This is a genomic window from Pseudogracilibacillus auburnensis, from assembly GCF_003201975.1.
Classification (GTDB): domain Bacteria; phylum Bacillota; class Bacilli; order Bacillales; family Amphibacillaceae; genus Pseudogracilibacillus; species Pseudogracilibacillus auburnensis.
This window is the reverse complement of record NZ_QJJQ01000023.1, coordinates 1-57,671: the sequence shown is the minus strand read 5'-3', so window position 1 is coordinate 57,671 and position 57,671 is coordinate 1. Positions and strand designations below refer to the sequence as shown.

The window sequence follows — 57,671 nt, the reverse complement described above, 5'->3', positions numbered from 1 at the left end:
AATTTTATGTTTTTGTAAACCAAGGAGGAAAAATCATGTATAAGGAAAGAGCAGCAGCATTACAAAACGAATGGGATACAAATCCTAGATGGAAAGGAATCAAACGCCCATATTCGGCAGAGGATGTCATTCGTCTACGTGGATCCATAGATATTGAATATACTTTAGCGAAAAAAGGATCACAAAAACTGTGGGATTTAGTTAATAATGAAGATTATGTTAATTCATTAGGTGCTTTAACAGGTAATCAGGCAGTACAACAAGTAAAAGCAGGTTTAAAAGCAATTTACTTAAGTGGGTGGCAAGTGGCAGCAGATGCAAACCAAGCTGGAGAAATGTACCCAGATCAAAGTTTATATCCTGTAAACAGTGTTCCACAAGTTGTAAGACGTATTAATAATGCTCTACAACGTGCGGACCAAGTGGAATACTCAGAAGGAGAAGTGAAAAACGATTATTTTGCTCCAATCGTAGCAGATGCTGAAGCTGGTTTTGGCGGTCATTTAAACGTATTCGAATTAATGAAATCTATGATTGAAGCAGGAGCGTCAGGCGTTCACTTTGAAGACCAACTCGCTTCAGAGAAAAAATGTGGTCATTTAGGAGGAAAGGTATTAATCCCTACACAAACTGCAGTTAAAAATCTAATTTCTGCACGTTTTGCAGCTGACGTTATGGGGGCTCCAACAATTATTATGGCAAGAACTGATGCAAATGCAGCGGACTTAATTACAAGTGATGTTGATAACTATGATGCACCATTCTTAACAGGTGAGCGTACAGTAGAAGGATTTTACCGTACAAAAGCAGGACTTGACCAAGCAATTGCACGTGGACTTGCATATGCACCATACGCTGACTTAATCTGGTGTGAAACAGCTGAACCAGACTTAGAAGAAGCTCGTCGTTTTGCAGAGGCAATTCATGAGCAATATCCTGATCAATTACTAGCATACAACTGTTCACCATCATTTAACTGGGAGAGACACTTAACGCAAGAAGAAATGGATGTATTCCAAAAAGAGATTGCAAAAATGGGTTATAAGTATCAGTTTGTAACATTAGCTGGTTTCCATACATTAAACTACAGCATGTTTGAGCTTGCAGAACAGTACAAAGATAAAGGAATGGGCGCTTACTCTAGACTAGTACAACAAAGAGAATTTGCTGCTGAAGAAGCTGGTTACACAGCTACTCGTCACCAAAGAGAAGTTGGTACAGGTTACTTTGATGAAGTAGCACAAGTTATTGCTGGAGGAGAATCTTCCACAGTAGCTTTAGCAGGATCCACAGAAGCAGAACAATTTTAATAGAGTTAAAAAAGCTATCTTAATATAGTTTGATATGCTCCCCTTAAGGTAGACAGGTTAAAAAATCTGTTTTACCTTAGGGGGGTTTTTTGCGTCTAAACAACTCGTATTTTGAATAAGGGGGCTAGAAATTTTGTAGGATGGTGTATCCATTTGAAATATTACGTCAAAAAAACTCCATTGAAACATAACTGTAACATTATTAAAACATGCTTGTCATTTTAGGATGTTATACTATTATTCGACTAAGAGATTAAGTAAATTACATAATATAAATAAAATCAATTATGACATTACGAGTTTCGAGGAAATTATACATATTACGTAATGGTCATAAAAGGGGAAGCGAGGATATAATTTTGAAAAGAACAGTACTTACAATTGGCACGATTGCCGTTGTTACATTAAGTAGTGCACTTTTCACTGACGCAGTGCATGCACAACAAACATTAGATGAGGTTAATGCGAAACAACAAGAAGTGAAGTCAAAACTATCAAAGGCAGAATCACAAATCGCAGACATTTTATATGAAATTAAAGAAGTGAATGATGAGCTTGCTCGTCTACAATCTGCCCTAGAACAAAACCAGGCACAAATAGAGAAAACAGAAAAAGAAATTGATGCATTACAGGAAGAAATTGATGCTTTAAATGAAAAGATTGAACAACGTAATGAAAAACTAAAAGAGAGACTTGCAGCTTATCAAGAAAATGGTGGAAACATCCAATTTATTGAAGTGCTTCTTGGTGCAAAAGATCCTTTTGAGTTTCTTAGCCGTGTGGATGCAGTAACAACTATTACAAATGCTGACCTTGAATTGATTGAGGATAACGAACGTGATAAAGCAACAGTTGAGGAAAAATTAGCAGAACAAGAAGAACTAGTTGCTGAATTAGAAGCACAAAAAGAAACAATCAATGACCAAAAAGAACAAGAAGAAGCGAGTAAGAAAAAGTTAAAAGAAAAAGAAGATAAATTACAAAGTCAAAAAGCCAATTTAGAATCGGAAAGCAGTGACTTAGCTGCATTAGAATCAGAAATTCGTGCGGAAATGGAAGCAGCCGCGGCTGCAGCAGCGGCTGCGGTAGCACAGTCTACTTCCGACAATGTAGCAAATGATACTGGTTCATCGAACACTAATAATGGAAATGCTACTAGCAACAATGTTTCAAATAGTGGCAACAGCTCGAATTCAAACAGTGGGAATGTTTCTGTACCAACACCTGCACCATCTGGTGGCGGTGGGGGTCCAATCAGTAAAGGCCGCTCTGTAATAGGAACTCCTTATGTTTGGGGAGGAGCACAGCCTGGTGGTTTTGACTGTTCAGGATTTATATCTTGGGCACATGGAATGGGTCGTCAAACTACAGATTCATTGAAAAACATGGGTACTAAAGTAGATGCTAGTAACATGCAACCAGGAGACTTAGTATTCTTTGACACATATAAAACGAATGGACATGTTGGTATTTATACAGGAGGCGGTAAATTCCTTGCTGCAAACAGTTCAAGAGGTGTTGAGGAAGTAAGTATGACAAGTGGATACTGGGCTGGAGTATTTAAAGGACATGTAAGAAGAGTCAATTAATTGAAAAAGATAAGCGTATCGTTAATCAAACTTAACGATACGCTTTTTACATAGTAAAGGAAACTTCCGCACTTTCTTCAAAATTTGTGCAGTGCCGTCCGAAATTTCCGCACTTTCTCCAATCTTTCTGCACTACCATCGAAAATTTCCGCACTACCAGTCAAAATTCCAGCACTCCCTAAACTTTTATTCTATTATTTTGTAATATTACTTCAAAATTTGTGAACGGAATGTAATTTAATATAAATCTTTTTGTTATGTTGAACTGATATAATTTGTATCGGACTCATTAATAATTGAATAATAGTTTTACTTTTAATATACAGATATAGAGGGAGAGAAAGTTTTGAAAAAGACACTATTTGTTATAGGAACTATTTGTTTATGTATGCTATCTAGTTTAATCATTCCCCATACGTCATTTGCTGAAAAAAACTTAGAAGATATTCAAAAAGAACGTAAAGATATAAAGGAAAACTTATCAGCAACTGAAAAAGAAGTTACTACTATTTTAACAGAGATTAAAGAAATGAATGAAGAAATAGAAGAATACAATGCGACGTTAAAAGCAAATAAAAAAGCAATAAAAGAAGTAGAAAAAGAGATAGAATCAGTAGAAGATGAAATTGACGCCTTGGAGAAAAAAATTGAAGAGCGTTTTGAAATATTAAAAGAGCGCGCCCAATCGTACCAAACAAATGGCGGCGATGTTGGTTATTTAGAAGTCATTTTAGGTGCTAAAGATTTTAATGAGTTTATTAGTCGATTAACAGCAATAACGAAAATTACAGATGCAGATGCTGAGTTAATTAAGGAACAGGAAAAAGATAAAGAAAAAGTAGAGAAAAAATTAGAAGAATTAGAAGGTTTGAAGAAAGAATTAAAGGCGATAGAGGCGAATATTGTTGAACAGAAAGAAATATCTTTACATAAAAAAGAAGCATTAGAGGAAAAACAAACGGAACTAAAAGATAAAGTAGCAAAACTTGAAATCAAAGATGAGGAACTAGCATCACTAGAAGATAAAATTCTTGGAGAAATGGCAGCACCAATTTCGGGAGGTACTTCATTTGCTGTGCAAACGGTGGATGGTGGAGGTGCACTTGGTTGGCCAACACAAGGTGGATATATTTCCAGTCACATGGGTGAGCGATGGGGAAAAATGCATAAAGGGATAGATATTGCAAGAACTGACAGAAGCACAAGCCCACCAATATTTGCAGCTGATGATGGTACGGTTGAAACTGCTGGATTCAATAATGGTGGTTATGGCAATATGGTCATCATAAATCACGGAAATGGTTTGAAAACACTTTATGCACATATGTCATCCATTAATGTTCGTTCCGGTCAAACGGTCTCAAGAGGACAACAAATTGGTGTGATGGGTGAAACAGGTGATTCACAAGGAATTCATTTACATTTTGAAGTTCATCTTAACGGGGCACTCCAAAACCCAGTAAGTTATTTAAGATAATAATGGAAAAGAGATTTGTTTATTTCACATGAACAAATCTCTTTTTTTTATATAATGCACACAATCAATGTATAAAACTTACATATATTCATAGTTTTGATTGTCATCCAATATTTTCTAGTATATACTAGATGATAGAATTGTAAAATTTAATAGATAATGTCTTGGTTTTTTTGTATTCGTATTCCATACAAAAAATGAAAAAGGAATCAGGTGAAAATCCTGAACGGTCCGGCCACTGTAAATGGAGAATGGCTCTTATATACCACTGGTAACTACTGGGAAGGGAAGAGCAATGGTAATCCATAAGTCAGGAGACTTGCCAAAACATTAATGCACGAAACGCCTTCCGGGATAAAGGTTAGCATGAAGATGGACATATTCTATAAGTGCGTGTTCAAAAAGGTCCATAAAAGGACTAAGAAGTTCAAGGCGGCTAGCTTTGAGGAACAGAGTGTATGCATTTACATACGTGAGTGCCTAAAAAAGCAAGCCAACGAAGAAATTCGATGCGACATTTTTGTTGGATTTTTTGAACATCCTTTATAAAAGAATATAAGAAGACATGATGTATGTACGTTTACATATAACTCTTACCTTTTTCTGGGGGTAGGAGTTTTTTTGCGTTACAAAAAGTAAAGAGAAAGTAGGGATGTATTAAGAACAGAATTGTACTTCATATCAACTAATGAATTATTATTCACTTTATCTTTGATCGATTAATTGGATTCAAACAAATGAAAGGAGAATCTTAACAATTGAGAAATAATAGATTCATGATCTACATACTATCCATTTTTTCTGTGCTTTTATTATTAATAGGTATCGATCCGCGCCAAACTCATGCAGTTGCTCATGACCCCAATGATCAAAATTATGATTATCAGCTACGCTTTTGGGAAGATAGGCAGCCAGATATTGGTTTCTATATAAATGCTGCTGCCAGACATACATTTGAGACCGTACCAGACCCGAATATGGGAACAATTTCAGGAGAATGGTCGGTCATGAACTTACTTCGTGGTATGTATACTGGTTATGATTATATCAACACATTGGATACCTACGAAAATAACTCGGGGAAAGAGAAGTACTTTACCGATTATATGAAACGAATTGAAGACTATGTAGTGATTAAACAAGGAAATTTAGATCGCAATAAATCAACAGAGTGGTCCCGTTTAATCCTTTCTCTTTCTGCGCTAGACTATGATATTTCGGATGTTTCAGGCTTTGACTTTATCGATAGACTATCTTCTTCCCATCGTTTTTCTCACCGCCAAGGTATCAATGGACCAATATGGGAAATTATTGCAATGAATACTGGTAGATATGAGTTTTACCCTTCTCCATCCGAGGATGCGAATACGTATGGTAAAATGATTGACTATATTTTAGATCGTGAAATTAAACAAAATGATGGCACTCTTGGTGGATGGGCTTTAGCGTCATTTGGTAACCCACAACCAGATCCTGATATTACTGGAATGGCTTTGCAAGCGCTTGCCTCATATTACGGAAACAAAGAAAAATACGAGCAGACTGGGGCAGAAACCCCATTTGAAGACTTCGAAGCAGCAGTTGAAAGAGGAATTTATATTTTATCTGTTATACAAGCTGAAAATGGTGCTTTTAAGGCATTTGGGAATGTCAATGCAGAAAGTACTGTCCAAGTAATCGTCGCTTTAACCGAATTAGGAATCGATCCACTTTTAAATAATGTCTATCTATCAAGAATTGATAAAACTGCTAGTTTTGTCACAGAAGGCGCTGTTCAAGATGGAGTATGGACGAATAACATGATAGATGCTCTATTAACATTTTGGGCAGATGGTAGCAGATCAGAGCTTGGAGTTGGAGGTTTCAAACATGTAACAACCGGATTTGATGGTGGTGGGGATTCTGGTTATGGTGTAAATGCGATGGCGACTGATCAATCCCTTTATGGTTTGATTGCATATGACCGTTTTACCAAAGGTGAGAATACTCTATATGATATGACAGATATGATGAAAGCACATGGTGGAACAACTTACACAGATATGAAGGCAAGAGAATTAAACATACACTATATTGGGCTGCAAGATAAAGAAATAAACGTAGAAACAGCTAGTCCATATGGTATTGTAGAAATTCCAGAAAATGACCCCATCACTGGAAAAGAGTTTAAAAACTGGAACTCACAAAATGATGGTAGTGGTTCATCTTATGAGGCTTTAGAGAAACTTTCTATGCCAAATCATGATATTTCATTATATGCACAATATGAAAATATTGAATATGATATTATGTTTGAGTTAAATGGCGGAACTTTTATCGGCCAGCATGTACCGAAAGAATATACAGTAGAAGATGAGGTTTTATTACCGACTTTAAAGCAGATAGAAAAAGAAGGATTCGAGTTTGATGGATGGTACGATAACCCTCAATTAAAAGGAATAGAAGTTACTGTCATATCTGAAGGAAGCACTGGAGATAAAACCTTCTACGCTAAATGGGTAGAACAGACAGAAGGCGATGAAGAAGCTATAAAAGCGGTTGAAGAAATGATTGATCAACTTCCAGGGAAAAATGAATTAGCTTTAGAAGATAAGGAAGCATTAGAAAATGCAAGAGACGCTTATCAAGCGCTCACTCCAATTGAACAAGATCAAGTAAAGAACTACAGCAAATTAATGGAGCTAGAAGAAAAATTACGACAACTAATCGAAGAAGAACAAGATCGAATTGCTTCGGAAAAAGTAACAAATTTGATTGAAGAATTGCCCACTGCGGATAATCTGACACTTAATGATAGAGAATTAGTAGAAAAAGCGCGTTTAGCATATGAAAATTTAACGAAAAATCAACAGGCGCTCGTCTTAAATTTGGATGTCCTTTTACAATTAGAAGAAGTATTACAACATTTACAGGATACTTATGATGCTGAAAGAGCGCAAGAAGTTGATGATATGATTATTGAACTACCAACTGTAGAGGACTTGGTATTAGAAGATAAAGAGAGTGTTGAAGAGGTTAGAGAAGCATTTTATCGCTTAACATTAGAGCAACAAGAGCTCGTGGAAAACAAACAGAAATTCCATGATATTGAAGATCGGATGTTTGAACTAGAGGAAATAGCAAAAGATCTTATTGAAGCGGATAAAGTGGAAAAGATGATTGCAGGTTTACCGAAAGTGGAAGATATTAACATGAACGACCAAGCAAATGTTCAACAGGTAAGAAAAGCTTTCGATAATCTAACAAAACAACAACAGGATCTTGTCTCAAACATGGAAGTGTTAGAAGTGATTGAAGCGAGAATACAAGAAATTGAAAAACGGATGAACGATCAAAAGGCAGCAAGTAACGTTGACGAAATGATTAATAATCTCCCAGATGTTCATCTAGTAACAATACAAGATAAAGAGCTTGTTGAAAGCATCATGAAAGAATATGAGAGTTTAACTGAAAGTCAGCAAAAATTAGTAGAAAATAAGGAAAAACTTGATCAACTTCGAACAAAATTAACAGAATTAGAAGAACAGATCGAAAAAGAAGACAAAAAAGCAATTGATCAAGTAGAGGAAAAAATTAATGGTCTACCTCATATCGATCACATAAAAGTACAAGATAAAAAGAAAATTGAATTAGCAAGAAAAGCGTATAACGACTTAACCGAAGACCAGAAAAACAGAATTACAAATATAGAAAAACTACATTTAGCAGAAAAGAAAATACAACAATTGGAACAAGAAGAAATAGATAAGGAAAGCGCATTAGAAGTAGAAACGAAGATAGAAGTATTACCACTCGTTACAGACATAAAGTTATCTGATAAAGATGCAGTAGAAGCTGCTAGAAAGGCCTATGATCGTTTAACAGAAAGTCAAAAACAATTCGTTACAAATATAGAGAAATTAATTGCCTTAGAAGAAAAAATAAAAGAACTCGAAAAAGAAAATGTGAAAAAACCGCAAAAGCAACAGGAAAATGATAGAACAGGCGGAGGAAAAACCTCCGAAGGGATAAAATCACCATCCGAAAAAACAAATAAAATTGCCGATAACAATGATTCTACCAACAAAAAGGCTGAAAAAGAAAAACACGAAAAATTACCAGGTACAGCTACAAACATATTTAATGTTTTCGCAATTGGTTTGATAGTAATCATCGTTGGAAGTATTATCTATTTTGTAAGCAGGAAAAGAAAGGCTTAACATGAACAGAAACTCCAAAGCAAAGGTAAATTCAGCTTTGGAGTTTCAATAAAATACTCATGTAAATGAAGGGAGTTTTCGAATTTGTTTAAATCACTCCTAAGGTTTTATTCTATTTTATTCGTTGCAATGGTTTTAGTTTCTCCATCTTCAATGATAGATGCAGCATCAAACGAAAGTGGTACCTTTAATCAGCCTTTAGAAAATGTAAAAATTACAACGAGCTTAGAAGATAACTTAATCACAAAGGCGGATAAATTAACGTTTGATGTTTGGGCTAAGGATGAGAATGATCATAAAATTAATGCTTCTGAGATGAAGGTTACAAATAACGGAACAAGTGTACCAGTTAATTGGGATGACACAGAAAAAACAAGTTATACCTTGAATTTAGAAGTTGGAGAAAATCATGTAACAATAATTATTCAAGATAGTTACATTTTGGAGTATAAAATTACTCGTGAATTTGCTGAAGATGGCGATGTTATTGGCACATATATATTTTCTTTAGAAGCCTTTACGATTGGGTTAGGGTATCTTGTTGAACCGATACAAGTTGATATTATTAAAGGAGATAATAGTGCACATGCATTAGATAAAATAGTAACAAATAGTGGGTTTAACTATGACCATACGGGAACGTTGACAAATGCTTTTTATTTGTCATATGTATTAGACGGTGAAAATCAACTATATACATCTGAACCAAGGATTCCCCAAATTTTAAAAGAGATGCTTGCTGGAAACTTTGACGAAACCAATTATTTTCCGGGTGAATTAGGAGAATTTGATTTTAACTCTTTTTCAGGATGGATGTATGCTGTAAATAATGTGTTTCCTAACGTTGGATTTGCTGATTTCTATTTAAAGGATGGGGATGTTATGCGTGTACAATATACGATTGCTTTAGGTAGCGATTTAGGTGGTGGCATGGGGCAAAACTTTTTTGAACTTGTGAATAAAGATGAACTAACTAAAAAAATAGCTGAAATTAATAGTAGTGGAAATAAGGAAGAATACTTATTAGTTGAGCCACAGAAGAAGGCATATGATGATGCGCTGGAAATATTGCAAAAAGTAAATGCACTTCAATATGAAGTTGACTTTGCACTTCAACATATCAATCTAGCTGAACAACGATAATGGAAGGAAACAATAATAGGATTCAAAAGTCGTGATCAAGTAAGACTTTTGAAAGTTTTTCGTCTTATAGTTAGCAAAAGGAAATATGCCCTATTGGTAAAAAAGAATGTTTTTTTGGCTAAGTAAAAGACACATATTAACGAAGGGGTGGTGTATTCATGATGCAGCAGACATTCCAATTTATAAAACGAATTATCTCAAAACGAACTTTGCTATATAAAGGGTTCATTGCTTTTTTAATTATCAGTTTCTTTATGACGTACATTGGGTTTGCCTTACATCATCAAGACACAGTACTTCCGGATAATCCCTTAACGGAAATAGCAGAAAATAGTTCTAAAATACCACTAATGGGTGGCGATAAAAACTTAGTCCATGCGGAAGAAATGGAAGCGGAAGAAGCAGAGAAGGAAGAGAATAACAACGAACAAGAAGAACAAACGAAAAAGGATAAACAGGACCTTACTAACAAAGAAAAACAGACTAATCAAACAGAACAAAATAAGCAGAGAAATGAAACAGAAACCGAGGTAAAAGACGAGAATAAAAAAGGTACTGCCAATAATGACGAAAATGAAACAGGAATAAACGATGGGGAAGGTTCAGGTGGAAACCATGAAACAACTTCGGATGCATCGAACAAAGAAATTACGGATGGTGAACCGGCTACTGATGAGGTAAATGAGTATTTTATTACTTCGATTGAAGATGGAGAAATTGTAACAGAACAGGAATATTCCTTTTATATCGAGCAATTAGAACACAGACTTACGGTAAAAGATATCCAAGTTTTTATCAAACAAGGCGAAGTTAATAATATTTCGTCCGATCTTAGCAGGCCTGTTTATGCTGACCTTACACTAGCTAAAGGTAAAAATGATGTTCGAGTCGGAGTTACGTATCAAGATGATACAGGGCAAATTTTTACAGTAAGTAGAAGTTATTTGATTATATTCGATGAAGAAAATATCGTCATTAAGACGAATTTAAAAGATGGTGTCACAAAAAAACAAACATTAACATTTAACGCAAGTGCCCAGTTACGTGGTGAAACAGCTCCTCTAGAAGTCATCATGAATGAAGAGAAAGTTAGTGAAGAGGAAGATAGAAAATATGTAGTAGATTTAAAAACAGGAAAAAATACGATTATTCTTGAGTCTAATTATAAAGGTTTAAAAGCAAAACAAACATATGAAATAGAGTATAAAGAGCCAAAGTTACACATCGAAACAGACTTGAAGGATCAAACGGTTGAGATTGCAAACTTCCAGTTCACTGCAAAGGCTTTTGATGATAGCGAGCAAGTAGATTTATTCGTTGTACAAGATGATGATGAACTAGTTAGTGATAAAGGAAGCTATGATACAACACTAATAGAAGGAGAAAACATCTTCACATTAACCGCTAAAAGAAATAGTGTCACATATGAAGAAGTATATGTTGTTATATATAGTCCTAAGCAACAAAGTGACCCTGGAGAAGACGAGAATGAAGAGGATAATGGTGGTACGGATGATGATGACAAGGGGGAGCAAAACAAACATGCACCAACCATTGAAGTGCATGATATCGCTGATGGAGCTACGATAAAAAGTGCTTCACACCTCTTTCATGTTAAAGCATATAATTATGCAGGCAAATCATTAACAGCTGGGAATGGAAAAGTTTCTGCAACGAATAATGGGGCTAGTCTTAAAATAAATTGGCCCGATTCTAGTCAAATTAGTTTTGACTTAGATGTGCAATCTGGCGAGAACAATATCGTTATTACCGCAACAGATAATGAAGGAAATACAGCGACAAAGCAATTAACGGTTTATGGCGATATTGTCGATGGTGTAATAGGAACCGCACAAATAAGTGTGGAAGCGACGACGATAGGTTTAGGATATATTATTGCCCCCGAACAAGTAGAAATCTATCAAGGCGAAAATGGTGCTCACGTCATCGATCGATTGTTTGATAAACATGGAATCAATTATGACTATACAGGATCACATAAACACTCCTTCTATTTAGCAGCTATTTATAAGTCCGGATTAATAACAAATCCAGTAATCCCGAATGATTTAGCGAAACTAGTCGAAAGAGATATGGAACGTTTTGACCCAGCTGATTACAACTCGGTGGATTCTTTGGGTGAATTTGATTTCACAAATGGTTCTGGTTGGATGTATAGTGTCAATGGTAATTATCCTAATGTCGGTTTTGCGGATTATAAATTTAAAGATGGTGATGTAGTCAGAATTAGGTTCACATTGGCATATGGTGCAGATATTGGTGGAGGAGCCCCAGGGACAAATTATCATAAACAATGGTAAATGAATGTAACTAAAAAAAGAGGATCATAGCATGAAAATAATGTCGAAAATAAGTAAAATTATCATTTCCCTCGTCCTAATTTTTACTATTACTTTGCTTCCGATATCCGCTGAAGAAAAGGATGTCATTCGTGAAGATATAGTAGGAAAAATAGAAGATATTATTACCTGGAAAAAATCAACCTATCGTTTAGGCATGGATGAACCGTTATTAAATCAACGTTTTTTGGAAAACGCTGGTGATACTACAGGGGATTGGTATTTGATCGGGATGGGAAGGATCGGCTATGAAGATGAGTATGATCGTTATTTAGCTGTCATCCAAGATAAAGTAGTGAAAAGATATAGAGAGAAAAATAAATTAAGTGATTCAAAAGCGACGGAATGGCACCGGATATCATTAGCTATTTTAGCTGCTGGTGGAGATCCAACAACCGTGGGAGAAAAAAATGGTACCCCCATTCATTTAATTGCAGATGGGACGTATGATAGAGGAAAAACAAGGTCATTAGGGACTCAAGGAATAAATGGCTGGATTTGGGGCTTGATTACACTTGATAGTTTACGATATATCGTACCTGAAGATGCCTATGATACTCGTAACACGATGATAGAAGAAATTCTTAAAAACCAGTTACAAGATGGTGGGTTTTCTCTAAATAGTTCACTAACAGATCCAGATATTACTGCGATGGCAATCCAAGCATTAGCACCGTACTACAATAGTGAGGAAACGTATTCGTATAAACAAAAAGCGAGAGATGAACAAGTAACAAAAGCGGTTCGAGAAGTTGTAGATGAAGCATTAGAAATATTGTCAGAAATACAGTTAGAAGATGGGGATTTTGAATCATGGGAACGCCCAAACGCTGAAAGTACGGCGCAAGTGATTGTCGCTTTAACGACATTAGGCATTGATCCATTAACAGATGAAAGATTTATTAAGAACGGAAATACATTGTTGGACGGGATCGTAAAATATCAAAGACCTGATGGTGGCTTTATCCATTCGGAAATGTATGATCCAGAAAACCCGACATCATTGCCAGAAGAATCAAATTCAATGGCTAGTGAACAAGTATTATATGCACTTGTTTCCATGTACCGATTCTATGAAGGGTACCGAACATTATACGATTTTCGTGAAGAGATGAGCCCTGAATTAACAAATAAAATTAAAACAGTCAAAGAATCAATCGAGACGATTCCCGACGTTGTAGATGAAACGGATAAAGCTCTTATTGAAAAAGTATTTCGAGCCTATTTGGATGTTCCAATCGAAGAGCGTTCTTATATTGTTAATTATCAACATTTGGCTAATGCAATGAAAGACCTTGGGATTCCAAATACATCTGAGCCATTATCAGAGAGTATGGGGATTCATTCTGGTGGAACAGGATCAACAATGTCATTAATAAATAATCAAAAAGCTAAAACGGATACATTATTTTCCGAAGAAGATATAAAAAAGGTGACAATTTTACCAGATGAAATAACGACGGAGTATTATGTCGAGGTAATCAGTCTAATAGATAAATTACAACATGCACCGAATCAAAAAGACTATGAACATTTATTAAAAGATTTACAAGTAAAAAAAGAAAAAATGGAAAAAATAGAAATGGAAATAGAGTCAATTAACAACGATATTTTGCAACATGTCTACCCATTTCAAGAAGTTAGTCTCAAAGACAAAAAGCTAGTTGAACAAATTATCGAACGTTATCATGTATTAAGTCCATATGACCAAAACAAAGTACAAAGTTATGAAGATGTTGAAAAAGCGGAAACAAAGATTCATAGTATGATTCGAGCACGAATTATGACGGTTTTGATTTGTCTTGTTGTAATGATAATGTCTGCTCTATTAATTGTCAGATATAAAAAACGTAAACAGGAAAAAAAGATACGAAAAATGATGGATGAACGTTACTAAAAGGAGCCGATAAAAATTGCGAAAAGACCTTCTTATAGTAGCTTTTATTGCACTACTAATCATTATCTTGGCATCCGGAACTAATATTCAATCGGTGGAAGAATATTACCTTACGCATATTGATGACATTAACGAGGACTCTAAAACAGTATTTATTCGTATTGATGCCAGTACGGTTTTAGAAAATTGGCAACAATTAGATCCTGCATTACGATCAGAAAAGTATGTCCCAAACGATGGAGTTATACTAGAAAATACAGAATATGTACTTAGACCGAATGATACCGTTTTTGATATTTTACAACGCACGATTCGTCATAACAAGATTCATATGGAATTTCAAGGTGCAGATGAAAATGCATATAATAGTGTCTATATTCAAGGAATCAATCATTTATATGAGTTTTCCGCTGGTCCGTTAAGTGGCTGGATGTATGCGGTCAATGGAGAATTCCCTAATTATGGAGTAAGTAAATATGAACTAGAAGATGGTGATGAGATTGAATTTTTGTACACATGTGATTTAGGTCGTGATCTTGGTCATCATTATTTAGAGTGAGGATAAGGTGCTATGAAAAGTATGGCTAATTTCCATCCATTTGTTTTATTCATGTATTATAGTGCAATCATTTGTGTAACGATGCTTATGATGCATCCGATCATATTGGCATTTTCTTTCGTTGGCTCACTAACATTGTTTGCCTTCTTAATACCGTTTAGACAGCTTATGAAAGATGTAGGATTCTATTTGTTCGTTTTTTTACTTATTGCCATAACAAATCCGATTTTTGTACATAAAGGAGAAACGATTCTCTTCTTTTTAAATGATAATCCTATCACATTTGAAGCGATCATTTATGGGATCTTTATTTCAACTATGTTGGTAGCTGTGATTTTTTGGAGTAAATCTTACAGTCTTTTCATGACATCTGATAAATTCATTTATTTATTCGGCAAAACACTTCCAAAATTATCACTTGTTCTGTCCATGGCATTACGATTTATTCCGCTATTTATACATCAAATAAGGAAAGTACATCAAACTCAGAAAACATTAGGGCTATATACGAGTACCAGTATAACGGATCGGCTAGTTAGCGGGATACGAATATTTAATAGTATGATCATGTGGTCATTAGAAAATGCGATGTTACAAGCAGATGGAATGAAAGCAAAAGGATACGGATTAAAAGGCAGAACAAATTATTCTTTATTTCGTTGGCATGTAAAAGATAGCGTTATGCTGATTTTGATCATTCTTTTATTAGGAATATTGCTCTTTTTACATGGAATGAATCATTTTACAATTAACTATTATCCTGCGCTGACAAAAATCACGCTATCATGGGAAAATAGCTGCCAGTTTTTTATCGTGCTTGTCTTCATGATGTTACCGACACTTATGGAAATAAAGGAGAATCTCCATTGGAAATATTTAAAATTGAAAATGTCTCATTCATCTATCCAGAACAGCATGAACCAGTTTTAAAATCGATTGATCTTTCTATTCATGAAGGGGAGTTTATCGTTATTTTTGGTGAATCCGGTTCTGGAAAAACGACATTATTAAACATGTTAAAAAGGGAACTGACTCCACATGGGGAGAAAATTGGATCCATTTACTATAAAGAAAAAAATATCGAGGAACTTGATGACCGTACTGCTGCAAGTGAGATTGGTTATGTGATGCAAAATCCAGAAAATCAAATTATCACTGATAAAGTATGGCATGAACTAGCATTTGGGTTAGAGAATCTAGGGATTCCAACAGAAGTTATTCGGAGACAAGTTGGTGAGATTGCTAATTACTTCGGAATACATACTTGGTTTCAAAAAAAAACAACCGACTTATCAGGTGGGCAAAAACAGTTATTAAACCTTGCTTCTATTATGGTCATGCAACCGAACGTACTGCTTTTAGATGAACCAACTTCACAACTCGATCCAATTGCTGCAACGAATTTTATTCATACACTAGAAAAATTAAACAGGGATTTGGGCTTAACAATCATTCTAGTAGAACACCGATTAGAAGAAGTTTTATCACTGGCTGATCGGGTTGTCCTATTGGAAAAAGGAAAAATGTTATGTGTAACCCATCCACGAAAAGTAGGGGAATGTTTAAAGGAATTAGATGAACAACATCCGATGTTAGCAGCTTTACCAACAGCAACGAAAGTATTTCACTCTTTGAATGGAAAAGGGGACAGCCCATTAACAGTTCGAGAAGGAAAAAGGTTTTTGAGTGAATTGATTTCCCATAAAGTCGCTCTCGCTGTCAAGAAAGAGGTAGTTCTAAATCAAACAAACCCTGTTATAGAACTTAAAAATACGTGGTTTCGCTATGAACGAGATTTACCTGACGTTTTAGCAGGTGTGGATGTGAAAATATATCAAGGAGAAATCGTCACTATTTTAGGAGGAAATGGTTCAGGAAAAACAACGCTATTACAAGTATTGTCTGGTCAAAATCGACCATATCGTGGGAAAGTGTGGATTAGTGGAAAAAAAATTCAGCAGTATAAAGGAAAAGAATTGTACCGGCATCATTTAGCCGTACTACCACAAGATCCGAGAACTGTTTTTATCAAGGATACAGTACGTGAGGATTATAAGGAAATATCCAAAGTACTGCAATATTCTGAGGAGCGTATGGAACAATTAATAGAGGAGATTGCTCGTGATTTGGCCATAACAAAAATATTACATAAACACCCATACGATATAAGCGGAGGGGAACAGCAAAAGGTCGCCCTTGGAAAAATTCTACTTTTACAGCCTAAAATTTTATTGTTAGATGAACCAACCAAAGGGATTGATGCATTCTCTAAAAAGATGTTATTACAGATTTTAAAAGATCTAAAAGATAAAGGGTTAACGATCATAATCGTGACACATGATATTGAATTTGCAGCACATGTCTCCGATCGAGTAGGTCTATTTTTTGATCGTAATCTGTTATCGATCGATACACCAACCGCATTTTTTTCAGCGAATAATTATTATACGACCGTGGCAAGTCGAATGTCACGTCATATTTTTGACAATACGATTACTGTTGATGAAATTATTCAAGTATGTCAAAGTGCTCGGGAGATTGTACATGAAAAAGCAATGGATTAGTTATATCGTCTTACTACTTTTCATTCCACTAACCATTTGGGTTGGTGTATCTTTTTTTGATGATCGAGGTTATGTATTTATTTCCTTTGTCATTGTGCTTTTCACTTTAGTACCTTTTTTTCTTACCTTTGAACATCGAGAAACGAATGTTCGATTATTGGTTGTTCTAGCTGCTATGATTGCACTGTCTGTCGTTGGCCGTTTTATATTTGCCGCATTACCAGGCTTTAAACCAGTTACAGCGATCGTTATTTTGACAGCTCTTTACTTTGGACCAGAAGCTGGTTTTTTAGTAGGTGCTTTAACTGCGATTATATCTAATATGTATTTTGGACAAGGACCTTGGACACCATTTCAGATGTTTGCTTGGGGAATTGTTGGATTATTAGCAGGATTACCAGATATTCGCACGATGTTACTTAAAAATAAATTTGTACTAATCCTTTTTGGCTTATTAGCGGGCGTATTTTTCTCCTTATTGATGGACATTTGGACAGTATTATCTATCGATGGCGTATTTAACATGAAACGGTATGTCGCTGCGGTTAGTTTGTCTATACCTTTTATGCTGACCTATGCCGTTTCGAATGTTGTATTTTTACTACTAACGATAAAGCCAATAGGGGATAAATTAGAGCGAGTAAAATCAAAATATGGATTGTAATGATGAGGAGGATCAATCATGCTTGCAAAACTAGAACAAGCAATAAATGAAGTGAAAAAAGTAATCATTGGAAAAGATGAGATTGCTAAGAAAGTGTTAATGGCTATTCTTGCAGAAGGACATGTTTTACTTGAAGATATCCCGGGGGTGGGAAAAACAACGATGGCTTTAGCATTTAGTAAAGCACTTGGATTAGACTTTAACCGGGTCCAATTTACTCCTGATGTTGTTGCCTCCGATGTCATTGGTTTTACAATGTATGATAAAGGACAAGAAAAATTTGTGTTTAAAGAAGGTGTTGTCATGTGTAACTTGTTGTTAGCAGATGAAATTAATCGTACAACAAGTAGGACACAGGCTGCTCTTTTGGAAGTAATGGAAGAGAAAAAGGTGACGGTAGATGGAATGACTTATGATTTACCACAACCTTTTAATGTCATTGCTACACAAAATCCAATCGGTTCATATGGAACGCAAATGTTACCACAATCCCAAATGGATCGTTTTATGATTAAAACAAGTATTGGTTATCCTGACTTTGACAGTCAAGTGGAAATATTAAAAGATCGACAAAAGGAACAACCTCTTGATCATGTAACGGCTGTAATAACTGTTGATGAATTAATGAAGATGCAAACGGAAGTACAAGAAATCCATGTTGCAAATGAAATGTTAAAATATATTACGAGCTTAACAGAGGCGACAAGAACTAATGAATTAATTATACAAGGCATCAGTCCACGTGGAGCGTTAGCGCTTAGTCGGATAGCAAAAGCACATGCATATTTAGCTGGTCGGGATTATGTTATACCTGAAGATGTGATCGAAATGTTTATTGATACGGGAAATCATCGGATTATTTTGGACCAAAAAGCACAAGTATCAGATGAGAGTGCAGAGTCAGTGTTATTAGGAATATTAAATAAGGTACCTACACCAGATATTCAATATAATATGAGCATTTAAAAACATGAAAAATGATAAAGGTGATGCTATGATACGAAATCGTTTTCTTATAAGTATATTACTCGTCTTTGTTCTCTTGTTTTATGTTTTCAATGATTCATATGTTGCATTGTTACTACTTATTTTAACGATAAGTTTATTCACGTTTTCTTGTATACTAGTACTTTTTGTTAGAAAAAAAGTCCAGCTTACCATTGAAAATAAACGATCCATTTATAATAATCAAAACGGATTGTTCACACTGCATGTAAAAAATAATAGTTTATTTCCCGTCACAAAAGTTAAATTTGGGCTCCGTATACATAATGTGTTGACGAATGAACAGTATAGTGATCATTTTTACACCGCCTTAAATGGAAAGGAAAGTAAATCCATCCCCATTCAATTAAAAAGTAAATATGTAGGAAAAATAATCTTTACGGTAGAAAATAGGACAGTATATGATGTTTTTGGCATAGTAGGCTCATCGAAACAGTTGATGAAACAAGAAGAATTGTATGTGTTACCTTATCTAAACGATATAAATATACTACTGGATACATGGATGACTGATTTTCACGAAGACTTCTTACAAATAGAAGAAAAAGGATTCGATCATCTTGATGTAATTGGGTTGAAAGAATATGAAGTAGGTCACAATGTGAAACATATTCATTGGAAGCTTTCTAGCAAACTAGATCATTTACTAGTGAAAGAAATGAGTAACCCAAAAGACTCTTCTTACTATATTCTACTTGAAACAAGTGTAGAGAATATGGAAGCGAAAGAAATAAACGAAATGATTGAATCTACTTATTCACTTTCAAGAGCATTGTTAGAACAAAATCAAGCTCATTATATAAGCTGGCTAGATTACGATATAAATGATTTAAAGGTTGAAAAAATCATCTCTCTCGATCAATTAAATCATTTATTACGCAAAATGCTTGTCATGACATTTAAAGTGAAAGGGGAGACTAGTATCCATGCTTTTAGTCACCATAAAGACAGATTACAACTATCACATTTAATTTATATTACATCTTTACAAAGAGCAGAAAGTAACTTGGAACATTTACATCATATAAAATGGAATATTATCCATTGCTCGTTAGGAAAAACGGATGATGCTACTACTAGTGCATAAATCTAGAACGACAGATAATAAAAGACAAAATCTTTCTGTTTAAGGAGTTTGGTTGAGGTGGATTATAAACACAAGCAACTTGAATTATCGTTTGACCTAAATGCGGTCAATGAAAATAAGGACAAAAGAACAATATTTATCGATATTCTACTTACATGTATGTTGTATATTGTATTAATCTTTATTGTACGATCGATGTTTCAATTACAAAAGATTCATTTCGTATCGATGATACCGGGTCTTATGTTTATTATATTTCTATCTATTTTTAATCAAAGAAAAAGATATAAATATTTAGCTTTCATTGGCGTTATATTGCTATTTATCCTTTTCTATCCGTTTATTTTTCAAGGATTACTTACTATTTTAAATGATGTCTTTTATGCGATTGGAATACATACAGGGGTTATATTACCGGAATATATGATTACTATTTCAACAGTAAAAATACCATTTGTTGCAAACAGTTCATGGGCTTATTTTACATTTGCTTTTTCAGTCTTGTTTTACTATCTTGTCAAATATAATAAAGTTGGTATCAGTGTCCTTGTTGTGATTGGAACATTTTTATTGCAAATTATTTTCCAACTCCAAGCTCATTATTTATTAAATATCATGTTATTTTTTCTCTGCTTACTTCTCATCATAAAGAAAGAGAATAGTAGGACTTATACGATAAGCAATGTATTTCAGTTAAGTTCACTTTTAATGTTAGTTGTCTATGTGACCACTGTTGTCGCATTGTTATTCATTTATCCGTCTGAAACATATGAAAAAAATAAGTATATTAATAACGTAAGTAATTTTATCATTGCAAAAATAGAGAATGCTCGTTATGAAAAAAACAAGACAAACTCATTTACACATGGGGATTTCACTAGATTATCTGAATTAGAACTTCATGAAGAGGAAGCTTTAGAAATCGTAATGGACAAGCCTACCTCCCTATATTTACGAGGGTTCATAGGTTCCACCTATACAAGTGAACGTTGGGAAGAGTTACATGAAGAAACATATTATACAAATCATGGATTATTTTATTGGTTACATGATGAAGGGTTTTATGCGTTCAATCAGCTCCATAACATTCGGAATATATTGGAACTGGATCAAGTAGGCGAAACCGTGCAAATGACGATTAATAATAAAAATGCCAATAGTAAATATATATATACTCCCTATGAATTGAGTTCACACTATACTAATACAGAAGTAAAACCATATAGTGACAGTATGCTACACTCAACAAAGTGGTTTGGAGATCGCTTATATAGTTATGAAGTGAATTCAGACTTAGTGAGCACATATCCAACATTGGCGAGTGAACTATATGAACGAAGAGATGATGATAAGCTAAAAAAGTATTTTAATCATGAAAGCCATTATAATTCATATGTGTATCAAACATATACTGATTTGCCTGAGCAGATTGAACAGCTGTTTAAAAATCATTTTGAATTAGCTAACACAGAGGAAGATAGTCATATTGCATATGAAAAAGCAATTAATTTTGTCAAGAGTCATTTAAACGAAACGTCCACGTATAAAATAAACCCGGAACCTTTACCAGAGGATCGAGATTTTATGGTGCATTTTCTTCAAAGGACAAAGGAAGGATATGCAACACATTTTGCAACTGCAGCGACATTAATGTTTCGTTATTTAGGAATACCAGCACGATATATTGAAGGTTACTTAGTGACACCTGCTGATATAGAAAATGTACAAGATTTTGAGAAGATTAGTGTTACTGGAGAAAATGCACATGCATGGACGGAAATATATATGGATGAAATAGGTTGGATTCCAGTAGAAGTGACCCCACCATATTATCATGTAATGGCTCCAACTGACTTATCAAATTATCCAAAAGGAAATGTCCAACAAGAAAAAGATCATTTATCAACGACAGGTTCTAGCGGTGGTGCCACAGAACCAACACAAAAGATTAAAGAGAAAGATTCCGACCAACCTAAGGAAAAAAAGGGGAAAAATGATTCTTTATCCATCTCCAAGATTGTCTTTATCATTGTTAGTATGTTGTTTATGATCATAATTGGAGGAGCGGTAGGGTATTTTATCCATAAACGGATGAAAGTAAGGAAGCGGAATCGTTTATTTGAGCAGGCAAATATAGATAACGCAATTATGAGCTTATTTTCATATACGATGTTTTTGCTCCGTTATGAAGGTATCGAAGGACAAGGTGGATCGACAAATACCTATGTTCCTCTCATTAAAAATAAATACGGATCTGATTACGCAAGAAAATTTCAACAAGTTATCCAAATAAATCAAGAAGCAGTTTTTAGTGAACATCAAACTACGCCTCAAGATTATCAATTTGTGTATGAATTTAAAGAAAAAACATTGAAGCAAATAGTAAAATCGAAAAATATTTTTCAACGAATAAAAATGAAGTATTGGGAATGTATCTATTAAGTTCTAATATGACTTTAAATTGACATCGATTGTTTCCTAATTTATGATAGTAGTAATTAAATAGCTGGGAAGAGAGCGATTTGTGAAAATCGAGAAATAGGGAAGTTGGTGTAAATCCAACGCGGTCCCGCCACTGTAATTGTGAATTTTCTATCAAAATACCACTGTCAATTTGATGGGAAGGTGATAGAAAATGAGGAGCAAAAGCCAGGATACCTATCTTTTTTTCCAAAATATAACCTACTACGAGGATAGAAGGTGTGCGAATGAAGATGATACATGAATCATGTTATGTCATTTACTTTGCATGCGAACGTCCTTTCAAGAGGATGTTTTTTTTATTTAAATAGGAAACGGGGGATGTAAGGTGAACAAACGTATTTTGAAGCAATTTGCATTGTTTTTTTCATTTCTATTAGTTTTTGTGAATCTATCATTTATCCAACCACAAATTAGTTCAGCTGAAACGTTGGATCAAGCTGTAACAATTAAGGCCATTGATGGTGACGGAAAAAATGTGATTGATACGAAAGCAGTAGAGATTAATGATGGAGATACTGCATGGGATGTCTTACAACATGTTGCAGATGAGATTGATTATGATGAATTTGACTATGGAATCATGATCAACGGAATCAATGGCATTAATTCTGATTGGGATACATATCAAAACTTTTGGTCTTTTATTGTAAATGGCAATTCCGCTTCTGTCGGAACATCAGCCTATGAAGTAAAGCATGGCGATAATATTTTATTTTGGCTAACGGATGATATGGATGCGAACATTACTGTGACGGTTTCCGCGATGGATGGGGAAGGAAATCCAATCATTCATGAAGAAAGTGTAAATGTTACCCAAAATTCAACAGCATATGATGCGATCGTACAGGCGACAAAAAAACAAGATGTACCTTTTGATGTCGCAGTAGATTCAACCTTTTTTACATTCATTAATAATGTTGGTGATGTAGAATTAGCAGAAAATCAATGGTGGGAGTTTTTAATCGATGATCAATCATCCCAGGTTGGAGTATTGAGTCACCAAGTTCAACCGGGTGAACATATTCAATTAAGAGTCCAATCATTTAATGACGGATCAGAAGAGGAAGATGAAGATCCAGACAATGAAGAGAATGATGAAGATGAAAATGACGAAAAAATAGATGAAGAAACAAATGAAAACGATAATAATGATGAGAAGAATAATGAGGAAAAACCTACACCTGAAAAGGAAACACCTTCAAAGAAACTGATCAATCAAGTAAGTAAAGAGGTTGATTTTTTAGCAAACCATGTTGTTGCTAATGATCTAGCGACGGCTTTCGGAGATGAATGGTGGGTATGGGGTCTTGCGACTTCAGGTAATTCAGTTCCAAATAGCTATATAAAAAGTATTGAACAAGTAGTGCAAGAAAATGAGGGTGAGTTTGGAAATGTCTTTGATTTAGAGAAAGTAATCATTGCTCTATCTTCATCCGGAGTGGATGTAACAAATGTTTCAGGCGTTCATTTATTAGATAAGTTAGCAGAACATAGTGGTTTAGAAAATCCCCTCATTAACGCAGCTATCTTCGCCCTTATTGCGGCAAATAGTGGACAATATGAGTTTAATGAAGAGAAAGAAAACGAGCTTGTACAACTTATTCTTGAAAGTGAACTAGATGGAGGCGGCTGGGCATTTTTCGGCTCCAAGCCTAGTGCAGATATTACAGGAATGGCGCTTATTGCACTAGCTAATTACAAAGATCAACCAGAGGTAAAAGCTGCAATTGACCGTGCAGTAACTTATTTATCAAATGAACAAGCGAGTAATGGTGGCTATTATGATGAGTGGAATGGCGGATATACGAGTGAAACAGTTTCACAAGTTATTACTGGTTTAGTCGCTGTTGGTGTTGAACCAACAAGTGAACCATTTACGAAAGAAGAAGGAAAGAATTTAGTAGAACATTTACTCGAATTTAAAACGGCAGATGGACTATATAGTCATGTCCTTGGAGACGATGAATCAGATAGTTTTTCAGCAACACCACAAGCATTTTTAGCATTATCAACGTATAAAAATTTTGTTGATGGAGAGGTACCGCCAAAACCAATTCCAACAGAGCCTAAAGAAGAAAAGCCAAATAAAAACGGTAAGGTAGATGACACGGATAAGACGAAAACACCAAAAGAAGAAAATGGTGAAGAAAAGCCGCCTACGAAAAAAGAAGAGACTGATAAAGAAAAAACAGATAACAAAGGTGATAAATTACCGAAAACTGCAACAGATGTTTTCAATATGTTCGTAATCGGACTTTTAGTACTTGTAGTCGGATTTGTGTTTTTCATGCTTCAACGAAAATGGAAACAGGAATAAGTTAAAAAGTGAGGATGGGACAAAAGTGTTTTCACCAAAGAAAAACCTGAACAATGGTAGCTGCATATAACCCGCTCTGGAAATATACTACGCTTTCCGCGGGCGGCTGGTGAGCCTCCTCGTGCTAGTGCACTGTGGGGTCTCACCAATGCCTTTTCTCCCGCAGGAGTCTACGTATATTTCCTCCGCTAAGGTAATACATTGTTCGTCTTTAGATTTGGTCGTTTTCGTTATGTCCCAGCCCCCTTAAAATCTTTATAAAGGAGGGACCCCAATTGAAAAAAGTCAAAAACTTTCTAGTCATTTTGTTAGTGAGCTTACTAGTTATTTTTTCTGCCTGTGGAAATAAGGAAGAAAATGTAGGAAATGATCAAAGAGATGATCAGGAAAAAATAGATGAAATTAGTGAAGAAGCCGACGGGGAAGACGAGATAGATACAGATGAAAATGATGAAACGGATGAGGAAGAAGAGAATAATAAGAAAGAAGACAAATCCGAAGATTCGGAAGACCCGTTACAAACAAAAATTACAAAGACTAAAAAAGATCAAGATGTAACAAAAGACAGCACAAGTACGAACAATAACAATAATAAAACAGCTAAAAATGATACATCCTCAACGACAACTAAAAAAAGTAATAATAATAATAAATCATCAAACAATTCAAAAACATCAAAGTCAAATGATACGAAAAAAACAAGCAGTCATACAAATAATAAGAGTACAAAAAGCAATTCATCTTCTTCATCTAAAAATAATCAATCTGCTCCTAAAGAAAAGAAGAAAGAGGAAAAGGTAGAACAAACGGTCACAGTGTCTGTTTCAATCCCAAGCGGTGTAAATAATGGTTCTGGTCTAGCGGCTACAACGGTCACAATTAACGAAGGTGATACAGTATTAGATGCGTCTTTAAAAACAGGAATTAGCATTGATTACTCTGGATCAGGTAGCACTGCATATATAAAAGGAATTAATGGATTAAATGAATTTGATGAAGGCCCTTTAAGTGGTTGGCTCGTTAAAGTGGATGGTTCTTTAATTAATCGTAGTGCAGGAAACTATAAGGTAACAGATAAACAAACAATTGAATGGGTTTATACAACAGATTATACTAAATAACAATCTACCTTAAGAAGTCGTCAAAACATATAGGTTGAATCCTTTTTTGTCCTTTACTATGATAATGTATGTGCGAATAATTTAGTTGGCAAAAAGGAGATTTCAAAAAATGAATATAGAAGAATACCGAACAGCAGATTATCCAATAGATCCAATCTATATAAAGCGTTGGTCCCCACGGTCATTTTCAACCAAAGAAGTAGAGCAGGAAAAATTAAACAGCTTATTTGAAGCGGCTCGTTGGGCACCATCAGCTGCAAACTGGCAACCGTGGCGATTCATCTTCGCTAAATCGAATGAAGATCGCAAAAAATTTCTTTCATTTCTCTATGAAGGAAATGTAGAATGGTGTAAAAATGCTCCTGCATTCGTTGCCATTGCATCAAAAACGACACGCAATGAAGCGGGAGATCCAAATATAGCACATACTTTTGATACTGGTACAGCTTGGGGATATTTATCTCTGGAAGCAAACCGTCAAGGGTTAATTACACACGGAATGGGTGGCTTTGATCGCGGGAAAGCGAAAGAAGTTTTACATATTCCAGATGAATATGATATACACGCAATTATTGCGATTGGTTATCACAATCCACAAGGAGAATTATCTGAAAAAAATAAAGAAAGAGAAATCCCTTCCAATCGTCATCCGATTGAAAAGTTTGTTTTTGAAGGAAAGTTTGTAGAAGGCTAAAGAAGAAGGCTAGTTTCACGTAATCGTTGGAACTAGCTTTTTTTATGTTTATTACCAAACTAATACAATCCCGACAAGTATAATGGAAAGGGTAAAGGAACTAAGGACATAATACATGGCCGTTTGATACTTTTTCGCTAATAAAAGTTGAATCGTTTCGTTGCCGAATGTTGAAAACGTCGTGTAAGCCCCGCAAAATCCAACTCCTAATAGTAACCATAAATAATCAGGAATTGTTCCAGTTAAATAATAGCGAAGTAATATCGCAAGTAGGATCGATCCAGAAATATTCGCAATCCAAGTTCCAAAAAAGTGTTTATTTAGTCTATTTGAAATAAAAAAACGGATGATACTACCGAAAAAACCTCCAATAGCAACAAAAAGGAGCTGAATCATCATGGTACAATCGCTTCTTTCTTAAGACTTTTTGCCACTTTATAGCCAATGAAACTGCACAATAGTCCACCGCAAATTGTTAAGAACAAATAAAGGAACGCATAGAAAACATTTTCTTTTCCAACCAAAATTACTTCTACCGTAATAGTCGAAAATGTGGTATAAGAACCAATTACTCCTGTGGTTATGGCTGTAAAAATGGTCGGCGATATTTTATCCTTGATGAAAGGAGTAAATAAAACAAACGTAAGCAAAAATGCACCGCTTACATTTACAGTTAATGTAGCCCAAGGAAAAGCTGAAAAATTATTCGTTCCAAAAAGGAATGAAAGAAGGAACCGTAAAGAAGAGCCAATGACACCACCAATACCAATTGCTACGTATAATTTTAATCTGGAAATACCTTTTAAGCAATTTGGCATGTTGGGCATAAGCCATACACTTCAAATTTATGCCCATCAATCATATATTTAGTAAGAAGTTTCTCCACTTCATCCATTGGACATAGATTAATTTTTTTTGTTTTACCACAAATATTACAAATGAAATGGTGATGGTGGTGATCCCCACAATTCATACGGAAATGTTTTTCTGCATTCAAATCAGTCGATTCTAAAATACCTAAATCATGATATAAATGTAAATTACGATAAACAGTATCAAAACTAATTCCAGGATAGGTTGTTTCCATATATTCATATAAATCTTTTGCCGTTTGGTATTTATCTTCTTTTGCAAAAAAGGCTAAAATATCTTCCCGTCTTTTTGTCATTTTAAATCCTTTATTTTGAAGTAACCAACTTGCTTTTTTCATATCCATTTATTTCACACCCTTTTGAAATTGAAAAGATAGTCGCTTCAATCCTAATGAAATCATTAAAATAATAATAGCGATCATTACAATTGTCCCACCAGGTGGTATACTCAAATAATATCCACTAACTAACCCGACAATCACAGCGGTTTCAGCAAATAGAATTGAATAAAAAATAAGCTGTTTGAAACTAACTGCAACTCTCATTGCACTTGCAACAGGTAAAGTCATTAAGGCAGAAACGAGTAGTACTCCAACTATCCGAATGGAAGCAGCAATAACAAGTGCAGTTAATACAATAAATAAAAAATGAATACGATTCGAATGGATACCTGAGACGGTTGCATGTTCTTCATCAAATGAAAGAGTTAATAATTCTTTATAAAAAATGAAAATAATACAAACGATAAAAATGGAAATGCCAAGAATCGTGAAAAAGTCTGTTCGACTAACGGCTGAAACAGAGCCAAATAAATAATTAAATAAATCGGTATTAAATCCATTTGCAAGGGAGATGAAAATAACACTTAAGCCGACGCCTCCACTTAATATGATCGGTATACCTATTTCTTGGTATGCACGATAAACAGATCGTAACTTTTCAATTAAAATTGCACCGACGACTGAAAATCCCATCCCAGTATATAAAGGACTTAATAATGGAAGAAGGAACATCTTTTCAATAAATAAACCGAATGCAATTCCCGCTAACGTTACATGTGATAAAGCATCTGCCAATAGTGATAACCTGCGAACAACTAGAAATGAACCAAGTAATGGAGCGATAATACCGATTAAAATTCCTGTAAAAAACGTGTGACGTAAAAAGTCAAATTGCAAAATATCTGCTAACATAAAAACCTCCATCAATCATGGTCATGAACAATAACTTGTACAGGATGTCCGTAAATTTCTGATAAATACTCTGCTGAAAGTGCTGAATATTCGTCTGTCTTTCCGTGAAAATGCAATGTTTGATTTAGGCAGACGACATTTGTTGCATATTTTGTCATTGCTCCTGTATCATGTGTTACAAGTAATAGGGTAATATTTTGCTTCGTATTCAGTTCATGAAGTAGTTCATAAAATCGTTCCACATTTTGATAATCAATTCCGACTGTTGGCTCATCTAAAATAAGTAATTCAGGATCACTAACTAAAGCTCGGGCAATAAATACTCGTTGTTGTTGTCCGCCTGACAAGTTCCCAATATTTTGATAAGCATACTCGCTCATACCAACTTGGTCAATGGCTGTTAATACTTTTTGTTTGTCTTTTCGTTTCATGAATTTAAAATAACCAACTTTTGCAGTTAGTCCCATCGATACGACTTCATAAACAGTTGCAGGAAACCCTTTATTAAATGTATTTGCTTTTTGGGAAACAAAGCCAATCCGGTTCCAATCTTTAAATTTATCAATCGGTTTATCGAGTAGAAAGATCGAGCCTTGATCAGGTTTTAATAATCCTAATATTAGTTGAATTAATGTCGTTTTTCCACCACCGTTTGGTCCAACGAGCCCCATAAACATTCCTCGTTTAATTTCAAGGTTCACGTTCGATAAAATTATTTTTTCATCATAGGTAAAATGGATATTTTCCAAACGTATAACCGATTCAGACATTTGTTTCACCTCAAGTAAGCGCCCTTGAAGGAAGGGCGCAAATTTTATTACTTTGTAGCTTGATCAAGTACTTCTAGGTTTTTCTTCATTAATGATAGATAATCATCGTTATTTTCGATATCTTCATCTACTAGTACTTCTAAGTTATGAAGTTCCAGTTTTTCTGCACCGATATGGTCTTGAATAATCGATGCAATTCGGTTTGAACTATTTTGTTCAAATATAACATATTGTAAATCTTGTTCTTTTGCAAGTTTTGCGATTTCGGCTAATTCTTTTTGGGAAGGTTCATCACTAGAAGATAATCCACTAATCGGAATTTGTTCAATACCATACTGATGTTCCCAATACCCATAAGCTGCGTGTGTAACGATGATTTGTTTGTTATCTTTCGCTTGCAATTTTTCTTTAAACTCTTCATCAAGTTCAGTCATATTCTCTTTTAGTATAGCAAAGTTTTCATTATATTTCTCTTCATTTTCTGGATTTAGTTCAATTAATGCATCCTTAACAATTTCACCCATTCCAATCATACGTAATGGATCCAACCAAATATGTGGATCGACATCCCCATGATCGTGATGATGATGGTCATCATGGCCGTGGTGGTCATGATCGTCTTCCTCATCATGTCCATGTTCGTCATGCTCTTCCTCTTCGTGAGCATGATGGTCATGCTCTTCCTCTTCGTGAGCATGATGGTCGTGTTCCTCCTCATCATGTCCATGCTCGTCATGTTCATCCTCTTCATGAGCATGATGGTCATGATCATCCTCTCCATGATCGTGAGCATGTTCATGTTCACCTTCTAAAAATAGATCCTCATTATTTTCTTCAATCTCAACGAAAACTACTTTTTGGGATTGTAATGCTTCTTTTGCGCTATCTGCAAATCCTTCCATTCCCGCACCAACATAAAAGAACGCACCCCCATTTGCTAAATCTGTTATTTCTTTAGAAGTAGGTTCATATGTATGGGCATCAACACCTGGCGGATAAATAGATTTCACTGTCGCATCTTCCCCAGCGATTTGCTCTACAACATACTGCATTGGATAAATGGATGTATAAAGTACTAAATCATTTGATGTATCATTATTATCCGATCCATCTTTATTGTCAGCATCTTCATTTGATGAGCCTGATGCACAACCCGCTAAAATAAAAATAAAGATTAAAACGATAAAACTCACTCTTTTCAAAAAATCATTCCTCCCTCATAATGATAAACCAAGTATATCGTAATCATTACGATTTGTAAACAGGAATGGTTACGATTTAATTTAAAGCAAGTATAGTAGGAAATGACAAACTTTTATTCAAATTGATTAGAAGATATTAAAATTACTAGAAATTTTAATTGTAAAATGAAAGTTATAGCCTTATTATTAAAAACTTTTGACTAAAATGAATAAAAGATATATAATATGATATATGAAAAAGAAGGAATATATGCTGAAGAGGATTTTGTCATTATCGACACAAAAAGGGGATAATTTAAAGTCGGTTTATTACATTGTAGCGAATGAAAGCGGTTTAACTCGGACGGAGATTGCCGAAAGAGCTGGCTTAAGGCTTAGTACTTGCTTTCGCTTAACAGATGAACTTCTAGAAAGCGGTTTAATTTATGAAAGTGGGGAGGCGGAATCAAGAGGAGGTAGAAAGGCGATAAAGTTAGCTATTTCACCTAAAGTAAATTATTTAGTTGGTATCGATATCTCTCGTACTTATACAAAAGTTCTTCTTTTAGAGTTGAATTTAACGATTGCTGAAGAAAAAAGTTTTGTCATGAACGAAACGAGCACGCCAGATGTAATCATCCAAAAGATTATCTTTACTATCTATTCCATGTTAAAAAAACAAAAGCTTGATGTAAATTCCCTTCTTGGCATTGGAGTCAGTGCGATAGGGCCACTAGATACTGTAAAAGGGATGATTATAAATCCGCAACAGTTTCCCGCTTCCGGATGGACGGATGTCCCGATTGTAAAATTACTAAAAGAAGAGTTTGCTAGTCAAGTAATTTTAGATTATGGAGAAAATACAGCATTAAAGGCTGAAAATCGACTTGGCATAGCAAGGAGTGATCGAACTGTCATCCATATAAATAAAGGAATAGGCATTAGACTGGGCCTGATGATAAATGGGGAGATTATACGGTCTGAGAGCAAGGCGGGTGCATTTGGACAGGGGCATATGGTTGTAGACATACATGGGAGAAAATGTACTTGCGGAAATTATGGTTGTATGTGTGCATATTCAACTATCCCTGCTTTAATTAAGGAGGTACAATTCCAGCTAAAAAGAGGAGCTAACTCTTTATTACAGAATAGGGTAGAAGAATGTTCAGCTCTTACATTTTCTGATATTGTTCGTGGATTAGAAGAGGGAGATCAATTGTGTAAAGAAGTAGTTAGGAACGCTGCTTATTTTTCAGCTGCTGGATTAGCTAACTTAATCACTATTTTTCAACCAAGCAGAGTTATTTTAAGTGGACCTATCTATAGAAAACTAGACTTGTTTTATAAAGTGTCTGTTGAAAAAGCAAAAGAGAGGTACAGTAAATTATTTCCACACTTAGATGTTACTTTTAGCCAAGGTGCATTAGGAGAGGATGCAACAGCAATTGGTTCAGGTAGTGTAGTATTCGAATCATTCTTTGATAAATATAAATGAGGAGGAATTTAACATGTCTACGAAAGAAAAACAAACAACAAAGGAGTTTTTTATAAACGGTGTTTGGCAAACAGCAGAAGAGAATTCAACAATAGATGTGATCAATCCTGCTACAGGTGAATGTGTTGCTCATGTTTCAAAAGGAGGAGCTAAAGAAGCAAAACTTGCGATTGACGCAGCATCTGAGGCTTTTGGAGCTTGGAAAAAAACTCCTGCAAGGGAAAGAGCAAACTTGTTATGGAATCTATATGAAAAGGTGCTCGACTATCAAGAAGAATTAGCTGAAATAATGACGTTGGAAGCAGGGAAGCCACTCAAGCAATCTCGGATGGAAGTGCTAAATGGGGCTGAATATATTCGTTGGAACGCGGAAGAAGCAAGACGTATATATGGTACAACGGTAGAATCAATGGATCCTAGTAAACGGCTACAATTAAAAAAAGAAGCGATTGGACCAGTTGTCGCCATTACACCTTGGAACTTTCCATTTAGTATGATTACAAGAAAGCTATCACCAGCACTCGCTGCAGGCTGTACAGTTGCCCTTAAACCGGCAGAAGAGACTCCGTTAACAGCCATTAAGTTTTTTGAAATTGTCGAAGAAGTAGGTTTTCCAAAAGGAGTATTGAACTTAGTAATAGGAGATGCACCCGCCATTGGAGACACATGGTTGTCAGATAAACGTGTTCGGAAAGTAACGTTTACTGGATCTACCAAGGTTGGGAAAATGCTCTATGAAAAAGCGGCTCAGCAAGTAAAAAGAGCTTCGATGGAATTAGGCGGACATGCTCCTATTTTAGTATTTGATGATTGTGATTTGGAAGCTACTATTCAACAAATTGTTCGTAGTAAACTAAATAATTCTGGTCAAACATGTATTAGTCCAAATCGGATTTACGTACATGAAAATATTGTTGATGAGTTTACAGATAAATGTAAGCAACTGATTCAGTCAATGAATGTTGGCGACGGTACCAAAGATGATACGGATATTGGTCCTGTCATAAATGAGCAAGGTGTCCAAAAGGCAGAAAGTCATGTGAAGGATGCTTTGGAAAAAGGAGCAACATTAGTTTTAGGTGGAGAAAAGCTACAAGTTGACGGTTGTGAAAATGGTTTCTTCTATGCACCTACCATCTTAAAAGGTGTAGATGAGACGATGGAAATTGCTTATGCAGAAACATTTGGGCCAATCGCACCGATTTTTTCATTTAAAACAGAAGAAGAAGTAATTAACAAGGCGAATGATACAGACTATGGTCTTGCCGCTTATATATTTACGAATGACTTATCACGTTCACATCGAGTATCCGAAGCACTTGAATTTGGGATGGTTGGAATAAATGACACTGTTTTATCCCAAGTAGAAGGAGCATTTGGTGGAGTGAAGGAGAGTGGATTTGGTAGAGAAGGTGGACCAGATACTTTGGAAGGATTTTTAGAGACTAAATTTATATCTACAATCATTAAAAACTAATTTGGAGGGATGACTTATGTCGATTGCCAATGTAAAAGATACGTTAACAGAACAATTAAGAGAGTGGGACCGAAACTATTTTATGCATCCGACTTCATCAGTGAGAGCCCATCAAGAGCATGGACCTTCACATATTTTTACAAAAGGCGAGGGAATCTATTTAACGGATATCAACGGGAAAACGTATATTGATGGATTATCTTCTTTATGGAATGTGAATTTAGGTCATGGACGAAAAGATTTAGCAGAAGCGGCAAGAAATCAGCTGGAAACGTTGCCATTTACGTCCTCTTTTAATAATTTTTCAAATGAGCCAGCCATTCGCGTATCTAAAAAAATTGCTGAAATAACACCAGGTGATTTAAATGTCACTTTTTTCACATCAGGTGGATCAGAATCAAATGAAAGTGCATTCAAAATTATTAGAGAATATTGGAAGTTAAAAGGCCAGCCAGAGCGGACGAATATTATTAGTCTGCAAAAGGGTTACCATGGTGTTACGTTAGGGGCAACTAGAGCAACAGGTATGGATAATTTTAATACGTTTGGAACTTCATTTGCACCCGGATTCCTGCAAGCAACACCTTACTTAACCGAGTGTGAAAAAGGGGATACGACACATCCTAATTATGCAAGTTCTATACGCGGAATGATTGAAAAAGAAGGTCCAGAAAAGATTGCAGCAGTGATGATGGAACCAATTCAAGGAGCTGGAGGATTGAATGTCCCTCCAAAAGGTTATTTACAAGCGGTTCGTGCATTATGTGATGAATTTGGCATCTTTCTAATTGCTGATGAAATTATTTGTGGTTTTGGAAGAACTGGGAAAATGTTTGGAGTGGAAAATGAAGGAATTGTACCTGACTTTATGACGGTCGCAAAAGGAATTACTAGTGGATATGTTCCGTTAGGTGCAGTCATCATGAGAGAATCATTTAGGGACGAGTTAGCTTCACTAACAGATGGAATCCTATTTCATGGTTTTACGTATAGTGGGCACCCAACTTCATGTGCGGTAGCGCTTAAAACACTAGAAGTGCTCGAAAAGGAAAATATCGTTTCCCATGTAAAGGAAATGGAAATTGTTGTAAAAAATGGCTTTGCTAGTTTAATAGAGCGTCATCCACATGTTACAAATGATCGTTGTGTTGGTCTCCTGTCTGCCTTTGATGTATTTAAAGAGCCTGAAACAAATACACCGTTTCAGCCAGCTGAATTTGCAGCTCAGATTTTGAGTAAGGAATGTGAAGATCGTGGACTTATTATCCGTCCCGTTATGTATAAAGGTGCAAACACAATCGTATTCGCACCTCCACTTGTAAGTACAAAAGCAGAAATTGAAGAAGCTTTTGCTATTTTTTCAGATGCATTAACTGCTTTTGAAAAAAGAATTCAATAAACATTGGTTTAGAACGTGAAACAGTTATGTTCACGTTCAAACTTCTAAAATATAGAAAAGAAAATAACGATCATTGAAATCGCTTACCTTCTATAATGTTAACCACTCAATATAACAGATAAGAAGATGTAATCGAGAAAAGCAGATGATTATTACGCAAAATCTGAGGAGATGGTTATGATGTCAAAAGTAAAAAATCCAACAATAATAGATGGAATATTGCCATTGATTGTTTTAGTTGTTGGTGCTCTCCTATCCATATTAGTATGGGATACTAGCATGCTTGTTCCATTAATGCTAAGTATCGTAACAGCAGCTATTATTGCAATTCGTTTAGGACACCCTTGGACAAAAGTGGAAGGGTATATGATAAATGGTGTTAGGATGGTACTGTCTGTCGTATTTATTTTAATGATAATAGGTGCTTTAGTTGGAACGTGGATATTGAGTGGAACAATTCCGACATTAATATTTTATGGTCTAAATATTATTAATCCTTCTTTCTTTTTACCAATGGTTGCGATTATTGCCGGCATTTTGACACTAGTGTTAGGGAACGGTTTTATTACGGCAGGAACAGTTGGGATTGCTTTTATGGTCATTGGGCAGGGAATGGGGTTTCCTGCAGAGATTGTAGCAGCTGCTGTAGTGACTGGTGGACTAATGGGGGATAAGTTGTCACCATTATGTGATACGACGATTACTGCTCCCGCAATTGTGGATACAGATGTATATAGTCATATTAAACATATGTTGTGGGATACATTACCAGCTTACTTTATATCCGTTATCATCTTCTGGTTTATCGGTAATAAATATGCTAGTAATACAGTTAACTTAGCACAACTCGAGGAAATAACTGCTAATCTTGCTAACGTATTTACTATTACTCCTGTTTTATTTTTATTGCCAATTATTACATTAATCTTAATTGTAAAAAAGTTTCCTGTTATCCCTGTGTTAACTACATTAGCGTTGCTTGGTGGGATTGCTTCCATTATATTTCAAGGTAGTTCAGTTGCATTAGTCGTTCAGACAATGACAAATGGGTATGTCGCAGACACGAACATTGAACTTCTTGATACTCTTTTGACACAAGGTGGAATCGTTTCCATGTCAGGGATTATTTTATTAGTCGTTTTTGCAACTGCTTTAGGTGGTATTTATGAAGGCGCTGGGTTGTTCAGCGTGCTATTAGATAAGATGATAGAAAAAGCAAAATCAGTTGGTGCACTAATATCGGCTACTATTTTTTCAGGGTTATTAATTGGATTTTCCAGTGGAGCACTTTATTTAGCAATTATACTACCAGGGAGAGCTTTAGTAGGAACATATAAAGAGCGGGGTCTTGATACGAAAAATTTATCTCGTTGCTTAGAGACAGTGGGGTCTGTCGGTATTTATTTAGTACCTTGGGGCGTTCCAATTTTATTCGTTTCCTCTGTTCTTGGCGTAGATCCAATTAAATTGATTCCGTATCTATTTTTTGCTTTTTTAGTTCCAATTATTAATATTATCTATGGTTTCACTGGATTTACCATTGCAAAAAAAGATTATCCTGAAACAATAAAACCAAGGGAAGAGTCAACTACACCAACTTATATTGCGACTGAAAAAGCAATAGATTAGGAACGAATATATATAATCATTGAAAGAAAGTATTTTTTAAGTAGTTAGATGAGTCAATTTCATCAATGCTCATTCCAGAAATAAATACGAACATTTATATGTAAAGTTACATTATTGATCGTATTTATAATATAAACTTCGGGGATTGGAACGGCAGGCGGACGACTCCTGCGAGAGGAAAGGCCTAGATGAGACCCTGCCCCGGCAAGGGGTATGCCGACGTTGGCCGCAAAGGCCGGTTTTAGTTGGCCCTCCTTTAATTTCGAGTGAGGAGGCTCGTCAGCCGCTCGTGGAAAGCGTCCGCCAAGAGTGGAAATCAACTCCACCAAGTTTTATTGTTTGGATTTAAATGTGATTATTGAATGATGAAATTGATTTAGATAATAGTCTTTATAAGTTGTCATATAACGATATGTGACGTTTAATGGAATTGGTAAAATAAAAAATGAATGTAGTTTAATCAATTGACAAAAGGATGAAAAATACAATGAAAAATACGATATCAATTACGATGCTTGGAACGGGAAGTCCACGACCAGATCTGGAAAGATCAGGTCCTAGTCAAGTGCTACATATTGGAGACACACCTATTTTGATTGATTGTGGGGAAGGGACTACAACTCAATTGCTTAAAGCAGGAATCAAACCGGAGAATGTAACTTGCTTATTCATGACACATCTTCATTCGGATCATTTTTTTGGCTATGGACAATTTCTTTTAGGTGGATGGGGAAATGGTCGCAGGGAATTGACCGTTATCGGGCCAAAAGGAATAAAGAATTTTCATGAGACGTTATTAAATATGTACGATGACGATATTTCTTATCGTACCTCCCTTGGAAGACCCGGGAATGGTGTATTGGATGTAAACATTATTGAGCTTGACAAACCAGGAGTAGTACCTGATGTTATTCCAGCAAAGGTGACAGCTGAAGAAATGGTTCACAATGTTCGAACATTCGGCTATCGTTTTGAAATAGAAGATAAAGTCGTCGTCATTTCTGGTGATACTGCACCAACCCAAAATATTGTTAAACTAGCCCAAAATGCGGATATTCTTGTACAAGATGCGTGTCTTGCAAAAACAGGAATTTATCGAGAAACCAAAGATCCAGAATTACAAAAGATATGGGATAATTTACAAAAAGAACATTGCTCTCCACAGCAAGCAGGAGAAATCGCACAAAAAGCTGGGGTGAAAAAATTAGTGATGACCCACTTCTTGCCTAATGTTATTCCTGAAGAGGTTTGGCAAGAAGCCAATGCTGTTTTTGATGGAGAATCCGTCGTTGCTGAGGATTTAATGAAAATCTTTGTCAGATAGAACAACTGCTATTGATCAATGTGAAGCAAATGAATTGAAGATACAATATTTTCAGGGGATATACAGATAAATGTATCTGTATAAGAAGACAAACATTTGATAACGTAACTAATTTTATTCGAATTTTTAATAAGAACAGACATAAAAAGAATCCTTTCTGTTGGTTGTTTTGAATCACTTAATTCTAACAGGGATGATTCTTTTTTTCTTAGGGTTCACTTCTTCGAGGATAAAATCCAGTTATTCATAGGTTGTTTTTATAAATAGATTATTTCATCATTCAATATTTTAGTTGAAATTTAAACAATAAAGATTTGTTATTACTCAACTTTCACAGAGTGGAATGGACAAAAAAGCGTTCGTAGAATGAAGTGAGATGTAGATACAGTGTTGATGTTGGATTAACTGTTTGCTCTAAGAAGTCTATTTACATCTGCTCTTTTCGCTAAGTTTGTTGCTATGATCACACATTTGAAATAAATTGCGCGGTTTATTTCTGATATGTAAAAAACAACAAATCTATTTGGTAGTAGAAGTATTCGCAGATCCAACCTTTGAGAAATTGGTTTATTATACTAAGGTTGTCAAGGATATAATTAGGAGCAACCCAAGCTTAACCAAGCGAATGTTTGGACTCATTGGTGTGAAAGTTGAGTTATTCGCTTCTACTCTAGGTGTTAGTTAAAATACCCAAAAAGTAAGATTTTTTTAATGTGTCATGTTCGGATTTATCCTTGGAATTAGCTTTTATGAAATTGATTCACTTAGATATTTAAAAAGGTGCACATTATCCTTTAAGATTGATCCATCTTAAAAGGTCTCCGCTCTTTAATCTAATTCGATCAGCGAATTTGTATTTTACTCATTAATACAATATTATCGTAATTATATTATATAAAATATATCATACTTATACCGGTATAAAGAATTGTTGATATATCTTATATCTATGTTTTTTAAGTTATAAAATAAAATTATACTAAATGGCTGTTCATCTAATACATATAATCTTCAATTATATTCTGGACTATTTTACAATATGATAGGAGGCAGACTATTTTAGGAATTTATTATGGCAAAGGGGGAAAACGGATAAATGACGTGGAAAAATAATACAAAAGAAATAGAACAGTATATCCATTCGATTGAAGCACAACAAAAATTATATAAACGTTCATTATTCATCGTTGTCTTGTCACAAATATTTGGTGGGGCGGGACTAGCAGCGGGAATTACAGTAGGGGCATTAATTGCTCAAGATATGTTAGAAACCACCAGCTATGCGGGTTTACCAGCCGCGTTATTTACTTTAGGATCTGCATTAGCAGCTTTTCTAGTTGGGAGGATATCACAACGATATGGTCGGCGTCATGGATTATCTATCGGATTCCTTGCAGGTGGAATTGGTGCGATAGGTGTCATATTAGCTACGGTGATTAATAGTATTTGGCTATTGTTTTTTGCATTATTTATCTATGGAGCTGGAACTTCAACAAATTTACAAGCCCGTTATGCTGGAACAGATTTAGCAAATGAAAAACAACGTGCGACAGCGATTAGTATCGCAATGGTTTCGACGACTTTGGGAGCAGTGGCGGGTCCTAATTTAGTCACTCCAATGGGAAAGGTAGCTGTATCTATTGGGATTCCAGCTTTAGCGGGACCGTTTATTTTAGCGGCATTTGCTTATATATTAGCAGGGCTAACGTTGTTTATTTATTTGAACCCTGATCCTTTTTTAGTTGCTCGAGCAATAGATGCCAATCAAGAAAAGCAAGCTAATCAATTATTGGATCAATCGATTCCATTACAAACGAACGTAAACCGGATAGGGATCATCGTTGGGGCACTTGTTCTCGTATTGTCTCATATCATCATGGTTGCCATCATGACAATGACTCCAATTCATATGCAAGATCATGGATCAACTTTGACAGCGGTTGGACTTGTTATCGGCTTACACATCGCCGCTATGTATTTACCATCGATTGGAACGGGGATATTAGTTGATAGAGTGGGTCGTATTACTATGGTCATTGCATCAGGGATTACTTTAGCTATTTCGGGATTATTGGCAGCCTATGCACCAGGGGACTCCCTACTATGGCTTACGATTGCGTTGATATTGCTAGGTCTTGGTTGGAACTTTGGTTTGATTAGTGGTACGGCGATTATTGTCGACTCTACCAATTTGGAAATACGTGCGAAAACACAAGGTTCTGTAGACGTGTGGGTTGCGTTAGGAGGAACAGCAGGAAGCTTATTGTCTGGAGTTATTGTCGCCTACTCAAGTTTTGGAATGTTAGGATTGTTGGGAACTTATTTAGCACTGCTGTTCATCCCGATTATTTTTTGGGCGCATGTAAAGGAAAAGAGTAAAGCTCGTGTGATGTAACGTATTCTAGAAAGGAGCATTCTGGGTCAAAATGAATTGCTTTTTTCAAAATCAGAGTAATGTAATAAGGTGGTTTTATATAAGATAATTTTTCTGAAAACAATAAAGACACTCAAAATTAGAGTGTCTTTATTGTTTTTACTTTATATCTAAAGTAAAAATAGTATTTTATGTCTAATTTTTTATGACCATATCGAGCAAATGACCGAACTTAACAGGGATATCGTGTATAAGTTCAAAAGTCTCATTATGAATTACTAGTAAATGATCAGAATTTTCATCTATTCCCACCATATATATTTCATTATTATTTATATCTTGATATAAAAATTTATAATGGTAATTTTCTCTAATATAATCATTTTCTAAAATTGTAAATGTTGGTTCTTTATCAAAGGAGAATAATCCCAAAGTAGGTATTGTTTTTCCATTATTTTCTTGATACAACATATGTAATGCTGTTGTATCATCTAATAAAAGACTGGTATCCATATCATAATAATAGTCTTGATCAGACAACTCTTGAAAAGGGGAGTATGTTTTTACGTTCAATTCCTGATCTAGTACATAAAGAGCACCTTGTTCGCCTAAAATATAAGCATACTCATTTGTTACAAAAAATGGATAATACTCCCATCCATTTTCCTTGCCATCGAATTGCATAAATTGTGTTTCCCCTATATTGGTGTCAATAATTGCAATAGATGGATTGATAGGGATGCCATCATCATCTACAGTTCCACTTACTGCATACATTATCTTATCACCAAATTGTAAAACTGCCTCACTAGTAGGTTCGTATCCAGGAATTGTCTCCCAACTTTCTTTTGTTGAATAATTTGATATAGAAAGATTGAAATCACCCGATTCTTCATCATAATTTTGTGTACCTGTTTTGTGAGACACGAGTGTTTCAAATAGAACATCCTTACCATAATGTTTAATATGACCAACACCTACATCATAGTTAAAATAATCGATATCCATTTTATTAAACTTTTTTTTATCTATGTCATATTTATAAAACCAATTTTGAATTACTGGTTCACCAAATAAGGAAATATATAATTGATTTAATTCATTTGGCTTTTGGTAAACAGATGCTCTTCGAAAATCTTCATCCAATATCTCATACTCTTGAACAACCTCGCCACTCTTTAATACTTCTTTAATGAGCGTGTATCCTTGTGATACACGATTGTCAGCTGGATACACTAAAAAATACGATCCTTTTTCATTTAATTCTTCGGGTGAAAAATTTTCAATTCCTTCTAGTTTTATTCTATCTTTTTCATTTTGATAGATTGTGAATTTGTAAAAGAAATAAAAAATGATGCTGATTACTAATACGAATAAAAAAATTGCTATAATGAATTTCATCTTTTTCATTTTCTCACCTTATCATTTCACCAATTAAGTTTATTTAATTAAAGTTTACCGGGTAAGCTAGTTTTCCAATTTTTAATTAATCTAGTATTAGCATCTAACCTAATATCTAACGGAATGACTAATGTGTATCCGCCAATTAAAGTACCTCCCGGGCCTTTAAGATCGTAACCAGCGTTTGACCATTGTCTATAAGTTAATTTTGAGTAATATCATTTGTTATTTGTAATGAGAGTGGTTTTAATTCCATACGATTTACCTACTTGATCTTTACCAAAATTTACTGCTTTTTTTCGTTGTGCTGCTTCGATTACCAAATCATCTTTCGTAGATAATACGGCAGTATGACCCGTAGATGATTTCTCTCTCCCAGTATTATACTTACCAATCCATTAATTATTTACCTATTACTATTCAGATACCTAACCGGTATTTTATTTTTTTCTTTATTTTACCTAGATGCATTATTTTCCATTTCAAGATAATTTAAACTATATATTATTATAGAAATTAATTCAACTTTCATTCAATCTATTGTATAAGTAAGGAAAACATAGTGAATTCAACAGTTGAGGCCACGATTAGGTGTTAATCTTAGTGACGAGAGCGATAAAAAACGATATTAGATATTAACCAAATGTATGTTCACTTAGTTGTAGCGTAAGGCGGATAATTGCAGGAGAAAGCGTGACAGTTAAGACTCGGAAGGAAAATGGCGATGAAGTGGTTCGGTGACAAACCGAGGAAAGCGCTCGTCTATAGTGGGGAAAGCAACGATTTCATAAAAATTAATGTTAGGATTAATCCTCCCCTATCTGAATGATGAAATCGACCCATAGAAACAAACATCTTAACCTCATTATTATTAATATAAAACAGCTCCAATAATGCCAGAGAATACAATGACGATCGCAGGATGGATTTTATATTTAATTAAGGCAAGAAGAGCACCCAAAAAAATACATAATGAAGCTAACGTTTGGAAAGAAAATGAATGGAATAACTCATTTGAAATTCCAAATTTAATGGCTGCATAAATTATGAGACCAACAATAACTGGACGTAAGCCGTAAAAAGCAGATTGGACTATTTTATGTTTATTTGCTTTTGTAAAGAAAAACGAGATGAAGAGAATAATAGTTAATGATGGTAAGATCATGCCAAGAGCGGCAACAATAGCCCCACCAATACCAGCCGTTTTAAAGCCGACAAAAATAGCACTATTTGTAGCAATTGGTCCAGGTGACATGCCTGCAATAGCGATTATATCGGTAAATTCACTCGTCGTCATCCAACCGTGTGCCGTTACTTCTTGTTCAATAACAGGGATCATTGCATACCCCCCACCGAATGATACCGTTCCGATAATAACGAACGTTCGAAATATTTCCCATAACAACATCTGTCATCAGCTTCTTTCTATGTAAATAAATACTTTTTGAACAACCTCTTATAAAACGTTATACCCTAAATTTTCTTTCATTTTAACTAAAATAACACCAAAAAAGCCCCCAATAATGATCATGAAAGCAGGATGAAGTGGGGAAGATAGTAAAATAACTATCGTCACAGCCGCGGTTATGAAAGTTGTTTTATCAAGAATTGCCATTTGGCCAATTTTATACCCAGCAAATGTAATTAGCGCAACAATCGCAGGACGAATACCTTTAAAAGCAGCTTCAACTTTAGGATTATCATTAAAATATAAATAAGAGATACTAAGTCCAATCACGATAAGAAATGTAGGAATTAAAATTCCAATCATAGCAGTTACCGCTCCCCAAACACCGGCAATACGATAACCGATAAAAGTTGCTGAGTTAATCCCAATAGCTCCTGGAACAGATTCAGATATAGCGAAGACATCTGCAACATCTTCTGTTTTTAACCATTTTTTTGTCGTCACTACTTCTCTTTCAATTAAAGGAATCATTGCATACCCACCACCAAATGTGACAGGCCCAATTTTTAGAAATGTGATAAAAATTTCCCATAATAACTTCGTTTTCCCGTGCATATAACCCCTACTTTGTTGTAATAAATATACTATGAGTATACCATACTTTTATCTAAAATGGATAAAAGTAAACAAAAATTGAACAAGGCTTTTTATGGTAATTAATTTGGTAAGTAATGTCCTAAAACTAAACTACCTGCTCCTATCGAGGTAGCATTTTCTCCAAGATTCCCACGATTAATGACTATTTCATGGTTTGGATACATTATTTTATTTTTCATTAATGCCGTTTCCTTCACCGTTTCGTAAAATAACTCCATATTCGTATAAGTAGGTCCACCTAAAATAATTAACTCTGGATGAAGAACGTTTATGACATTGGATAATCCAATCCCAGCATAGTATGCTGCATCTTTTATTACTTGACTACATAAGGGATCACCTTCATTGACTGCTTGGCATATATGATCAAAATGAACTTGTTCAATTTGAGAAACTCTTTCTCTTAAAATAGAATCTCTTCCTTCTTTCAACAAGTTAATTACTTCTTCCACAATAGCCGGTATAGAAGAGTAGGCATGAACACAGCCATAGCTGCCGCAAATACATTTTTTTCCGTGTACATTGATAATCATATGCCCTTGACCATATCTCCCTAATTTATCAGAACCCCTTGTCAAATTTCCGTCCATAATCATACCTGTTCGTGTACCTACTCCTTTAATGACATACACGATATTTTGGTACATATTAAAAGAGGTCAGTTGGTATTCTGCCAGCAAAGCAGTATTTACTCCATAATCAATAAACACATCAATACCAAGTTGTTTTTCTAACATATCCTTGATCGGTATTTTTTCCCACCCAGGGGATGGAACGTCAACTGGATCTAAAAGGATTCCATCATCTCGATTTAACGGACCGATTGAGCCGATCCCTATCCCTAAAACTAAGTCTTTTGTTAGCGATTTTTTTTCCATTAATTCAGTAATTTTACTGACGAGAAAAGCGACAATGACGTCGGGAGTTGTCGTTTGATTCAACGATAACCTCTCTTCTTTCAATAAATGTAAATTTAAATCCATTAATAGTAATTTTGTATATGTACGCGAAATATCAATCCCGAAAACATAATAAGTATCAGGCTTTATTTTATATAAAATTGGTTTTCGTCCTCCGCTGGATTCTCCAAAACCCGCTTCAAAAATAAGCTTATGTGATAAAAGCTCATCAATTAATCTTGTACATGTCGTCTGTTTTAATCCGGTAAGATCGATCAAATCCACTTTAGATATTGGGCCATATTCATAAATGAACCGATATAGTTGTCGTAACGTTTTATCTTTTTGTGATAAAGAATCTGTAAACTGTTTAATCATCCGTCTTTTCAACTCCGATATTAGGTGTTAATAAATAAGTATATATAATTAAAACGAGATAATAAAGTAGATTCATCAAGTAGTTTGCAAAACGAAAATTTATTTTTGACTTTTGTATATAATACGATGGACATCATTTTCTCCATCCTTCGTTTACGTAGCTCTAAAGGTTTACTCAAGTCGTTCACTTTTTAGTTCTGTCATTTACTCTTTGGACTATCTTTACCAAAAACATGTTAAAATGACAATAACGACCACGGAATTCAGAAATATAATAGGAGTGATCATCATGGATGTAGAGTTAGAAGTGAAAGGGTTGAATGGTGGGAGGCATAATGAAAAAGAGATAAAAGAAATACTTCTTCATTTAAATGGTGTCAAACATGTGGAAGTACATTTGAATAAAAATATTATTAATGTTGATTATGATCAAACAGTTATCCAGTTGGAAGAAATATGTAATCAAATGGAGGAAAAAGGTTTTCATGTGATACGCTAATTGGATAAGATAAATTGCTTGAAACTAATCTTAAATGGTAAGTCGTTGGGGATGAACGGGGATAAATGAATGCATGAACTGTATTATCACTCCGTTTGTCTGATGGAAACGACCGAATGAGAATGATATACTACAGATTAGATAGGAGTGAAAAATCATATGGTTTCTGAAATGAAAGCATCAAAATTCCAACAAGTGAATGATCAAGAATGGCGAAAAATAGCAATAAAGTCATTACGCGGTCTTCCATTTGAAAAGCTGATAACAAAGACGATCGAAGGTATTGATATTGCTCCGCTTTACACGAAAGAGTATACAGATAACCATTTACAAAACGTTCAGGAAAAAATAGTGCAAACGGTACGGAGTGGAACGGCCTCTCCTAATTGGACAATTGCTCAACAATCATACGCACCAGAAGGCGAGCAATGGATGAAAGAAATAAAAGAGTCATTAGAAAAAGGCAATGAGTCTATCATATATGATGGGAATCGTTCTGTGAACTGGAAAGATGAACAGCTCACTGAAATGGAGAAGCTAGTTCAAAAATATCCAATCTATGCCTTTCATATAAAAGAATCCGACCCATTTTTAACCATATTTTCTAAGATTAATGAAGCAGATCGGAAGAAAGTCAAAGGTGCTATAACAGGTGATGTTCGTTTGCCGAAAGGATATTATTTTGTAAGGACAATGGTTGCTGATCAACTTTCGATACATTATCAAGGTGCAGACATAGTGACAGAGCTTGCCATTGCCCTATCAAAAGCGGTAGAGGAAGCGAAAAATGTTGATTCGTTTACTGCATTTGCAAATCAGTTTTTCGTGCGCTTTGCGGTCGATACTCATTTCTTTATGGAAATTGCAAAAATAAGGGCCTTCCGTATCCTTTGGCAAACTTTAGCAGAAAGCTATGGATACAATAAACAAAGTGCGATACCAGTTTATTCTGAAACATCCTTACGTACATACTCAAAACTTGATCCATATGTAAATTTATTGCGCGCCGGCAATGAAGCGCTTTCAGCAGTACTAGGTGGTACAGACATTCTTACGGTACATCCTCATAATATACTTTCTAAAGTAACACCAACTTCCATTCGGAATGCACGAAATATACAGCTTGTTATTAAGGAAGAGACATTTATTCAATATGTCCTTGATCCTGCTGGAGGTTCTTATTATATAGATAGTTTAACAAATGAATTAATTGAAAAAGCTTGGACCCTGTTTCAAAAAATAGAAGCGCAAGGTGGATATTCCACTTATGTTGCAAGTGGGACCTTAGAGGAAAAATTACAACAACGTAAGAAAGAAAGAATAAACGAATTAAGCCATCATAAAAAGTCTTTAATCGGTACAAATAAATATGCGGATTTATCGACAACACTTACAAAGGAAGAAGCGACGGTAGATGTTGAAGGGAGACTTGCTAAAACTTACGAGGATTTACGCTTGTTTTTTGAAAAGGATCAGCCAAAAGTTGTTTTACTTACATTTGGCAAATTAAAAGAATTTAAACCGCGTGCTGATTTTGTAGCAGGTTTTTTAGCGGCAGGTGGCATAAAAACAGTGTGGAGTCCTGCTTTTGACTCTGTTGAAACAGCAAATAAGTGGATAAAAGAAAATGATTTTGATTACGGCATTATCTGCATTCATCCAAATGAAACAGAACAAGTTATGGTTACTCTCATGAAAGATATTCAAGAAGATAAATGGTTGGATGTCGCTGGCACATATGAAACCAGGCTGCAAGAAGTTTGGATACAGGCTGGAATAGATGGGTTTATTTATAAAGGGCAAGACCAACTTGAAAAACTAACTGCGATAAAAAAACGTTTTGAACAGGAGGTGCGCCGTTGAAAAAGCCTGATTTCAGTCAGATTAAACCAAATAAAATAAAAAATAAATCTAGAATGTTAAGTGAAACTGTCATCCAAACAAATGAAGGCATTGCTATTAAAAATGTCTATGAAAAAGAGGATGTAAAAAATGTTGAACATGTAAATGATTACCCGGGAATCGCCCCGAATACGAGGGGGCCATATCCGACAATGTATGTGACACGCCCATGGACCGTAAGACAATATGCTGGATTCTCAACGGCAGAAGAAAGTAATGCCTTTTATCGCCGAAATTTAGCGATGGGTCAAAAAGGGTTATCGGTTGCCTTTGATCTTGCGACACACCGTGGTTATGACTCCGATCATGAACGGGTACATGGAGACGTTGGAAAAGCAGGTGTTGCCATCGATTCCGTAGAGGATATGAAAATATTATTTGATGGTATTCCTTTGGATGAGATGTCTGTTTCCATGACGATGAATGGGGCAGTCCTACCTGTTATGGCATTTTATATTGTTGCTGCAGAAGAACAAGGAGTTCCACCAGAAAAATTGTCTGGTACCATTCAAAACGATATTTTAAAAGAGTATATGGTGCGAAATACGTATATTTTCCCACCGGAGATGTCGATGAAGATTATTGCCGATATTTTTGAATATACGTCAACATATATGCCGAAATTTAACTCCATTTCGATTTCAGGCTACCATATGCAAGAGGCTGGAGCAACCGCAGATATTGAACTTGCTTACACATTAGCCGATGGGCTTGAATACGTACGAACTGGATTAAAAGCTGGGATCGATATTGATTCTTTTGCGCCAAGACTTTCTTTTTTCTGGGCAATTGGTATGAATTATTTTATGGAAATTGCCAAAATGCGCGCAGCACGAAAAATGTGGGCACAAATGATAAAAACATTCAAGCCGAATAACCCTAAATCATTGGCATTACGAACACACTCGCAAACGTCTGGTTGGAGTTTAACAGAGCAAGATCCGTTCAATAACGTAACGAGAACGTTAATTGAAGCAAATGCGGCAGCGATGGGGCATACGCAAAGTTTACATACGAATGCACTGGATGAAGCGATTGCGCTTCCGACTGATTTTTCCGCACGAATTGCTCGTAATACACAACTTTTCTTGCAAGAAGAAACGTTGATGACAAATGTGGCTGACCCTTGGGGTGGTTCATATTATGTGGAAAAATTAACAGATGAATTAATGGCAAAAGCATGGGATTTAATTGATGAGATTGAAGATTTGGGTGGCATGGCAAAAGCAATTGAAACAGGCTTACCCAAACTGAAAATCGAAGAAGCAGCAGCAAAACGCCAAGCACAAATTGATTCACAAGCAGAGACGATTATCGGAATGAATAAGTATCAATTAGAGGAAGAAGAACCGATTGATATTTTAGATATTGATAATACAGTCGTCCGTGAAAAACAAATCGAACGGATCGAGGAAATCAAAGCTTCGAGAGATGAGGTGGAAGTAGAGCGTCTCTTAAACGAACTGACAGATGCAGCAAAAACGGGTGAAAAAAATCTACTTGCCTGTGCGGTTGACGCTGCACGAGCACGAGCAACCATTGGCGAAATTTCGGATGCAATAGAAAAAGTTTCTGGACGTCATAGGGCGGTGATTCAGTCTGTGAGTGGGGTATACAGCTCAAATTTCTCCAATCAAGATGAAATTGAAGAAGTGAAACAGATGACAGAGGAATTTTTAGAAAATGAAGGACGTAGACCACGCATTCTTGTCGCTAAAATGGGGCAAGATGGGCATGATCGCGGAGCAAAAGTCGTTGCTTCCTCCTATGCGGATCTTGGATTTGACGTTGATATTGGACCACTTTTTCAAACACCAGCAGAAACAGCAGCCCAAGCGGTCGAAAACGATGTCCATGTCATCGGGGTTAGTTCGCTTGCAGCAGGGCACAAAACGCTCGTTCCCCAGTTGAGGGACGAACTTAAAAAACTTGGGCGCGATGATATTTTAATTATTGTCGGTGGTGTTATTCCGGCTCAAGATTATGAAGCATTACGACAAAGTGGTGCAGTTGCTATATTTGGTCCGGGTACGGTCATTCCAGTCGCCGCCCAAATTATTATTGAAGAAATTTATAAGAGCCTCGGATATGAGGAAGTGAAGGAATGACAAATAAAGAAAAGGGCACTGAGCAGGAAAGTGCCTTACATGTCATGGGTGGAGTGACAAGTTCACATGACGGAACGAAACGGACGGCACGCAGAAAATTTGTGAAAAAGGAACAACCTGCTAACATTCATCATCTAGTCGAAAAGATTATTTCTGGATCACGTCTTGAATTAGCACAAGGAATTACTTTAATAGAAAGTGTGCGAAAACAAGATCAATCGTATGCCCAGGAGTTACTGCAAAAAGCATTACCTCATACGGGTGCCAGTGTCAGAATCGGTATCAGTGGTGTTCCTGGGGCAGGAAAAAGTACGTTTATCGAAACATTCGGGCTTATGCTGTGTGAATTAGGTTATAAAGTCGCTGTTCTTGCCATTGACCCAAGTTCGACGGTAACTGGTGGAAGCATTCTCGGTGATAAAACGAGAATGCAAAACTTAGCGAATCATCCGAACGCCTTTATTCGCCCCTCTCCAACGTCAGGCACTTTAGGTGGGGTACACCGAAAAACGCGGGAAACGATGCTTTTATGTGAAGCAGCAGGATATGACGTCATCTTAATTGAGACGGTCGGTGTGGGACAAAGTGAGACAGCTGTCAGAAATATGGTCGACTTTTTTGCCCTCCTCGCATTAACAGGTGCCGGAGATGATCTTCAAGGAATGAAAAAAGGGATCATGGAAATAACGGATCTTATTATTGTTCATAAAGCGGATGGCGAAAATAGAAAGCTTGCTAAAAGAACCGTGCGTGAATATAAACAAATTTTACATTATTTGCAACCAGCTACTCCTGGTTGGCAGTCAACAGCTTTACCCGTTTCCTCTTTACAAAAAACAGGACATAAAGAAGTGTGGGAACTTATTCAGGCATTTAAAGAAAAAATGCTAGAAAGTAACTTTTGGAAAACAAGGCGGCAAGAACAGACGAAAAGTTGGTTTCACGACATGATACATGATCGTCTAATCGAGAGTTTCTTTAATGAAGAAGGTAAAAAGAGAGTCGTATCTGAATTAGAAAAAAGTATATTAAACAGTGATGTAACAGTAACAGCTGCCGTAGAACAATTATTTGCGAAAAAAGTATAATCATCCTCATACGTTTATATGTTGAAAGAAGAATGATAAAGATAAAAATGGGGGTTCGGTATGAAGCAAGTTTTGTGCCTTATTTATCCGAAATATGCTGACTTTCAAATTGCCCATACACTTTTTTTACTTAAAAAATTTGGAAAGATTACGATTACGACAGCATCTATTGACGGCAAAGCGGTGGAAAGTATTGGTAGTTTAAAAACGGAGGTTGACATACCTTTACATAAGGTAGATGTGGCTAACTATGATTTAATCCTGCTTCCAGGTGGAGATGGCATTGCTGATGTTTTACATGAGGAAGTCATTAGTCTTATCCTTAAAAATACCGCTCAGGCAACTATTCCGATTGCTTCCATTTGTGGTGCGGCCGCTTTACTTGCAAAGGCAGAGGTGTTAAAAGGGAAAAAATTCACTTGCTTTATTCATACAGTTCAAGAAAATGAGACAATTTTTGAATTGGCGACATATACTGGGAAAGATATCGAAGTTGACGAACAAATTATCACCGCTAAAGGTACTGCATTTGCAGAACTTGCTGTTTCAGTAGGCGAACAGCTAACTATTTTTAGTAGCTCCAAACAAAAAGATACTCTGTATAACTTTTGTAAAGGGATTAGTATAGAGTAGAATAGGAGTAACTCTTCTATTCTACTTTATAACAGAGTTTTTTATTTTTTTATTGGATATCATTGCGAAAATAAAACAAATCGTCTATGATAGTAACAAGATTACTTTTTTTATTTACCTAATAGTGAATGAGCATTCATTCAAACGATGATGTAAGGAGGATTATGTAATGAGTCAAGTGATTAAACGTGCTGCGGTATTGGGATCAGGTGTAATGGGGTCTGGAATTGCTGCCCATTTAGCAAATATCGGTATTCCGACCATCATGCTTGATATTGTCCCAAGGGAGCTTACGAAGGCAGAAGAAAGTAAGGGATTAACTTTAGAAGATAAGGCTGTTCGCAATCGCCTTAGTTTCATGAGTAAGCAAGCTTTATTAAAGCAAAAGCCATCACCAATTACATCGAAGAAAAGCTTAGACTTAATTGAAATCGGTAACATGGAAGACGATATAGGAAAGCTTGCAGAAGTAGACTGGATTATAGAAGTTGTTGTTGAGAATTTAGCTATTAAGAAAAAGGTTTTTGCCCAAGTAGATGAATACAGAAAAGCAGGAACAATTGTCAGTTCTAATACTTCAGGAATTTCAGTAGAGGCAATGATTGAAGATTGTTCCGAAGACATGAGAAAACATTTTCTCGGTACACATTTTTTCAATCCACCACGTTATTTGAAACTATTAGAAATTATTCCAACTAAGTATACAGATCCTGAAGTCGTTGCATTTATGAAACAGTTTAGTGAAAACGCTTTAGGAAAAGGTGTCGTCGAAGCAAAAGATACACCGAACTTTGTCGCCAATCGAATTGGCACATACGGACTACAAGTAACAGTACAAGAAATGTTGAAAGCTGGACTTTCTATCGGTGAAGTGGATTCTATTACTGGACCACTTATTGGCCGACCGAAAAGTGCGACATTTCGTACATTAGATGTTGTCGGTTTAGATACATTTATCCACGTTGCTAAAAACGTCTATGACCAAGTCGATGGTGATGAAAAAAGAGTATTTGAAATCCCAGCATTCATGCAAGAGATGAATGAAAAAGGCTGGATTGGTGCAAAAGCGAAACAAGGTTTTTATCAAAAACAAAAAGGGAAAGATGGCAGTGTCATTTTACAGTTAAATCCTGAAACAATGGAATATGAAGAGCGGAAAAAACTAAAGACCGCTGCAGTTGAAATGGCAAAACAACAAAAAGGAACGAGAAGAAAATTAAAAGCACTTATTTCTGGGCAAGGAGATAAAGCGAGCGACTTTTTATGGAATATATTAAAGTCGACATTAATTTATTCAGCTGATTTACTTGGAGAAATTGCGGATGATATTACCCAAATCGACAATGCCATGAAATGGGGATTCGGTTGGGAAATTGGTCCGTTTGAAACATGGGATGCAATCGGTTTACGTGAATCGGTAGAACGAATGAAAAAAGAAGGGGCAAACGTACCAGAATGGATTGAGAAATTATTGGCTGATGGCCATGAAACCTTTTATAGAGAACAAAATGGCAATGTCTTTTATTACGACAAAGGAGAATATAAACTAGTTGCCTTTAATAAAAAAGAAATTAATATTCGACGGTTAAAAGATACAAAAGGAGTTATTAAGAAAAATACCGGAGCTAGTTTACTAGATATTGGAGATGGTGTGGCATTAATCGAGTTTACGTCACCGAATAATTCGATTGGACTTGATGTTATCCAAATGATGAATCAAGCGATTGAAGAAGTGGAAAAAAATTATGAAGGTTTAGTGATCGGAAACCAAGGAAAAAACTTCTGTGTTGGGGCGAATTTAGCTCTCATGTTAATGGAAGCACAAGATGATAATTTCTTTGAACTTGATATGGTCGTTCGTCAGTTCCAAAACATGACGATGAATATAAAGTATGCTGAAAAGCCAGTCGTATCCGCACCATTTAATATGGCTTTAGGTGGCGGAGCGGAGATTACCCTACCTGCAGCTAGTGTGCAAGCATCTCAGGAAGCGTACATCGGCCTCGTTGAAGTAGGTGTTGGTTTAATCCCAGGTGGTGGTGGAACGAAAGAGCTTTACTTGAAAATGTTACGCGATATGCCTGAAGGGGTTAATTTTGACTTCATGCAAATGGCGAATACTGTTTTTGAAAGAGTCGCGATGGCAAAAGTGTCCACTTCAGCAGCTGAAGCAAGGGAAAATGGATTTTTAAATAAACATGACGGAATTAGCGTGAATCCAGATCATTTACTTCACGATGCGAAACAACGTGTGTTAGCCCTTGCTCGTTCAGGATATCAAGCACCACAACGTGAGAAGATTCCAGTTGTTGGGGATGCTGGATATGCGGCAATGTTACTCGGTGCAAAAAATTTACAATTAAGTGGTTATGCATCAGAACATGATCTGAAAATTGCGGAAAAACTAGCTTACGTGTTATCAGGTGGTCGGATAAAAGAGGGGACATTGATTGATGAACAAGTCATGCTAGATTTAGAAAGGGAAGCATTTTTAAGTTTAATCGGGGAGCCGAAGACACAGATGAGAATGCAACATATGTTGTTAAAAGGAAAACCGTTGCGTAATTAATAGACTTTATCGTTTTGGATTTGATCAAGAGGGAGGAATTATCGTGAAGGAAGCAGTCATTGTCGCAGGAGCGAGAACTCCTGTTGGAAGAGCAAAAAGAGGTACGCTTGCAAATACAAGACCAGATGATTTAGCTGCTTTAACAGTAAAAGAAACGTTAAAACGTGCGGACAATTATGATGGAAATATTGATGATGTTATTTTTGGTACAGCTATGCCAGAAGCGGAACAAGGCATGAATATGGCAAATAATATCGCAGGTCTAGCTGGACTTAAAAAGGAAACACCCGCCATTACAATTAATCGTTATTGTTCATCAGGATTACAAAGTATTGCATATGGAGCAGAGAGAATTATGTTAGGCCATAGTGATACGATTATTGCGGGTGGCGCTGAATCAATGAGTTTAATTCCGATGGCAGGTCACGTAATTAAACCGAATAGTAAGCTTGTGGAACAAGCACCGGAATATTATATGTCGATGGGACATACAGCAGAAGAAGTAGCGAAACGATATGACATTTCTAGAGAAGAACAAGACGCATTTGCGGTTGAAAGTCATCAACGAGCAGCAAATGCGATTAAAGAAGGGAAATTTAAAGACGAAATTGTTCCAGTAGAAGTGGTCAGTCGTTTTGTCGGTAAAAAGAATAAAATAGAAGAGAAATCGTTGATGTTTGATACAGACGAAGGGGTACGCCCGGATACATCATTAGAAGTTTTAGCAAAATTACGTCCAGCCTTTTCAGTGACAGGGTCAGTGACAGCAGGAAACTCTTCACAAATGAGTGATGGAGCTGCATCTGTATTGTTAATGGATCGAGAAAAAGCTGTTGCAGAAGGATTAACGCCTCTTTTAAAATTCCGCGCGTTTGCAGTTGCGGGTGTTGCACCTGAGGTAATGGGAATTGGACCAATTGAGGCGGTGCCAAAAGCATTAAAACTTGCGGGGCTAGAGCTTTCTGATATTGGCTTGTTTGAATTAAATGAAGCATTTGCCTCTCAATCTGTTCAAGTCATAAAGACGTTAGGACTTGATCCAGAAAAAGTAAATGTAAACGGTGGTGCAATTGCTTTAGGTCATCCACTTGGAATGACAGGAGCAAAATTAACTTTATCGATTATGCATGAAATGAAACGTCGTAATGAACAATTCGGTATCGTTACAATGTGTATCGGTGGCGGAATGGGTGCAGCAGGAGTATTTGAGTTAATGTAAGCAAAATTCTCATGTTCACAGGGAAAAGGGAACGTTCTAGCATTTAGAAAGTCACAAGTAATTAGGGCCTACTAAATAAACAGAACCTTATCTAAATCACTAGTTTGTACCCGTTTTTATCGATATAAAGTGCAAGGAATTTGCCTGTTTTACTATAAAACCTTTGTATTTATATTGAAACTAGTATCTTACTTTAACGAACTATTCTAGTTGATTAGATTAGAGCGAAAAATGACTGGCTCCAGCGGGAAAAGCACTCGATTCTGAAGCCGTGCCCGCTAAAAAGCATGTCGCTTTTCGATGAAAACAACGGTAGGATGGAATGTATTCTATTTGTTCTGTAACCCCTAAATAGTTCATCAAGATGATGCGGAAAGTTTAAAATATCTTAACTAAAGAAGGAGAGATTTTTTAGTGGATATTAAATCAGGAGATGTTTTTACTTGGAAAAAAACGTTTCATGAGACGGAAACTTTAAAATTTGCTGACTTAACTGGTGACAAAGGAAAACACCATATAGAACGGGATGAAAAAGGCCGTTTGATGGTACATGGTTTATTTACTGCAAGTATTGCTACTAAAATAGGTGGCGATTTGAATTACATTGCTCGAGATATGTTTTTTGAATACATTCGCCCTGTATTTACAGGTGACACCATTCAATGTGAATTAAGCATAACGAATGTCGAACAAATGGAAGGGTATAAAAAATTGGAAATACAATCCACTTTTTGTAATCAAGATGGAAAAGAAGTGTTGATTGGAACGAGTAAAGGGATTATAAGAGATTAATATTTTTTAGAAAGGGTGTTTTTAATGGCTAAAGATGTGTTGTTTAAAGGTGGAGCTTTTTTAGTAGAGGATTTAACTGGAGAAGATGTCATTACACCAGAAGATTTTACAGATGAGCATAAAATGATCGCAAAAACGACAGAAGATTTCGTAGAAGGAGAAGTACTGCCTCTCGTTGATCAGTTAGAAAACCATGAATTTGAACATTCAGTTGAATTATTAAGAAAGGCAGGGGAGCTAGGTCTGTTAAGTGCCGATATTCCTGAAGAATATGGTGGCTTGAACCTAGATAAAATTAGTTCCTCTCTTATTACGGAAAAATTTTCACGTGCTGGCGGATTTTCCGTTACCCATGGGGCACATGTTGGTATTGGAACATTACCAATCGTCTTTTTTGGTACTCATGAACAAAAGGAAAAATATTTACCGAAACTCGCAACAGGTGAACTAATCGCTGCATATGCTTTAACAGAACCAGGCTCAGGATCTGACGCACTTGGGGCAAAAACAAACGCTAAATTGAATGAAGCTGGCACTCATTATATTTTAAATGGGGAAAAACAATGGATTACAAACTCCGATTTTGCTGATGTTTTCGTCGTTTATGCCAAAATTGATGGAGAACAATTTTCTGCATTTATTGTAGAACGTGATTATCCTGGAGTATCTGTCGGGCCAGAAGAAAAGAAAATGGGGATTAAAAGTTCCTCCACTCGTACACTCGTGTTAGAAGATGCCGAAGTACCAGTCGGAAATTTACTCGGTGAAAAAGGACGCGGACATATCATTGCTTTTAACATTTTAAACGTTGGTCGTTATAAGCTAGCCATCGGTGGTGTTGGTGGAGCGAAACGAGGGCTCGAGCTTGCAACAAAATATGTCAACGAGCGTAAACAATTTAACCGTCCAATTGCAAGTTTTACGTTAACACAAGAAAAGCTTGGAACGATGGCGTCTGAAGTTTATGCAAATGAAAGTGCCGTTTATCGAACTGTTGGACTATTTGAGCAACGAATGGGAGCATTATCTGACGAACAATTGAAAGACGGACGTGAAATTGCAAAAGCGATTGCCGAATACCAAATTGAATGTTCGATGAATAAATATATGTGTACAGAGTTATTAGACTATGTCGCAGATGAAGCGGTACAAATGCATGGTGGATATGGATTTATGCAAGAATATGAAGTAGAGCGCATTTATCGTGATTCACGTATCAACCGTATTTTTGAAGGGACAAATGAAATAAATCGTTTGCTTGTTCCAGGAACTTTGCTGAAAAAAGCGATGAAAGGGGAACTTCCATTACTTGAAAAAGCACAAGGTCTACAAGAAGAGCTACTAATGATGATGCCAGAAGAAGTTGGCACAGAAGCACTTGAGCAAGAAAAACATTTGGTGAAAAACGCGAAGAAAATTGTATTATTAGGTGCAGGTTTAGCCGCACAGAAATATATGCAAAAACTTGAAGGAGAGCAAGAGATTTTAGCAAATCTAGCAAACATGGTGGCAGAAGTGTACAATATGGAATCAGCCACTTTACGGACAGAAAAAGCAATCAATGCAACTGGAGAAGCGAAAAACAAACAAAAACTTCTTTACACAGAGGTTTACGTTCAAGAAGCATTCAACCGGATTGAAGCGGAAGCCAAAGAAATTTTAATTGCAGTGGAAGAGGGCGACACGTTACGAATGATGTTATCGTCATTACGTAAATTAACACGTCATGACCCAATCAATGTTATCGCAAAAAAACGCGAGATCGCCAAGGTAATTATCGAAGAAGAAAAATATATAGTATAAAAGAATGAAAAATAGCCTCCCTAATGGGTGGCTACACCAAAAGTTAGAGTTTTTATTATGAAGCTGATTGGCTGGATTGAGTTCGGTATTCGACTGGACTCAATCCAGCCAATTTTTCTTTTGATCGTTCA

Annotated in this window: 42 protein-coding genes and 2 riboswitches; of the genes, 32 read left to right on the top strand and 10 right to left on the bottom strand. The window is 35.8% G+C overall.

Features of this window, described 5'->3' with window-relative positions; all coding sequences use genetic code 11:
- Window positions 1–35: 35 nt before the first annotated feature.
- The 17 genes from aceA (at window position 36) to DFR56_RS21085 (ending at window position 26,470) form a co-directional block, all read left to right on the top strand.
- Complete coding sequence (gene aceA / locus DFR56_RS21170; protein WP_110397454.1) at window positions 36–1,310, top strand: isocitrate lyase; 1,275 nt, start codon at window positions 36–38, stop codon at window positions 1,308–1,310.
- 359 nt (window positions 1,311–1,669) lie between these two features.
- Window positions 1,670–2,899, top strand: coding sequence for a coiled-coil domain-containing protein (locus DFR56_RS21165; protein ID WP_244916606.1), 1,230 nt, complete (start codon window positions 1,670–1,672; stop codon window positions 2,897–2,899).
- A 346-nt stretch (window positions 2,900–3,245) separates the two neighbouring features.
- The gene (locus tag DFR56_RS21160; RefSeq protein ID WP_110397453.1) at window positions 3,246–4,376 is read left to right on the top strand and encodes a murein hydrolase activator EnvC family protein; all 1,131 of its coding nucleotides are present in this window, start codon (window positions 3,246–3,248) and stop codon (window positions 4,374–4,376) included.
- Between the two features lie 148 nt (window positions 4,377–4,524).
- A riboswitch (cobalamin riboswitch) is annotated at window positions 4,525–4,717 on the top strand.
- Between the two features lie 417 nt (window positions 4,718–5,134).
- Window positions 5,135–8,575 carry an InlB B-repeat-containing protein gene (locus tag DFR56_RS21150; RefSeq protein ID WP_110397451.1) on the top strand — a complete coding sequence of 1,147 codons (3,441 nt, stop codon included), beginning with the start codon at window positions 5,135–5,137 and terminating at the stop codon, window positions 8,573–8,575.
- A gap of 84 nt (window positions 8,576–8,659) precedes the next feature.
- Complete coding sequence (locus DFR56_RS21145) at window positions 8,660–9,718, top strand: DUF4430 domain-containing protein (RefSeq protein WP_211320661.1); 1,059 nt, start codon at window positions 8,660–8,662, stop codon at window positions 9,716–9,718.
- 158 nt (window positions 9,719–9,876) lie between these two features.
- On the top strand, window positions 9,877–12,039 hold the full coding sequence (locus DFR56_RS21140) for a DUF4430 domain-containing protein (RefSeq protein ID WP_110397450.1): 2,163 nt from the start codon (window positions 9,877–9,879) through the stop codon (window positions 12,037–12,039).
- Between the two features lie 31 nt (window positions 12,040–12,070).
- Window positions 12,071–13,975 (top strand): prenyltransferase/squalene oxidase repeat-containing protein, encoded by a 1,905-nt coding sequence (locus DFR56_RS21135; RefSeq protein WP_110397449.1) that lies wholly within the window; start codon window positions 12,071–12,073, stop codon window positions 13,973–13,975.
- Window positions 13,976–13,991: 16 nt separating this feature from the next.
- A complete protein-coding gene (locus tag DFR56_RS21130; RefSeq protein WP_110397448.1) occupies window positions 13,992–14,534 on the top strand; it encodes a DUF4430 domain-containing protein in 543 nt (180 codons plus the stop codon).
- A 12-nt stretch (window positions 14,535–14,546) separates the two neighbouring features.
- The gene (locus DFR56_RS21125) at window positions 14,547–15,464 is read left to right on the top strand and encodes an energy-coupling factor transporter transmembrane component T (RefSeq protein WP_110397447.1); all 918 of its coding nucleotides are present in this window, start codon (window positions 14,547–14,549) and stop codon (window positions 15,462–15,464) included.
- Window positions 15,401–17,098, top strand: coding sequence for an ABC transporter ATP-binding protein (locus tag DFR56_RS21120; RefSeq protein WP_110397446.1), 1,698 nt, complete (start codon window positions 15,401–15,403; stop codon window positions 17,096–17,098). The genes DFR56_RS21125 and DFR56_RS21120 overlap by 64 nt, the downstream gene beginning before the upstream one ends.
- Window positions 17,079–17,762, top strand: coding sequence for an ECF transporter S component (locus tag DFR56_RS21115; protein WP_110397445.1), 684 nt, complete (start codon window positions 17,079–17,081; stop codon window positions 17,760–17,762). The genes DFR56_RS21120 and DFR56_RS21115 overlap by 20 nt, the downstream gene beginning before the upstream one ends.
- Window positions 17,763–17,780: 18 nt before the next feature.
- Window positions 17,781–18,728, top strand: a complete 948-nt coding sequence (locus DFR56_RS21110) for an AAA family ATPase (protein WP_110397444.1) — start codon at window positions 17,781–17,783, stop codon at window positions 18,726–18,728.
- A 4-nt stretch (window positions 18,729–18,732) separates the two neighbouring features.
- Window positions 18,733–19,854 carry a DUF58 domain-containing protein gene (locus tag DFR56_RS21105; protein WP_110397443.1) on the top strand — a complete coding sequence of 374 codons (1,122 nt, stop codon included), beginning with the start codon at window positions 18,733–18,735 and terminating at the stop codon, window positions 19,852–19,854.
- 57 nt (window positions 19,855–19,911) lie between these two features.
- Complete coding sequence (locus tag DFR56_RS21100; protein ID WP_110397442.1) at window positions 19,912–22,296, top strand: transglutaminase-like domain-containing protein; 2,385 nt, start codon at window positions 19,912–19,914, stop codon at window positions 22,294–22,296.
- A gap of 56 nt (window positions 22,297–22,352) precedes the next feature.
- Window positions 22,353–22,535, top strand: a riboswitch (cobalamin riboswitch).
- A 128-nt stretch (window positions 22,536–22,663) separates the two neighbouring features.
- Window positions 22,664–24,655, top strand: a complete 1,992-nt coding sequence (locus DFR56_RS21095; protein ID WP_110397441.1) for a DUF4430 domain-containing protein — start codon at window positions 22,664–22,666, stop codon at window positions 24,653–24,655.
- Between the two features lie 275 nt (window positions 24,656–24,930).
- Window positions 24,931–25,776 carry a DUF4430 domain-containing protein gene (locus DFR56_RS21090; RefSeq protein ID WP_158525755.1) on the top strand — a complete coding sequence of 282 codons (846 nt, stop codon included), beginning with the start codon at window positions 24,931–24,933 and terminating at the stop codon, window positions 25,774–25,776.
- A 109-nt stretch (window positions 25,777–25,885) separates the two neighbouring features.
- Window positions 25,886–26,470, top strand: coding sequence for a nitroreductase family protein (locus DFR56_RS21085; protein WP_110397439.1), 585 nt, complete (start codon window positions 25,886–25,888; stop codon window positions 26,468–26,470).
- A 51-nt stretch (window positions 26,471–26,521) separates the two neighbouring features.
- Here the strand turns inward: DFR56_RS21085 and crcB are convergent, their stop codons facing one another.
- From crcB to DFR56_RS21055, 6 genes are read right to left on the bottom strand one after another with little or no spacing between them, the layout of a single operon-like run.
- Window positions 26,522–26,869, bottom strand: coding sequence for a fluoride efflux transporter CrcB (gene crcB, locus DFR56_RS21080; protein ID WP_242694916.1), 348 nt, complete (start codon window positions 26,867–26,869; stop codon window positions 26,522–26,524).
- Window positions 26,866–27,297 (bottom strand): fluoride efflux transporter FluC, encoded by a 432-nt coding sequence (locus DFR56_RS21075; protein WP_110397438.1) that lies wholly within the window; start codon window positions 27,295–27,297, stop codon window positions 26,866–26,868. Before DFR56_RS21075 ends, crcB begins: the two co-directional genes overlap by 4 nt.
- Entirely contained in the window at window positions 27,273–27,686 is a 414-nt protein-coding gene (locus DFR56_RS21070; RefSeq protein ID WP_110397437.1) for a Fur family transcriptional regulator, read from the bottom strand. Before DFR56_RS21070 ends, DFR56_RS21075 begins: the two co-directional genes overlap by 25 nt.
- Entirely contained in the window at window positions 27,687–28,535 is an 849-nt protein-coding gene (locus DFR56_RS21065) for a metal ABC transporter permease (protein ID WP_110397436.1), read from the bottom strand.
- A gap of 11 nt (window positions 28,536–28,546) precedes the next feature.
- Window positions 28,547–29,305 carry a metal ABC transporter ATP-binding protein gene (locus DFR56_RS21060; RefSeq protein ID WP_110397435.1) on the bottom strand — a complete coding sequence of 253 codons (759 nt, stop codon included), beginning with the start codon at window positions 29,303–29,305 and terminating at the stop codon, window positions 28,547–28,549.
- Window positions 29,306–29,352: 47 nt separating this feature from the next.
- Window positions 29,353–30,498 carry a metal ABC transporter solute-binding protein, Zn/Mn family gene (locus DFR56_RS21055; RefSeq protein WP_244916608.1) on the bottom strand — a complete coding sequence of 382 codons (1,146 nt, stop codon included), beginning with the start codon at window positions 30,496–30,498 and terminating at the stop codon, window positions 29,353–29,355.
- 259 nt (window positions 30,499–30,757) lie between these two features.
- Here DFR56_RS21055 and DFR56_RS21050 point away from each other — a divergent pair, with 259 nt between their 5' ends.
- The 6 genes from DFR56_RS21050 (at window position 30,758) to DFR56_RS21020 (ending at window position 40,205) form a co-directional block, all read left to right on the top strand.
- Complete coding sequence (locus DFR56_RS21050; protein WP_211320660.1) at window positions 30,758–31,981, top strand: ROK family protein; 1,224 nt, start codon at window positions 30,758–30,760, stop codon at window positions 31,979–31,981.
- 13 nt (window positions 31,982–31,994) lie between these two features.
- Window positions 31,995–33,458 carry an NAD-dependent succinate-semialdehyde dehydrogenase gene (locus tag DFR56_RS21045; protein WP_110397433.1) on the top strand — a complete coding sequence of 488 codons (1,464 nt, stop codon included), beginning with the start codon at window positions 31,995–31,997 and terminating at the stop codon, window positions 33,456–33,458.
- 16 nt (window positions 33,459–33,474) lie between these two features.
- A complete protein-coding gene (locus DFR56_RS21040; protein WP_110397432.1) occupies window positions 33,475–34,857 on the top strand; it encodes an aminotransferase family protein in 1,383 nt (460 codons plus the stop codon).
- A gap of 180 nt (window positions 34,858–35,037) precedes the next feature.
- A complete protein-coding gene (nhaC, locus tag DFR56_RS21035) occupies window positions 35,038–36,486 on the top strand; it encodes a Na+/H+ antiporter NhaC (protein ID WP_110397431.1) in 1,449 nt (482 codons plus the stop codon).
- Window positions 36,487–36,973: 487 nt separating this feature from the next.
- Window positions 36,974–37,810: an MBL fold metallo-hydrolase gene (locus tag DFR56_RS21025; RefSeq protein ID WP_158525752.1), complete on the top strand. Its 837-nt coding sequence runs from the start codon at window positions 36,974–36,976 to the stop codon at window positions 37,808–37,810.
- A 1,096-nt stretch (window positions 37,811–38,906) separates the two neighbouring features.
- On the top strand, window positions 38,907–40,205 hold the full coding sequence (locus DFR56_RS21020; protein WP_110397428.1) for an MFS transporter: 1,299 nt from the start codon (window positions 38,907–38,909) through the stop codon (window positions 40,203–40,205).
- Between the two features lie 174 nt (window positions 40,206–40,379).
- Here DFR56_RS21020 and DFR56_RS21015 read toward each other — a convergent pair whose 3' ends face one another.
- The 4 genes from DFR56_RS21015 to DFR56_RS21000 form a co-directional block, all read right to left on the bottom strand.
- Window positions 40,380–41,594, bottom strand: a complete 1,215-nt coding sequence (locus DFR56_RS21015) for a hypothetical protein (RefSeq protein WP_110397427.1) — start codon at window positions 41,592–41,594, stop codon at window positions 40,380–40,382.
- 862 nt (window positions 41,595–42,456) lie between these two features.
- Entirely contained in the window at window positions 42,457–42,993 is a 537-nt protein-coding gene (locus tag DFR56_RS21010; RefSeq protein WP_110397426.1) for a chromate transporter, read from the bottom strand.
- Between the two features lie 48 nt (window positions 42,994–43,041).
- Window positions 43,042–43,608 (bottom strand): chromate transporter, encoded by a 567-nt coding sequence (locus DFR56_RS21005; protein WP_110397425.1) that lies wholly within the window; start codon window positions 43,606–43,608, stop codon window positions 43,042–43,044.
- Window positions 43,609–43,709: 101 nt separating this feature from the next.
- Window positions 43,710–44,927, bottom strand: coding sequence for an ROK family transcriptional regulator (locus tag DFR56_RS21000; protein ID WP_110397424.1), 1,218 nt, complete (start codon window positions 44,925–44,927; stop codon window positions 43,710–43,712).
- Between the two features lie 289 nt (window positions 44,928–45,216).
- On the opposite strand from DFR56_RS21000, the gene DFR56_RS20995 reads away from it, so the two are divergent.
- The 9 genes from DFR56_RS20995 (at window position 45,217) to DFR56_RS20955 (ending at window position 57,540) form a co-directional block, all read left to right on the top strand.
- Window positions 45,217–45,426: a heavy-metal-associated domain-containing protein gene (locus DFR56_RS20995; protein WP_158525751.1), complete on the top strand. Its 210-nt coding sequence runs from the start codon at window positions 45,217–45,219 to the stop codon at window positions 45,424–45,426.
- A gap of 159 nt (window positions 45,427–45,585) precedes the next feature.
- Window positions 45,586–47,289 (top strand): methylmalonyl-CoA mutase family protein, encoded by a 1,704-nt coding sequence (locus DFR56_RS20990; protein WP_110397422.1) that lies wholly within the window; start codon window positions 45,586–45,588, stop codon window positions 47,287–47,289.
- 20 nt (window positions 47,290–47,309) lie between these two features.
- Window positions 47,310–49,436: a methylmalonyl-CoA mutase gene (scpA, locus tag DFR56_RS20985; RefSeq protein ID WP_372443010.1), complete on the top strand. Its 2,127-nt coding sequence runs from the start codon at window positions 47,310–47,312 to the stop codon at window positions 49,434–49,436.
- Window positions 49,433–50,524, top strand: a complete 1,092-nt coding sequence (meaB, locus tag DFR56_RS20980; RefSeq protein WP_110397420.1) for a methylmalonyl Co-A mutase-associated GTPase MeaB — start codon at window positions 49,433–49,435, stop codon at window positions 50,522–50,524. The genes scpA and meaB overlap by 4 nt, the downstream gene beginning before the upstream one ends.
- A 60-nt stretch (window positions 50,525–50,584) precedes the next feature.
- Window positions 50,585–51,157 carry a DJ-1/PfpI family protein gene (locus tag DFR56_RS20975; RefSeq protein ID WP_110397419.1) on the top strand — a complete coding sequence of 191 codons (573 nt, stop codon included), beginning with the start codon at window positions 50,585–50,587 and terminating at the stop codon, window positions 51,155–51,157.
- Between the two features lie 169 nt (window positions 51,158–51,326).
- A complete protein-coding gene (locus tag DFR56_RS20970) occupies window positions 51,327–53,726 on the top strand; it encodes a 3-hydroxyacyl-CoA dehydrogenase/enoyl-CoA hydratase family protein (protein ID WP_110397418.1) in 2,400 nt (799 codons plus the stop codon).
- A gap of 43 nt (window positions 53,727–53,769) precedes the next feature.
- On the top strand, window positions 53,770–54,945 hold the full coding sequence (locus tag DFR56_RS20965) for an acetyl-CoA C-acetyltransferase (RefSeq protein WP_110397417.1): 1,176 nt from the start codon (window positions 53,770–53,772) through the stop codon (window positions 54,943–54,945).
- Between the two features lie 414 nt (window positions 54,946–55,359).
- Entirely contained in the window at window positions 55,360–55,737 is a 378-nt protein-coding gene (locus tag DFR56_RS20960) for an FAS1-like dehydratase domain-containing protein (protein WP_110397416.1), read from the top strand.
- A 24-nt stretch (window positions 55,738–55,761) separates the two neighbouring features.
- Entirely contained in the window at window positions 55,762–57,540 is a 1,779-nt protein-coding gene (locus DFR56_RS20955) for an acyl-CoA dehydrogenase family protein (RefSeq protein ID WP_110397415.1), read from the top strand.
- The last annotated feature ends 131 nt before the right edge of the window (window positions 57,541–57,671 follow it).

Excerpts from the sequence above, each read along its gene's own strand:
- aceA (WP_110397454.1), top strand. The coding sequence starts at position 36 with ATGTATAAGGAAAGAGCAGCAGCATTACAAAACGAATGGGATACAAAT.
- DFR56_RS21140 (WP_110397450.1), top strand. The coding sequence starts at position 9,877 with ATGATGCAGCAGACATTCCAATTTATAAAACGAATTATCTCAAAACGA.
- DFR56_RS21135 (WP_110397449.1), top strand. The coding sequence starts at position 12,071 with ATGAAAATAATGTCGAAAATAAGTAAAATTATCATTTCCCTCGTCCTA.
- DFR56_RS21125 (WP_110397447.1), top strand. The coding sequence starts at position 14,547 with ATGAAAAGTATGGCTAATTTCCATCCATTTGTTTTATTCATGTATTAT.
- DFR56_RS21115 (WP_110397445.1), top strand. The coding sequence starts at position 17,079 with ATGAAAAAGCAATGGATTAGTTATATCGTCTTACTACTTTTCATTCCA.
- DFR56_RS21110 (WP_110397444.1), top strand. The coding sequence starts at position 17,781 with ATGCTTGCAAAACTAGAACAAGCAATAAATGAAGTGAAAAAAGTAATC.
- DFR56_RS21105 (WP_110397443.1), top strand. The coding sequence starts at position 18,733 with ATGAAAAATGATAAAGGTGATGCTATGATACGAAATCGTTTTCTTATA.
- DFR56_RS21085 (WP_110397439.1), top strand. The coding sequence starts at position 25,886 with ATGAATATAGAAGAATACCGAACAGCAGATTATCCAATAGATCCAATC.
- crcB (WP_242694916.1), bottom strand. The coding sequence starts at position 26,869 with ATGATGATTCAGCTCCTTTTTGTTGCTATTGGAGGTTTTTTCGGTAGT.
- DFR56_RS21075 (WP_110397438.1), bottom strand. The coding sequence starts at position 27,297 with ATGCCCAACATGCCAAATTGCTTAAAAGGTATTTCCAGATTAAAATTA.
- DFR56_RS21070 (WP_110397437.1), bottom strand. The coding sequence starts at position 27,686 with ATGGATATGAAAAAAGCAAGTTGGTTACTTCAAAATAAAGGATTTAAA.
- DFR56_RS21065 (WP_110397436.1), bottom strand. The coding sequence starts at position 28,535 with ATGTTAGCAGATATTTTGCAATTTGACTTTTTACGTCACACGTTTTTT.
- DFR56_RS21060 (WP_110397435.1), bottom strand. The coding sequence starts at position 29,305 with ATGTCTGAATCGGTTATACGTTTGGAAAATATCCATTTTACCTATGAT.
- DFR56_RS21050 (WP_211320660.1), top strand. The coding sequence starts at position 30,758 with ATGCTGAAGAGGATTTTGTCATTATCGACACAAAAAGGGGATAATTTA.
- DFR56_RS21045 (WP_110397433.1), top strand. The coding sequence starts at position 31,995 with ATGTCTACGAAAGAAAAACAAACAACAAAGGAGTTTTTTATAAACGGT.
- DFR56_RS21040 (WP_110397432.1), top strand. The coding sequence starts at position 33,475 with ATGTCGATTGCCAATGTAAAAGATACGTTAACAGAACAATTAAGAGAG.
- nhaC (WP_110397431.1), top strand. The coding sequence starts at position 35,038 with ATGTCAAAAGTAAAAAATCCAACAATAATAGATGGAATATTGCCATTG.
- DFR56_RS21025 (WP_158525752.1), top strand. The coding sequence starts at position 36,974 with ATGAAAAATACGATATCAATTACGATGCTTGGAACGGGAAGTCCACGA.
- DFR56_RS21020 (WP_110397428.1), top strand. The coding sequence starts at position 38,907 with ATGACGTGGAAAAATAATACAAAAGAAATAGAACAGTATATCCATTCG.
- DFR56_RS21015 (WP_110397427.1), bottom strand. The coding sequence starts at position 41,594 with ATGAAAAAGATGAAATTCATTATAGCAATTTTTTTATTCGTATTAGTA.
- DFR56_RS21010 (WP_110397426.1), bottom strand. The coding sequence starts at position 42,993 with ATGTTGTTATGGGAAATATTTCGAACGTTCGTTATTATCGGAACGGTA.
- DFR56_RS21005 (WP_110397425.1), bottom strand. The coding sequence starts at position 43,608 with ATGCACGGGAAAACGAAGTTATTATGGGAAATTTTTATCACATTTCTA.
- DFR56_RS21000 (WP_110397424.1), bottom strand. The coding sequence starts at position 44,927 with ATGATTAAACAGTTTACAGATTCTTTATCACAAAAAGATAAAACGTTA.
- DFR56_RS20995 (WP_158525751.1), top strand. The coding sequence starts at position 45,217 with ATGGATGTAGAGTTAGAAGTGAAAGGGTTGAATGGTGGGAGGCATAAT.
- DFR56_RS20990 (WP_110397422.1), top strand. The coding sequence starts at position 45,586 with ATGGTTTCTGAAATGAAAGCATCAAAATTCCAACAAGTGAATGATCAA.
- meaB (WP_110397420.1), top strand. The coding sequence starts at position 49,433 with ATGACAAATAAAGAAAAGGGCACTGAGCAGGAAAGTGCCTTACATGTC.
- DFR56_RS20975 (WP_110397419.1), top strand. The coding sequence starts at position 50,585 with ATGAAGCAAGTTTTGTGCCTTATTTATCCGAAATATGCTGACTTTCAA.
- DFR56_RS20970 (WP_110397418.1), top strand. The coding sequence starts at position 51,327 with ATGAGTCAAGTGATTAAACGTGCTGCGGTATTGGGATCAGGTGTAATG.
- DFR56_RS20955 (WP_110397415.1), top strand. The coding sequence starts at position 55,762 with ATGGCTAAAGATGTGTTGTTTAAAGGTGGAGCTTTTTTAGTAGAGGAT.